We start from the raw sequence: 57,671 nt of genomic DNA, 5'->3' as shown, positions 1-57,671 counted from the left end.
ATACTCATTGCCACATACAGGGCATGTATAGAATCTCTAAATCTACTACTGCATACTTCATAAGAAATCTCCTCTCAATTCATAGGATTTCATTACTGACTTACTAACTTGTATATAGATTTCAGAATATGCTGTCCCATAACTATGCCTTATCTGTCGAACATCCAGATGCACAATAAAAAATACTGCAACACATTGTGTCACAGTATTTTCATCCAACTTTTTTTAATTACAACAACGGTAATTCACCCAAGCTAACACTCAAGCGTTCTTTAACAGGCCTTAAATTTGAGACAGGTACCTCATCAGTACAATAGCATCTATTATCCCTTTGTTTGGCTTTTTCCAACTCAAATTGAAGGTAATCATTTAAGCGACCATCCACAAAACTCTGTGATGAGAATTCTTCAATAAGCTCCGTATAACATTTGGCGCGTCTCATAATGTCTGCTTTTAACAGTCTTAAGCTATCCTTATTTGTAATCGATAACGTATCTGAATAATCATCATCGCCTTCAATCATTGCAGTTATCAGCGGTAAGGCAAGTTTCCTGCATCGTACAGAATTTCTTCTATCATTTTTGTCATCGCAAGCCCAGGCACAATGAAGAATAGCATAAAAGGCTTCTTCCCTATTGCCATCTTCCATAGCTATCAGGTAATGCCGATAGAACCTTTTAGCTAAAAAGGACTTGAAAAAAAGACCATCGCACCATCGATAACTCATTGATTTAAGGTATTCTCTTGAAATATCGTGTTTCTTTGAGATATCACTAGAGACATATTTACACCTTGGACACTCCTGAAGCCATAAATTCATAGTGCTTCTATACATTTCAGCTGGCCTAGTATCTAAATCTGGTCCCCATTCACTATTTGTACTTGTGAGTACCTCAAATTTACTTATTTTGCCACAAATAGCGCACTTACATTCTGTACTTCGAAATGTAGTCATAAAGAATTCCCCTTTTCTTTAAATGCCAAATGGCCAGATTCTCTTTGTCAATTCATCTCTTTTATCAGCATCTAAGCGATCTTCCATATATAAATCTTTTCCAAAAAACTTTATCTGTATGGTTTCAAGTTCAAGTGTCAATTCGGCACCATTTTGCTGACCATAATCAATTAGATACATGGTACCATCTTCAGTAAACTCAACATCTCTCACATAATATATACTACCTTCTCCAGATAATGTATCGTCAACCCCAGCTAAAATAGCATTATTATGCTCATCAACTGCCCATTGTGACTCCCATCCACTTCCAGTCCATGTATATAATTCGCAATTCCATGCAAGCGGACCACCTGTTGAATCTGTTATATGCGTTATAAGTATCTCATCAACATTATCATTATCAAAGTCATAAAATGAAATTAGTTCTCCTTCGTTAGGTAACATGGTATATGGAGAAGAAACAAAACTGATACCATTACCAAATTCGAAACTATATATGCAGCCGTCGCCAGTGTGACCGACAACTCTAGAGATAGAATCAGTAGTTCCATCTCCGTCAAGGTCGATATCCTTATATTTATCTGGGAAAGCCTCCCCGAGATCCACGTCACCTTCTTTCGCATATTCCGGGTTTTGTTTGATATTATGATGTGGGTGTTGATATACAAAGAAATATCACAACTATATTCCATGAGTAAACATTCTTTTAAATATGTTTCAAAAGTTACTCATCAGATGAAGCACAACCGCTGGGATGCAAGCTCTCCACCGTATACATCAAAAAACATCTATTTCATCGCCTCACTTTGTTGAAAAATTATTTTTTATATATTCCTCAGCCTTATCAGGATTATCCCTCAATGTTACAAGGAATTGATAGACACCAGATGCATCCAACCCTGGATTTAGCTCATGTATTTTCTGTGGAGTATACTCCCTAACAATAGGTGTATCAGTATAATCTCTTGTAACCAGCCAATCAAGAAAAGCATCTCTAATATCTTCATATTTAACAAGAGGCTTTTCGAGTATTCGAGCTACTACAGGTGTTTCCTTCTTTTCCTCTGTGAAATATTTTATGATCTCATCCATTTGCTCAAATCCTCCTTGAACCGATTTCTTCTAATCTACCCTTGAACTGAGCGGCAAAAGCTCTAGCCTCTGCTTCAATTAATTGACCTTCATATGCCTCATGACCCATTTCTGGTCGAATGTAATTTTCAAAATTATATTGGTACTGATAATCTCTTGCAGACGAAGGATGATCGGCGCATTCGTGTTGGTGTGCGTGCCAAAGTTCATGAGCTATGGTATCTGCAGCTTCGCTATTGTTATAAAGCATGTATTCGTTGATATTCAGCGTATTTGTTCGAGAATTATATCCGCCATAATCCCCTTCTCTTGGATTATTATAGTATTCAATTCTAGGCGGATTATCAAAACCTATAACTTCCTCAATATACTCAGCCAAACCATTCATTGATTGTTTTCGATCATCAATTGACAGATTCTCCCATGTATTTGCTGCAAAATTATCAAGCGATGCATCAAGACGCTCCGCATCCTCGTAAATATCTACATTTTCAAACCCCTGTTCTAATCTTTCCTGCGAGATTACATCATATATTTCATCGTAATTTACTTCTATTTCTTGGGGTTCATTAATATCTATAGACCTATTCTCTTCAACTAAAGGCGTCTCTTCAACAATGTCTGGAATTTCACCAACCCAGTCATTATTTTCAGTAATCTCATGTGGGTTTTCTTCTGTAGCAATCGATTCATCATGGCTATCGTTAATTACACCTGATTCATCAATTGAGATATCGCCTTCTTCAATTTCTTCTGAAATATTTGCTTCTATGTTCTCGCCCGTTCTTACCAAAGAATTATCTTCAATAATGGGTGAGGTCTCTTCTAACTCTGGTGAATCAATGTCCTCTGTAACAGTTTCAATTTCTTCTGCATTAATATCATCCATATCTGATAATGATGTAATATCAGATATTTCTAGCCCATTTCCATCAGAGCCACTACTTTCTGACAATTCATCAGTCAAAAACATTTCCGCTAAACTTTCTTGATTATCCTCCGATGAATCATTCTCATGGATTTCATCCCAACCAAGTCGCTCATTCTGCATTATCGACTCTAATTCCGGGCTATTCTCAGGAATCCCATATACCTCAGTAGGCTGTTGCCGTAGATCGCCAAGGTATTCTTTTTCACTCTCTTCGTGAGTTTCTGAAATAGTCTGATAAAAGTCTATGTTTTTATCGCCTTCAACATTGTCATTGTCCTCTGATGGCACATCCTCAGAATCTGTGGTTTCTTCATCATCTAACTGAAACGATTCATTTTCTTCTCTTACCTCAGTTGAACCACCATTTTCAGTGTTTTCCAAACTTTCTACCACTGCTTCCCAGTCTGTTGGCATATAATAAATATTCTCTGATGTTTTCCCGGCATCTAGGCTTTCATACTCTGCATTTATTCCTTCTCTCTCGTGCTCAACAAATTCCTCGATTCGATCTTCAGAAACTCCTCTTTCCCGAAGGTTCTCCCGATAATTATCCAATACCTCTTCTGTATCACGTTCACGACTCTCAAGTATTTCTGGAGTAATCTCTCTTATCAATACTTTCACGCCTTCTTCACCTGATTCATCAATGTCTTCCATTTCTGAAATTGCCACTCTGCCTGACGATATCAATTCTCCCGTTTTGTCTCCAAATTCAGGATTCTCGGCTTGCTCATCATATAATTCTTGAATTTTTTCCCGAGTGAACGTCATTTCAGGTTCCACAGCATCAATTCCCGTCAATGATGGATTACCATCAGTGTTGGTCATTTCCTCTTGATGATCTATATCTTCTAATTGATCACTAATATTTAATTCTTCAACTACTCCCGTCTGTTCATTTATATCATCATATTCCGATAAATTCGGATAGGATTCTATTTCCTCAAAATCACTACTTTCAAATGATTCTTCCATATCTTGAAAATAGTCTGCTACTCCCAAATCATCAGACACATCTTCAATATCTGACATATCCCCTATGTCAGATACCTCAACATCAAAACTATCAGCTGAACTATCTTCTATATCGGAATTTGTACTAAAATCAACATCAAATCCCCCATCAATATCACACATAATCAATCACCTTCTTTTCTTTCAGGGTAAGATGTCAGTACTTTTACTTTATCCTTCTCGGAAATTTTTACAGGCAACTCTAGCTGAATCTTACGTAACAGCTTAATACGCGAACATAGCTGAATTCTTAATCTGTCTTCGCCAAGATACTTTTCAAATTCCTTCTTCATTATTTCAGGAAGGTGATATACAACCTTTCTGAAGTCATCATCGCCTTTAATCTCGCCTCGGTATCTTTCAAAAGCACTGCTCGCAATATATTCAGCATCGGCTCTTATCTTAAACGTACACTTCGCTTCACATAACGCACAAACATTGCATTCTTTATAAGGTTTGAGCAGGTTTTGATGTTGTTTCCAGTATGATTCTCTTTCAGCAATCTCCTCATTAGATACACTCAATCGGATGCCTTCTTTTTCCCTGATGTCATCTGTGATTACAAGTTGCGGAGATACTAGTTGACTATAATATACATAGGCTTCACCAGGCGTAAGGCGTGAGAGATTATTCTGTGCATCCTCATCCATGTTTGTACTATCCGCTATTAGTTCCTTCTCCACTGATTGGGTTAGTCTGAACGAAATCTTTATGTCGGTGTTTGCAACAACCTCTCTGCTAACCTTCGTTGGTGACTGGTCAGCTATGATAATGCTTGTTCCATAAGATCTTATTTCTGCTATCATATCCTGCAGAGCTTTTATCGTTGTACCCTGCGAATCCGGTGATCCATCTTTGCTAACAGATGAACCTCCACCAAGGAGAACATGTGCTTCGTCTATTAAGATAACATTCTTTAACTCTCCGTCTCCAATATGGTTATGCTTTGTATATACGCAAATATTTATAAGCAACAAAGCCATCAAGAGTGATTTTTGTTCAGAATTATCTATAGCGTTAAGTTCTAATACTGATGGTGAGGTAAGTAAATCCTCTATAGGAACCGTATTAATTGAATCATAAATATTACTATTTTGCTCAATAAGATTTGTGAGTCTAAGTAAACCGGCGCTTTCTATGTTTCCACGCACATCTTTACTATAGTTTGTATTTTCCATTAGTTTTTTGAATACAACTATAAACTCATACAATCCAAATGGTGTAACATCCTGATCGCCAACCATGCTATAATCCTTCCACCCATATTGGGTGTAACATGATCGAATTGCCTTCAGAAAAATCATGTCAAGCGGTGATGGCATAGAGAATGCAGCCTTGAATGCACTTGCAAGGCTGGGAATATACTGTTCTATCCTTATTCCCTTTGGCGGAATAAAGGGATTAATAATAAATGGAGATACCGAATTATTTCCAGGTGTAAATACTCTTAATCCAGGAACGGCATCAATCATAGCTCTATATTCCGCTTTAGTAGGCTCAATCGCCAAGAACGGAATGCTTTTTCTTGCAAACTGAAGTAGTATGTTAACTGAAAACGTTGTTTTACCTGAGCCAGGAGTGCCAACAATAAGCGCGTGCTTAGTAAATGCCTTTTCAGGACATCCGATAACAATTTGCGAAACATCATTGGTTTTAAGTTTTCCGATATGAATATTGTTTTCACGAACAACACTACTTGAAAACTGTTCTTGAGCTTGAGATATCTGATTGCTTTTCAATGCAACCATAGATTTTTCGTATAAAGGTAATCTGAAAAAGCTCTCAGCTTCATCAGCAGTAACAATATATGGCAAACGGTTTAGATTTTTAGCTAAAGGCACTGTTTCTTGCAGTTTTTTGTTTCGATAGTAATGTAATAGCTTTGTATTAACATTCCAGACATAGTATGAAAACTGTTTTTGTAAGTTTATTCCCTCACCAGATAAGTCAAGGCATATCGGGTTAATAGTCGAAATCTTTTCTTCACCACTTTGTAATAAACTTATCACTTTGGATGTTATGTTCGCACAAGCTTCTCGTTTTCCAAAAATCAGTATGTTATATAAAAATAACGGCGAATTTCTTTTTTCGTTATAATACTTATATGTTTTCAGAGGCTCATTTGCCATATCGTCCTTATATAATTCATGGTTTATCATTATCCCTGAAGCTATCCGGCTCAGTTCACCGGATACTTCGTTAATCATGTATACCTCATGTTCCGATAAAGTTGTCGGAAAAAGTTGAAAAGATATACAGCAATCCTCTTGCTGACTTAAGGATGAAATCAATGAATTAAAGTTAGATGTATTATTGTTTGGTAAAACATCACAAAAATAATAAGGATATAAAGAAGTAGCATTTCCTATACACTTCTCACTTTTAACAGCGGAATAAACACATGAATCATCAACCTGATTCAACAAAGAGTAAAAAGAATCTTCTACATCATTTTCATCTCGAACTCCAAAGTTAAGTCCTGCCAAAGATATAATTATGTTCTTTTTTTGATTATCCAGTTTATAGGCAATCTCCTCTTTACGATTACCTATCATACGAATAACAAAAAAAATTCTTATCCTCGAGGTTATTGTCTGGTTCTGCACCTTTTCGGTAAGCCACAACAATTCAAGACATATATCCGAACTTGACAGTCTATATATCTCGCTTATCAGAGCAACAAATTCTTTCGCATTCTTTTCCGGACTTATTTCCTGTGCTTTACTACTAGTTGACAGTGCCGGAAATGATACAATTTCAATTAGATCTGTCGCTAAATATCTATCATCAGATAATTCATAGTATTGCATTTTTTTCACCGCCCTGTCATTATTTCGATAAGCTAAAGGGTTCGCCACATTTTATTAGCTTATCTGCAATCTTTCATCATAAGTAAAACAGAACTTTTATCATGTAACTTTAAGGAGCCACCACAAATTTACAATCCAGCACCTTGGAAAATCGCATCCTTTACTTTAATAATTTGCATTTCTTATTCCTTTCACTTAAAAGCACAGTAATATTCTTAACACTTCTTTTCACAACATCTATATCGGCTTTTTCTACACCTTCAGATAATTCAGGAATCAACAGAGTAATCTGACTTTCAATTGAAGATAACGCATCATCTGACATCGGATCAGAATAACGAACTGCATCGTACAAAGGCTTCAACTCATTTGCAACCTCTGGAATAGTCGCTTTTTCTTTTAGCATCTCGACATCAACAGTAAGAGATTTAATAAAGAATGTATCAGCTTTAACTTTTTTATCTATTTCTTCAACGGTAGATATAGCGGCATGTGTGCTAACTAAAGCAATCACATTAAAAATTAAAACCAGCAAGCAAATAATAATTCCTACCCAAACAGGCAAAATCGGAATCAACATACATATCATTCCGACTACACCCATTGTAATCATTCCCGCATAACTAATTCTTACAAGTGAGATGTTGTAGAACAGTTTAGAAAGGTTCTCTTCTTTAAATGTCAACCAGCCAATCGCCAACTGACTAATAAGCATAATCGTTACAAATGCATATCCAACCCAAAAAGACCCCGTAAACCTATCTATCCCTGCAATTGTTCTAGGAACAGCAAAAACGACCACATTAAATGTGATTACTATTAAGATCCAAATAATCATGAAATATTTAAACTTTGATCTCATAATAAGATCCCTCCAATCAAATCATGTCACGTAATTCTTTTTTCGCTTCCTCAAATTCTTCAGCGGACATAAAACCCGAATCTTTCAACATAGTAAGTTTTTCAAGTTTCTTCTTGAATATAGCCATGTCATCATCTTGATTATTTGACGGAGTATGATTAACGGTTTCATCTTTCAGTTTAATCATTCCTGGTATACCCTCGTCCGGTGTTTCCTGATTTTTAGGAGACCCTATCGGCTCCATCAGACCATTCATTGTTCCATTAGCAATTCCATTTATTGCATTACCAAACGCTCCTCCTGCTCCAAATCCAATACCTATACCCATTGCAGCATTACGGAGATCCGAACCGCTACCTTCATTACGTGCAACATCTCCCATCACATCGAATCCTCTCTCTTGCTGATAAGAGTATCCCTCTTGGGCTCGTTTTGTTGCCATCGCCTGCGACTGAATCACTGTTTCCTGTGCTTTCGTTTGAGCCTGTATAACTCTTACTCTTTGGTTTAATGTTGCTTCTGTAATATCGGCAAATTGTTTGAAATGCAGTTCCTTAAACTTCTCATAGTTAGCGTCACCGTCAGGCTTCAATACTGAAGTGACAAGGAAGTTTTCAAGAGCAACTCCGTAATCCTCGAAATCCGGTTTTAACAGTTTTTTTAAATCCTCCGAAAAGGACGTCAGATTCTCGTCAATTTCAAAAATACTGATAGCTTTCGCTTTCATAGTCTGAGCAATATATGACTTTACCTTCGTCATAAGAAAAGCTCTGAAATAATCGACCAGCCTTGATTGACTGAGATAATTCTCCGTTCCCACAAGCTTAAGGAGTAGTTTTCTGGAATCTTCTACACGAATACTCATCTCCCCGTGCGCCCCAATTGAAAGAGGAAACCCATATAATGGCTCAACATATTGCACCTTAGAATCTGTTCCCCATTTAATAGACATTTGTTCAGTTTTATTTATGAAATAAACCTCGCAATGAAAAGGGGTCTCATCACCTGTTGTTCTGTTTAGAAACTTTCCTATTTTGGGGATGTTTTGTGTTTCAAGCGTATATCGCCCCGGCCCAAACAAATCAAGTGCTTGACCATCCCTAAAAAATATAGCTTCCTGTGTCTCATGTACAATGAGTTGTGTGAGTGAATTAAAATCCTCTAAAGGGAATTTCCATATAAATGTGGTGTTATCACCCTCATATTTTATAATATCTGCTATTTGTGCCATTTACTTATCTCCTCATTTTAATACTTCTACTCAGACAATACAGGATTAGCTATACAAAAAACAGTATGGCTGTCACCTCCAACCATAACACCCAAATCAGTTATGCCTTCTACATTAATCTCCACCGGGAATGATTTAGTATCTGAACCTATCTTTTCTAGGGCATATAATTGTCTTCCATCCCCAAAGATACGAATTTCCCCATAGCTACCATTCGATACATAGTCTTTTTCTACTGCTACCACGAATCTAAAATATCGGTATTTTCCATCAATTGCATATTTCCAGCACCAGTCATAAGGATCGCCGTCGGAATAATGATTACTTTCTAGTACATAGTCATATATATTTCCTAAAATATCTTCTACTCCGCGTGCCTCGTATGTATGGACTTGGGGCTTATAATAAGGCTCTAACTTCTCTAGTGAAACAATTTCTACTCTACCTTCTTTGAGTAAAGAACTAATAGAGTCGTCAGAAATAAGAGCACATTTCTTACCATTTACAAATGATCGCATCTCTGTTTCGCCTTGTGATCGACATATATTTTTGGCCTCTTCAGCTATTTGGTTATAATATATTTCTTTAGCCTGATTAAAAAGATCCGCCGCCTCGCTGTATCTTCCCCATTCATCTGCTGTGTCTATCAACAGTAAATAATCTCCGCAAGATGAATAATCACCAGTATTAAACAAATCTGTTGCTGTTGCATAAAAAGAATCGCCGATTTTATTCAAATAATCCATAGAGTCCAAATAATCTCTTATTTCTATAAATAATCTCTGAGCCTTTTCATATTCACCACTCTCGTAAGCGTTAACAGCATTTTCATACTCCTGCATATTCTGAATCTCGACAAGTTTTTCGTCGACTTTCTTTAATAAAGCGACCGTCTTTGTGTAACTGCCACTAGTTTCAGGTATATTTCCTAAAATATCTCTAGCCTTTTCATATTCTTCCATACTAAAGAATTGTTCACCCTGCTCGTATAACTTTCCGCACGCATTCTCAATATACTCATTTGAATCAAGATATCCAGACATTCCTGCCAATACATCGATTGTCTCCAAGTACAATCCTTCATTGAAATAAGCAACGCCCTTGTTATATGCGTCTTCACGCGTTGTAATACTTTCGTGAGCTGAACTTAAATAGTCTACAGAATCCTTGTACCCACCCAATTTTTCAAATATTTCAATAGCATTCTCATACTCACCATTATTGAAATATGAAACCGCTTTTTGATAATTATCATTCTTTTTTGAATAGGTAACAGACACGGCCACTATAATAATCGCTACCACAGCCACTGCAACTGTACTTGTGATAGCAATAATCTTTTTCCTTTGCTTTTCTGCATATTCCCTTTTCTTGCGTGCTATTTCAGCAAGTTCGTTCTGTCTTTGTTCTTCAAGCTTTCGGTCAGCTTCGTCAGCTTTAGCTTTAGAAATCTTATTTTTACCTTCATATACTTTGTTTGAACTATCCTTATAGGATCCAAGAGCTTCGAAAATCTCCACGGCATTCAAAAGATTGTCTTCAGAGTCCCGATTAAACAACTCTAAAGCTTCTTTGTACAAACTTTCCATATTAACTTCAGAAAGATTGTCCCCATTTACCTGAAAAAGTCTTCCACAATACTCACATTTCGCAATACTACCATTAATAAAAATGATAGAGCCACCACATACATCACAGTTGCGCACACTTATTTCCTCCTATATTCTCGATAGGCGTACCTAACTAATTATATCATTTTTTATTTCATCCACTGCGTAATTCATCTATCTTTCTTTATTTTTTGTAATGTTTTTTTCATAGGTTTTTTACTAATACTCTCTTTTGCCCAGTCCTCCTATCCCAATGATTTGATATACGGTATACAGCTAAAACTCTATCCTTTATTAATATAACGATACAAATTGAATATTATCCATTTGTTTACCAAAAAGCTGAGCAGTTCTTTTGAACAACACAGTTTTTCCTGTGTGCTATTTATTGCCACTTCATCGGTCTATGATAAGTCTTCATTTTCTTCTAATTTCATAAATTCAAAACTAAAATCATCGTCTTTAATCATCCATAAGGGAGTAAGCTGTGGGGCATTGTAATCAACAACAATTCCTTTTAAGAAATCTGGGTCTTCCAACTCCATTTTTCTTCTGACATTGATTCTTGGAAATCTTTGTAATCCGATGCAATTAGATATACGCTGCACTCATCCTTTTCTCCGCTATCATAGTTAAGTGCAAATAACACATCTTTCTCAGCTTCAGACAAAGCTTTGATGTAGTCACTAATAATACCCACATCCTCCAATGATGCATTACCAGTAACCAAGAAAGTAAACTTAGTCGCACAATAATTGTCAGTTATTGTAGCCATTGAATTAAGTGCCATTTTTACAGCATTTAAAGCCTTGTCCTGTCCTTCGCCATATCCCTTGCCGATATGGATGAATCCCTTTTTGCATAACGTATCATAGATATCCTCAAATGTCAGATATATCGTATGTGGAACATTAAGCATTAACACAAGGCACTCTATCGCATCATAAAGCTTATCTTCAGCTAGGTAGCTGTCTGCCAAAGTTTTCATCTTTTTGTTATCATGCTTTGGATTTTCCACAAATACACTGAATATAGAGTCAAATCCACGATGAATAAGATCCGAAATTAAACGTTCTTCATCTGAATTAGCAAGATAAACCTTTGGTGTCAATCCAATAACAAGAATATTTCTATCCTGAGCAGCTCTCACTATTGAATATAGTACATCGTCTGGATTATGGGACTCAAAGACTATAATAAGCATTTCAATTCCATCCAACAGATCCACATACCATGAGTCACCTGGTTTAGGCGACGTTCCTTCACGGTCAATAAAGCAGGATTCAACTCCTTTTAGTTGTGCCGAATCTACTCTGCTTGTTATTACTTCTCCAATATCTCCGAATCCCAATACTTTTATTTCTGTTATCTTAAATTCTTTACTATCCATATATAAATCCCCCGTTCTATTCGATAGTCTTTTACTCATTATCAAGAATCATTTCCGTCATATTATCGTAGCCAATCTTAATTGGCTCCTTAGATTGCATGTACTCCTCTTCCCGATGTTCATATTCCTCTTCTGAAATAATAAACTTATCCTCGGGTCTTTTAACTGAATCTAGATGCGTATGATCTGGCGAAGTCTCTGTTTCCTCAGCATAATCAGCATAACATTTCATAACTTCTGAAGAACCATCACTCAGAAGCCTTCCCACCACTTGCACACTACTGTCAGCTATTTCATAAAAGTAGTTTTCAAAATATCCCTGGTTGCCATATTGAGCTTTGATTCTGTTTTTCTTTTCAGAATACCAGCAAAATCCATATTGTGAGAATTCTCCTAAATAAATTACTGAATCACTGTCTGAATTATATTTATAGATGTGAACTCCACAAACAGTATTGGTATTTAATGTTACACAAAGCTCTGGTACATCATCATCGTCAATCAAACCTAATGCTATATGAATTGAATCATATTCACTATCCGGCCAATTATTCTTATCATTCAAGAACTCTTCATAACAATTTACTGCCGGTGTTTCAATGAAAGATTCTTCATTTTCAAGGAACTCAGTATCTACATATTGTAAATACTCAGTAACGCTTGATACACTTCCGATTTTCGTTGCCTCTTCAGTAGATAAAGCATCGTTTTCTTCTGTTGTTTCAACTACTACATCTACTGGCTCGTTATCGTTTGTTTCTTTGCTTTTACCACAAGCACTAATCATGGCAATTGCGATAATTATTCCTAATGTGAATCTACACTTATCCATTAATCTCCCTCATACGCGCCCAAAAACACTTTAGCAAAATGGCAACTCATCACCTATGTTTTTCCCTATTTCAAATTCATTCTCATTTAAGATTTCATGTTCATCTAGCTCACTAAGGCCTGAAAACAACAGCGCTCTGTAATGATCTCGTTGCTCTTTAGTGAGATTACCAGTAATGACATTACACAGATCTTCATAGTATGAAAAAGTTCTATCAATTGAAATATGAATTTCACCACTTATAACCCTCTCATCTAAATCAACACAACCATAAGTGATAACAGAATTTTCCACATATATTATACCGGTTGAAATATCAAACTTAACAAAAGGCTTGTTTTTATTATTGTTAATCTCGGATATTAAGAGTGCCATGCATGCTCTATCAGAAGGTTGCACCAAAAATGGATATATGCACCTTATAGTTATATATCCAAGCCATACCCAAATCTCGATATCAATATGTTTATCATCTCTGTCACATGAATACTTAAAACACTTTTTAAGTTCATGGTCCTCAATAATATAATCTATTCCATCTTTGTCGAGGATTGTCTGCACAAACTCTGAAAGTACCTGCTTGCCCTCTTCTAGTTTTTCCCCATAATCAACATTTTCAATATCCATTATATTTTTCCTCACATAAGGTCCGCGGATCATTTATCCTTACCAAGGCCAAAGAACCGAACTGAATTTTCATAAGTAGTGTTCAGCATCTCTTCTATCTTAATTCCTTTTAAGGCTGCTATCTCGTTTGCTATTTGCACCAAAGAATGAGAAGTATTAAGTTTCTCACAGTAACCGAATGGCTTCTGGAAAGGTGAATCTGTTTCTAATAATATTGCTTCAAGAGGCATTCTCCTTACCGCCTCTCGAAGAGGAGTATTTTCAGGCCATGTTGACTGCCCCTCCAACTCCAAAATATCGAATCCCGGCTTGAATCATTTCATTCATCACAATCTCATCATACAAGAAGCAGTGAATCTCAATCTTACCCTTAAAGTTACATTTCCCCAAACTGATTGATTTATTCTCGCTCTAATCTTGCTACTATATAAGCATAGAGGAGGAACCAAAAAATGAATACTAAAGGAAACCTATAAGGTACCGTCACTGTGGCAGGATCCCGGTGGCGATGCTTTGGGGTTATAAGCTCTCTTCTATTTCTTTGATTTCTGGAATTATATCGTAATCATCCGTTACTGTAATTACTGCATATGTAGCTTTATCACCTGTGACCTGGGGATAACAGATGCTTCCTGGGTTTACAAAAACAATACCCGTTTCTTCGTCCTTTACTATTTCAGCATAATGGCTGTGCCCGAAGAGAACTATATCAGCACTGGCTCTGATGGCAGCATTCTTTAAAGTTCTAAGATCATCCTCATATTTAACATTATAATCATTTCCGTGTGTTACCCACACCTTGAAATAACCAGCCTTAAACTCTTCATCTTCAGGATAGGCATTACCAAAGTCACAGTTTCCACGTACTACCCGTACTTCATAAGCAAGATCATCATCTACGATGGGTTTAATTGATCCTTGTACATCACCGCAATGAACAAGAATATCAAAGGGATATTCCTTTTCAATAGCCTTTCTTGCAAAGCCTGAATAACCATGTGAATCTGAAATCACAAGCATTTTACACATGTTCATTGTTATTCCCTCTCTCTTCACTTTCCCATATCTCTATTATGAAATCCTTTGCATCGAGCTCCTCTTCTTCACCGAAGATATTGAGCTGTTTTGCCCCCTTTAACATCTGGTCATATGCTTTCTTTTCTTCATCAGTCAGTTCTCTTGCCAAAGCTTTCTCCTACCTATAAATTACTCTTTTCTAATTATATGGCACTCCTAATTAATTGGCGAGACCAGACAACACTACGGGGATTCCCATAGCACCGCCTGGCCTCTAATGATATTTGAAGTCTAAGTAATTCCTTTTCCTGTAGGCATATTCTATATTAGATAAACGATATATGCCTATGATCAAAAGTAACAAAAACAGTTGTTGTTGAAAGATAAGTTCATAATAAGTTTCAAAATTAGCGCTTTCTCTGACTAGCTGTGTTTAACTGTTAACCACCTTTTACTTCATTGATATAAGCCCCTTATCTGTAAAACTATCGTTTAGCAAGAGCCTTAACAAACTGTAATACCGGCTTTCCAAACTTTTTAATTCCTAATGCACAAATTCCAAGTACACCAAATGTTCCAACCGCTCCTCGCATATCGTTATCTGCACATTTAGGACATAATTCTAGTTTTGAATCACCGACTAGTATTTTGCCACATTGAATGCAACGTCTTTCAATTTTCTTTTCCATAATAATCATCTCCTGTTAAAATATAAACTTCTCCGGATTCTATTTTGTTGTATGCCTTATTTAGCATCGGCTTCATCTTTTCTTCCAGGTAATACCAGCAATCTCTATTATCATCTGTGTATTCGATGTTCTCGTGTATCCATAATGCTAGAGACAAATTAGGATCTATAACACCATTTTGAAAAAGTCTTTCGATATTTGCATGGTAACCCTCAAGAACAGCTCTCTTACCTTCGCTATCTTTAAGATGATGAAAAACCTGGATTTGTAATCCGACGTATCTTGTGACTACCATAGTGTCGCTTGCAAGTCTGGAAATATTACTATCAATGCTCTTCCTATTTATCCTTTGAAACCACTTTTTATGGGCTTCCTTCGCTAAATTATTTTCTATGGTATTCATATCTACATAGACAGAATTTATTGCTGTTCTTAAAAATCCAGATGCCTTAAGCAAATAGTTACGCCTAGCTACTGCAGATGTTTGATATTGAGCCATTAAAATATTATCTCTAGCATCAAGGAAGGGCCTCACAATAGCTTGATTCCTTGAAAAATCAATCAAATATTCCTGCTCTGATATCATGTGGTCGAGTTTATCGGAAATCTGTCTCAGCTGCATTTGTGTAAGCATATTTTGTGATATTTCAGCAGTAACATCCGTACGCTCAACCTTCTTTAATGTGACATCCTTTATTCTTGTTTTTGTTTTAGCATCCACAAGTACTGCTCTTATATTTCCCGAAACCTGCTTTGATTCACCAAGTACTAATTTGCCTGCTTTGTACTGTTCTCGAATGTCCTCTGGTAATGATGCGAAATCCGGGACCAAATCAAACTCCGGAGAACTAAATACTCCTACTGAGCGAATGGCATTATTGACTGTGCTTATGTCAGCAATAGGGAGCTCTCTAACAGTAATTATTCCATCGGTGTTTATCAGTTCCCTCGACATGTCCTCCATAGCGATTGAGTAAAAATCACTCATTCGCATAATATCGCTCCCAGTTCTATCTTCCTCCGTCACAAGTATGGCTAATTCGCTTAGCGTTTCTTCTGTTACGGTAGTTGATGCTGCTTCAACTTCATCATTCTGCTTCTTTTTTTTAAACATAAAGTCTACCTCTTAAAATATTTGAATCATTGAAGGCCTTCTTCAGTCCCTACTTGAAGAAGCAAGGACTGAAAAAGCCTTTCTCCTTTGAACAATTGTGTTTATCTGCTGAGTCACATCAGTCAATATACTGATGCAACCATTCTGGCATATCCGGATCATCAAGAGCCCACGAATCCACTATTTCTTCCTCTTCCTCCCAATTGTTTTCATGACCATCAAAAAACTTCTGCCTATGACACTTGTACTTAACCACCTCACTTCCTTCAAGCCTATACTCATTCCAATAGTAGTTCTGTTTGCCATAACCCGGCCATGAATTAGTAGTATAAATAGTCATATGATCCTCCTTTCAGAATCAAACTTCAATGATCTCAAAGTCCACATCATCTTCCTCATCCAATGGATAGTCACCAGGATTTGATAAATTCAAAGTCTCAGCGCCCAAATTATAGCAACTACACAAATATAATCCGTGCTCCTCCGCTTCCTGTTCGGTATCGAATAAGTTCATCATCAAGCTCGGTTGTTCCATCTGAATACTGCATTTCAACCTGATACTTTGCCATAAATTACACCTCCCTTATTCATCTCGCCCCTTAAGAGCCATAAACCCTAATGCCATTACAATAAGATCATCTATCGGTCCGGGATAACCATCCACCGGAGATAGTACATACAAGAGAATCAGTACGATTACAATTAAGCGTCCATTCATCAGTATTTCCCTCCTTTCAAAAATGAGCTAGCAGCCACTACCGTAAGTAATGTTGCTGCAGCAGTACCAAGAGCTGTTAATACATAGCCTTTCCACCTGATTTCAGTAGGCTCGATTGGTTCTTTAGTATCCTTCGCTGAATCAGATCCAATCTTCTCGTCTTCAATGAGGATATCCTCTTCGCTTGTTTCGCCCTCCAACCTGTCCATAAGTATTGCAAAGTCGACTTTAAACTGAGCAACATCAAAGTCAAACGGATATTTTTCCATACATCTTTCGCTCTCAACAGCATTTGCAATGTTGTTCATAGCATCTTCATCCAAGGAATCCTGACATGTACTGTCTGAAATCACATATGGTAGCTGGCTAAGAAAGCACGTTGTAAATTCCTTACACTTATTCCTGACTTCTATATGGTCGTTAGTAAAAACAACTATGCTCTTTATGCATGGAGGATTAATCCCAGCTTCAATCAGCAATTCTCGTAACATCCGTTCTCTGAGTGACATTTTTCCGCCAATGTTACTGTCCCACTTAAGAAACTCTCCAGTCCGGAAATAATTACCTCCTTCATCTATAAAGATATCCTTTGATGTATTCTTGACTTCAACTACATATAGCCCTTTGGTAGTTACAACAACTGCATCGAGTTCTGTCTTTTCTTCACCTCTTGTCAGTTCTACGTTTTTAAGAATTATGCAGTCTTCTTCTATCCCTTCTAGACACTTAAATGCTTTGAACTCACCTCGGTTACCTGAAATGATTGCTTTGATTTCACTGCAAATGACCTTGCATCCATTTTCAAATCTTTCGAGCTCCAAATCAGCTACATGGTCTAAATCACTATTCATTTGTTCAAGATGCCTTTCAACATCCCACAACTTAAGGTTGCCTAAGTCTGCGTGATCTTCATTAAATGTAAGTCCAACCACTTCCTGTTGAAGGTTAAATAATTCCTGGAGAAGTTCATTCCTGTAATAGCTATCCTTCTCGAAAGATTTCATGTTTGATACAATTGTTTCGACTCTATTTGTATTCATATCTGCTTACCTCCTTGCTTTTTTCGCGGTTTCCTGTTGTTAAGGTAATAATAAAACCGAGTTGCATTTATAGCAATACAAAACGCCATTTTCGCAACCTGTATATAATATGTTGCAACTAAAGCCTTATAACGTTATTTAAATGCAACTTTGCAACATGGTTTGCAACCTTTCTTACCAAAACGATACTTTTTGCAACTTTTTGGAACTATTTGCAACAAAAAAGGCTATCAAAACGAAAGAACATCGTTTTGGTAGCCTCTTTTAGCTATGTATTTTTTTATTACAGTTGATTAAATAGCCTCATAGTAGTATCCGGTCCCTTGTTTCCATTCTGAGTCTTTACATTGCTGCCTATAAAAGAATTTTTAGATACTCTAACTGTGTATAATTTTTGATCGAATATTGGTACTGCCATCTCATTTATAACGCAGCACGCCACATACATATCCGGTTCAAGTACATCAATAATCGTTTTTCCTGTATTGATCACAGAATCTACAATAATTACATTCTTGGTGTTCGGTCTCACAAATCTCTCATGTTTAGGATCATATGTCTGGAACTTACAGCCTAACTCAAAATAAATTCCTTCTGCAAAAAAAATCCCACCTCTAAGCATTGCAACAATTGTAGTATCGTCTGAGTTCATTCCTGTCATCTTTTGAGCTAGTAATGCACCCAACTCCATATGCGCTTTTGCCAATTCTGGTCCAGATATACCTGAATCTGACTTTGTTAAGGAAATCAATTCTTTTACTCTATCTGTTTTTTCAAGCTCTAACAATCTCCATTCCCTCCACATCTCTTCCTTTTAGGGAACGACTTAGTGTTCCATCAGATTTAGCCACTAAATATCCGTGATTAGCTTGCTTAAGCATATAATAATCGTTCATTCCATCACCTATAGCTATTACCATCTTTCCTGCCTCTTGAAGTTCCTTGGTAATAAAGTACTTCGATTCAGCTGCCATCTGGTTCCCATAGAATAGTGGAAGTTCCAGCTTTTTTGCAAGCCTTTCCCATATACCAATAAAGCCAGATGTCAAAATATATCCTTGTCCTTCAATCCTACAGATTACATTCTCGTTAAATCTCATTCCCAAGTCTTCTACGCAATCAATATGTATATCATTCAACTGAAGAAAATCGGAAAACTCTATATGATGTCTCCAAGACTGAAAGCCTGTATAAAAATTATTGTCGAATATATGCGTTCTGTATCCAAGCTTACCGCTACTATCATCAAGCGTCAGAGTCTTATCACCATCCAATAAGGTAATCGTATTCTCTTCTGCTGTTTTTTCCAGAATTGTCTCTGCACATTTATGTGCAAACTTTACGCAACTAAAACCACATGCAAGACTATTAATAAACTCAAGCACTAATGAAATATCTGCAAAATATCCTTTTTCAGGATTATCTATGATATAGAAATCTTTATTATTCTCATGGCAATATTTTCTTAAACCTTCAATTTCTTTATTTTGCCACGATGCTATATCATACTCTGCATATCTCTGATTTTTGACAGAATCCAACATCCTGTTCTTTAAAATTTCCGGATCTACATACAAATAGACAAAGGCATCATATAATTGTCCATCTTCCTCCGTAAAAACTATGCTTTCGCCAAAAGCATAATGACCATCTACAATAATACGATCTTTCTCTTTCAATTCCCGGGCAAGTTGTTGTCGTACTTCGGTTTGTTTATCTGCTGATAAAGAATGAAAATCAGGCGCTATTTCAAATAATTTCTTGCTGCCTGCAAATACCTCAAAGTTCTTTACCTCATCCAAAATGAATGATTTTCCAGCAGAAGGTAATCCATATAAACCAATTCTCATTTTTTTAGGCTCTCCTTATAGCATTTATCCCTGTCAAAAATCAATTTATACTTTTCCAATTCTTCAAACTCTATACTGCTCTCACCAATCGGAGGTAAATCAATACAATTACCACACAGATAAACTTTTCCGTTGGCAAAAAAATAATTATTTATTCCCGAGCCACATTTACCCCCATACATGGTACAATCTAGCCCTCCATGTCTGACATTCAAGCGTTTTTCAGCCAACTTCATAAATGACCTGTATTCATCGAGCGTTATTCCATATTTGCCAATCATTCTGGAAAATGTAATTCTAGTACCATAAGGAACGAAGAAGTCAATTACCCTATCAGCATTCGCTATGCTTTCTTTCCCAACTGTTGCATTAAATGTAGGATAATGGCCAGTGACATTCTTGTACTTTTCAATATTTGCGATTACTACATCATAAGAATTACAACGGTTCATATTATGCAATTCCCGGTATCCATCAAGTGAGAATCCAACATTTACATTATGTTTCTCAAGAAATTGCCAATCCTCATTGTTAAGATCTATCGTGCCATTTGTTATCGTATAAACATGAATAAATGGGTTGTTTTCTATATAAGACAAGTAATTCTTAAAATTCTCAATATCAAGTAGTGTCTCACCATTACCAACAAAGCCAATCTTAAAGTCACTACGAGCATATTTCATTACATTTTCAAGGATTTTATAAACATCCATCGGTGCATCTTCAATAATGCCTTTTTCATGAAAATGACAATATCTACAGTTAAGGTTGCACTTGTTGTTTATCGAAATGCATATTCTATCAATCATCTACGTCCTCTACTGTCTTTGTTACGTTTAAATCGATCTTTTAATGGTCCTAACTCAAGGAATTCCTCGTAATGTTTCTGATAATCCTTGCCATTTATGTCCACAATTCTCGTATCGGCACCAGCATCTATCAGTATATCTCTGCATTTTACATGCCCATTAGCACATGCTTTAATCAACGCGGTAAACCCATTTTCATCTTGTTGGTTTATGCTTATATCTTTATGCGCACAAAGCATTTTAACTATTTCAACTTTTCCCCACCATGCAGCTATCATCAGAGGCATATTTCCTTCATTTCTCTGCCTTACTTTGCCTGCTCCATGAGGATTTCTACTACCTGCATTTGGATTTGCTCCGCATTCATCCAATAAAAACTTGACCATTTCATCTTGATTTTTTAACTGTATTGCCCATGATAATGCTGGAAGATACTTATTCGCAGACTCCCTTTTATTCACATCAGCATGATTCTCAATTAGCCATTTTATTTTTTTCATACGTCGTTCAATTGGAATATCTGTTCTTTTTACGCACGAAATAATCAGAGTAGATCCATCCTGTAAATATGCATCTATCTCATCCTTTGATGGCGGTTGAATTTTACTATAATCATCTCCATAATATTCATTAACCTTAAGAAGACAATCCATATTCACAAGGTTTTGCTTTGTCGCCAAATATTCACGCAAGAATAATGCGGATATATGCACTATCTCGTCCTGCTTCAGATATACAGAATAATCTACATCTTCTGAGATAATATCTACATCAGCGCTATATTTTTCTACCACATCTTTAGCAATGGTAATTATTTTTTTGTCGTCATTTTCTTCGCTTCCATCACCTGTATATGAGAATACTTTCGCTTTTTCACTTTCCTTTATGCTTTTTTCTACTTCCCATGCACGTTTACTAATCCCAGTAGAATACTTATGATCATAGTTGTTTTTTATTCTTACTAATTCATCAACAACTATTTCAGGAATAATGACTCTGCCGTATTCTCGACTGAGAGTATCAACAAGATGAGTATTCTTTAGAAGCGCAGAGGTATCCGGTATAGCTATTTTTTCTCCCCTTAGGAATTGCTCAGTTTGTCTGTCTGACATTCCCAAAGCTTTACAGTATCTTCTGGCATATTCTTCAAGTTTCCCTTCTTTATACTTACCAGCCTCCGCTTTAGAAATATAGGTTTTATCTATTTTAACCCCTTCAGAGTTATGTATTTTAAGTGCCATCTCCTCAAGTGTAAGGCCATTCTTATTGCGTAATTCAGCCATTCTCTTACTAATAAAAGGAATACTATTGTCAGCCATATCAACCTCCTATTTCATGCAGAATATTTATATAATAATTTTATCACTGGTTGCATTTTTATCAATCACAAGACGCATTTTTGCAACTCATATATATTCTTTTCAACTTTCCGAACATAATAGTCGGTATATGCAACAAATAGCATCTACATGCAACAAACTTATACATTCAATATAAAGGCTTTCTTATCTCCATTGTGACATGTAATCCTCTCTGTTAAATCTTTATTATATAACTCAAACGCCCCTTTATATGGGTCATTATATTTTGTATAGTTTTTTAGAGATCTCTGGGGATGAAAAAGGTTATCAGGGTTTATGGATGTTTTCATCTGTTCTGATAATATCTAGGAAAGGAAGTTTTAAGTAAGTAATGGACAATCGAGAGATTTTGAGCCAAAAGGAGATCAGCTCAGAATTCAGTCAAATTGGAGAGCACATGTTTACAATCCACTGTATTAAGGACAATATCAGTCTTCTTGCTGATGGTCTTGCTCTTAAGGATGATAATGAGAGCAGCAATGCTCTTACGCTGTGTGCTGATACTCTGGCGGAGGCAGTTGGAAAGTTATCTGAATGTATAGACATTCTTGATATGAAGTTCAATAGAGAAAATAAAAGAACAGTATCTGATAAGGATGAATGATTTTTAATCTTTATATCAGGTAATTAAAGGCAGGAGATAGGTTTCTCTTGCCTTTTCTTATATATGGGGATGTTGAGATAAGTCCGCCACCCTTTACAGAACCAAAAAGAAGCGCTGTCTGGCCATGCCGACGGTGAGAAACTAAAGAACAATCTGCTCTTCTTATCACCGTCTTTTGCCTGATTGTGGCGCTTCTTTTAGAACCTATAAAGGGCATGCCCTTACGGGTGGCTGGTATATGCCTCGGGATCCAAATCTAAGAACAATCTGTTCTCTTTCCTATGCTCCGCATCAAAACACTTCAAATTCAGATGAATCTACACTTTCCAACTGACTTTCTTCCAAAGCACATTTCAAAATTGATGTAGTATCTTTTTCTACATAATCATTGATTAGCCTATATTTTTCAGCAACTGGTAATGAAGACTCATCGATAATGCTTTTAATGACGGTAATAAAACCTTGTGTCAATTTATCTTCGTCATACATTTCAGCACTAGCACTATCAATTATTTCTGTAAATACTCTTATGGCATATTCAATCTCATTCCTGTACTCCTTATATTCACTGCTGTCCTTAAAAAAGTAATGGATGACTTTCAATCTATGTTTATTTGTATACTCATCATTTAAAGACATCCCACTTAACTGAAGGAATGCAATAAATACACTCATAATTTCCATTACATTTAAATCATATCCGTTGGTCAACAGCAGAAGTGCCATAATATCAGCAATAATTTCATCTTTAGGAAGAGTAACCATCTCTGTATGTTCCTGACAAAGTTTACAATAGATACTTACTGCGCCGATAGAAAGTTTCTTAACCTCTAAATTGGTGCCCCTAATGGAAGTACCCATCACATAGTGCGCATATTCATGTAAAATCAAAACAGAATCCATTACTGTTGAACAACTACTGCCCTTTAACAAGATGGCATAAATATTATCATTTCTTAGTAATTCCATAGCTAAATCCACATATGTATTAGTGAAAATTTTTCCTCCATATTCATAGTGAATACGTCTTTCTATCTCAAAGAGCAAAAGATCCACATACATTAGTACAACATTCCTATCTAAACCCAGTGTTTCTCCCAGAAAAATAGCTACCAATGTCTGTGCAAAGAGATTCACATTTTCACTCATTCCTGTGGTATAGCATATTAGACTTCCGCTAATGTTTTCATTGTTAACCGTATAACAATTTGGCATAGGATTTTTAACTTTGCCGACATAAATAGAATCATCTATTTTGTAGACCGATTTTTCCTTCAAGCTTTCAATTAACATATTAAAAGAGTAATCATTACTGTACGGGAAATTAGTCTGCATTGCCTCCATCACATGAAGGTCATATGAAGACAGCTTCATAAGCTTTGCTAAGTATTCTTCTGGAATCTCCATGATTGCATTTTCAAAATTGTTTACAAAATATTCTTTTGGTGTCATGACTAATTACCCCCATTATTTAGTTAAGACGGAATTTATTCTCTGTATCAGGACTAATCGTTTTGGATAGAATAAGATCATTTAGACACAACTTGATTTTAGCTCTATCCAACTCGCAATTGCATTCCTCGACCCGGTGAGGACATCTCTTACACGAAACACTATTACATAAACCATCAAATTCGTTTTCTAACGTATCTATGGTTGCACCTTCAAAATACTTGTCATAATATAGTACCCTGCTGAAAACACAACAGTCCTCAGGCTTAATAAAGTGAATTGATTTTTCTATATTTCCGGTTATCGTTCCAATTCCAACGGCAACTCCCTTTGTGTAGAAAATATCACACAGGCATGCAATGAGAAATATTGTGGTTTTCTTTATGTTTATATATACATTAATATTGGGAACAAATAGATTATCACATTGCTCCAGAATAAGAACTGGCTCAACATCTGTTTTGATAAACTCGCCATCTGTTCCTTTGAATTCTGTAAGCAAATAACGAAGGACAACCTTCTTTTGATCTTCATCGGAAGTAATATTGTCATCAATAAAACTTAGAAATTGCTCGAGAGTAATAGTTTTCATGTCATTCCCCCACTAACAGACTCATCTTGAAAATCAAACACAAAATTCAATATGAATACTTGTTAAAACTTTTTTCACCCTTAGCTTAAAAATCAGATTTGCATATACTTCTAATATGACAATAAAAGTATAATACAAATCTGATTACAGATATACTCTCTATTCTGCGGGAAAAATACGTTTATTTCGAAAAAAATGCAAAATAATTAGCATCAGAATTTTATGTGGTATTGACCCCTGACCAATAGATAAATGATATACATTTTTATGGTTGGTTTTTCCATAAGCAATTTTTTCAGTTGTCTAGTTATCATTTCAGTACTTATGAGTTCATATCGATAACTTCAAAATTGCTCCTTTTAGGTATTTTATTATTTACCCAATGGTTTTCTTTTTCATGTAATCCGAGAATCTAAGCCACTCTATCTTGATCTGCCTTGAATCCCATTCTTCATTTAATTTGTTCCACTCTTCATCAGAGATCTGGCTCTCAGGAAGGCGTGCAGCTTCATCAATGTCAGTGTATGGCTCTTTTATATGCACAGGTCTTTCCCAATATCCAAGAAATTCATCGGAAATAAAGCCATAGTCTCCCCATCCATATTCTTCTAGTATCTCGATATTCGAAGGATCATAGTGTAGTCTTTCTGTTCCACTATAAGCAGCGCCACCACTTCCTGTTTCATAGATATATCCATCTGATCCAAGCCAATGGAGATCCCTGCTTCCGCCATCACAAATTTGTATAACCTTACCATCCATAAGAGCATATGCCCTTTCAAAGTAGTCTTCAGGAATCCAGTCTGCATCAGCATCACTTACTACTCCGAAGATGATTTCGAAATCACCGTCGCTGTTAAGGTCAGCGTAAGTATAGCCTACATTGTCGAGGTTGAAGTTATAGTCCATCTCATAATATGATCCGGTATTCATGACAGAGGTATCACTCTTATCTTTAAGGACTAGGCCGCTTACAGTATATTTCCCATTTGCATTAAAGCTCTGGTTCTGCCACTGCATCACTTCTTCATAGGATTCAACGATCTTGTCAAAAGCTCCTTCATAAAGTTCATCATACTTTTGGATAAATGCAGGGTCTGATAATCTGTAGACATAAACACCGTTTTCCTCATAAAGGTAAGTGCGGTCATACTTTCCTTCTTCCGGTCCTCCAATGCCTATGACCGTTTCAGAAGCGCTATTATCTTCTGTAGGTTCAGTATCTGCTTCCTCTGTTTCGGTTTCAGGACCAGACAGCGCATCTTCAGAAGGCTCCGGATCAGCTGTGTTTTCTTCTTTGCTTTCTTCTTGTGCAGGAATTTCCTCTTTCTCCGCTTCGCCGGAAGTGTTTTCTGCCGCGTCCTTGGTATTATCTTTATTTTCTTCTATGACTTCTTCTGTCTTGGTTTCAGTAGTATTTTCTGCAGGTGTATTAGAGCAGCCTGACAACAATATGGCAGCTCCCATGAGCATCAAAGGTAATCTTCTTTTTATCACTTCAGCTCTCCTTTATACTTCATTTTCTATTCTGCTATGACTCCCTCTTCAACATACTCAATAAAATCATTGATGTCCCAGTTGTTCCACCCCTTATTCTTAAGAGCAGTACGGACTTTTTCTTTCTGGCACTTACTTAAAGGAAGCGTCTCATTTATTTCCCATAGATACCAGGTCTTTGATATTATCTCTTCATAGACAGCCTTCCCGAGTGTCGGTATCTTCCTTATATATGCCTGTCCCCTGTCTCTGATATCTGAGAGAGAGTATAATCCGTTATCATTAAGGAGCTTTATAGCCCTCTTTGACATGAAAGTATCTTCCAGGCTGGTCTCAGCGATGAACTTTTCATATCCATATATAAGCCTGATACAATAAGATCCGCAAAGCCTTCTAATCGTTTCATTATTCATTGCCCTTACGCGGCTTGTATCAAAACCATATTTCTTTGCAATCTCTGGGTTAGTCTTTTTGAACTTGTAAGCTTCCAAAAATACTATTTTGTACTCATCATTCCTCATGGATTCTATGAGATATTTTAAGCCTTTTCTTTCATCTAGGTTCATTTCTTCCGGAAGACGTACATCATTATCAAGCTCAAAACACAGCGTCCTGTATAGGTTGAGGGGAAAATCATATCCTTCAGGCTTCTTGACATTCATTATCCATCCTTCCTAAATAACAAAACTCATCTCTTCAGTCAATCAATAGTGTCATCGAAAAGTTCAAGTTTCTCATCATTCTCCTGCTTTTTTGAAGCATGACTTCTGATGTTCTCCTTAATCTTATTCTTTACACGCTTTTTAGTCTTCTTTTTAATGATGTGGATAATTATACCTATGATAACAGGTGCCAAAACTATGGCACCAATTTCTATGCCATGCTTTATCTTAAGCCACATGAGTTCTTTCTTTTTCTTTTCGATAGCTTTGCTGATTCTTCCCATATTTACCCCTTCTATACCAAAGATTTTGATTCTTTATTCTTCAGGCCAGACAGAACCAACATCAAGCCCTTTTTCCGTAAGCCATTTATCTGTAGCTTGGACATATTTTTCTTTTCCATCATCTGATATAAGCGTTACAGAGAGCTTGGGATCTTCCCCTGGCTTTAATTCTTCACATCCGTAATCACCATCAAAAATCTGTTTTATCTTCCACATGATTTATATCCTCGGCTTTATCATATTTCCAAGCATCTCAAGTGCCTTTTTGTAGGACTCTGCCATGGCACCGGGGCTTTTTACTTCAAATCCAAGTCCTGTCAAAGTCTCAGTGTCGCTGATCTCTGCCATAATTAATGTCTCTCTTTCTGCAAAGTGATGCATTTTGCAGTAGTTTACGACATCGTCCAAAAAACTTACTCCGTCTGCTCTGTCCATGGTTTCTTCAAACATCTCACTGTGCTCATTCAGCCAGCTTATATCATTTTCAGACTCTATTATCATGACAACCTTCGAATGATATCTTTCCCTGTACATCTTTATCTGCTTTGTCAGGATATCCCTGTCAGCATCCCCATAGCATACAATTATGTTTGTGTACTTATTTCTGTTCATCATTGCCTCATTATCTTCTTACTAAATATTTCCAAAGTCAGATCATTCTGCTCTGAGGGCTTATCCTTCGGGTCTATGAAGATGGCTGTTTCATTAAGAGTATCTATGCCAAGAACACTTTTGAGTTTCTCAAATGCCTTCTCTGCTCCTGCTCCGCTCTGGCAGGCAAATGCAGATATCTTTTTGCCTTTGAGCTTTTCAAGGTTATCCGCAACAAATGTCCTTATTGGCGGTGTGATATTTCCAGCCCATACAGGAAAACCTATTATGATCTCATCATAATCAGAATCAAAATCATACTGTTCCAAATCTGGCTTTTCAGCCATAACTGCAGATTTCCCTCCCCAGAAAAACTTGCTAAATCCGCTTTTGGGAAATTCCTTCTTTGGAATAAGCCTCAGCTTATCTGCTCCTGTTACTTCAGCAAGTTTATTCGCAATGTATTCCGTGTTTCCCTCTAAGGAATAGTAAACAATTATGCATTTCATACTTTATTCTTCCCCCTTGTACCTTCCCATTACGTGATACTTCTCATCTTATTCTTATTTTTTCGTATCATCACTTTTGGGTTCATCATCTACAAGCTCAAAGCGGTCATCCGGCTGCTTACACCTTGGACAGACATCTATGTCCCTTATACTCTTTCCTTCCTTTTCCTCATCAAATATGTATCCACATACTCTGCATCTGTAAACTGCCATGACTACCCCTCCTTAAACATCAATGTTTAGATTTTAATGCCCCGGTCTTCTCATATACCTTCTTTTCCTGAAACATTCCTGACACATGTTGTACTTGTAAGACCAGTTAAGCTTCTTTCCGCAATATGCGCAGCTTCTAAGGTTAAGCTCCTGCTTATCAAGGATCCTGAATATTTTCTCTGAGATTTCTCTTTTTCCGTCAAGTATCTTATCAAGGTCATCCTCACTTCCAAAAATCCTGGTAAACGAATATAGAAAATCATACACGGCACTTGATGTCTCGAGCATAAGAAGTGCATTCTTATCTTCTTCACCGACATTTTTTTCTGAATACTCTGCCATAGTCCTGTCTAAATCAGGATATCCGCCATTAACAAGGATGCCATAGAAATCAAGATATACTCTGAAAGTATCTTTATTACCATCATCGATTGGAATTCTTATATATTTCCTTATAAGCTTCCTGTTATCCCTTATTTTTTCAAGTGCCCTTGCAACCGTTATCTTTTCTGAAATATCACCTTTATTGTAATACTTTTCAGCAGGTATCTTATTCCAGGTTTCAAGTATTTCTGATACTCTTCCATCCTTGTGAAGGAAATCCTCCGGGATATTTATCATGACCTGTCTTAAGGGAATAAGCCTGCTAAACAAAAGCCCCTCTATGGTTTCATAGTCATAGTAGGATGTCACATAACCTGTGTCGTATATTCCATATCTTCCGGCTCTTCCTGCTATCTGCTTAACTTCTGAGGAATTAAGCGGTCTTTCGTCGATTCCGTCAAATTTAATGGTCTGTAAGAATACAATCCTTCTTATAGGAAGGTTCATACCCATGCCTATGGCATCAGTAGCTACAACCACATCCGTGTCACCGTCTGCAAATTTCCTGGCTTCCCTGTGCCTCACATCGTAGGGGAGTGAACCATATATTATGCTGCACTTTATGTCATGCTGCTGCAGTTCTGCCGCAACGCTGTGTACATCTCTTCTTGAAAAAACAATAAGGGCATCTCCTTTTTTGACATCAGCTGGAAAATCAAAATCCCTGGCACTCTCATCCATCACAAGAGGTGTCTTTCTGTCATGATACTGTATTTCATAGGTATCCCCACACGATTTGATCATCCTGGTCAGAAGAGCCTCCGCATCCTGCGATGCACATACATGCACGGTCTTAGCTCTTACCCCAAGGATTGCAGAAGTCCAGTATCCGCCTCTTTGTCTGTCAGCAGCCATCTGTGCTTCATCTATGACCGCTATGTCCCATTCCTCTTCAAGATCAAGCATCTCTATTGTGGATGACTGATGAAATGATCCGGGCATCAGTATCCTCTCTTCCCCTGTAATCATTGAGCAGGGAACACCTTCTCTGTTCATCCTTTCATACTGCTCATAGGCAAGAAGCCTTAACGGTGCGAGATATATGCCATTATCAGCACTCTTTAAGTCCTCCATCGCCTGATAAGTTTTGCCTGAGTTTGTTGGCCCAAGATGCAGAATAAATCTTCTCTTTATCTCCCTTGCCAAAGGGAACAGTTCAGTGTAATCATTCGGTGTGGAGTTTTCAATATTTTCAAATAGGAGCTTCTTGGCCTCCATGTTCTTTTCATAGCGCTTTGCTGCACGCCTGTATCGGGGATTTTTCATCAGCTGTTCAAAGACAACATGTTCTGTAGCATTCTCCTTAATGAATGCCACTATATCCTTTATATGCCCAGATTCGCGAAGATACTTCACTATAACTTTTGAAACAGCCTTTTTTCTTCCGTCAGAGAGAAAGTTAAGAACATCAGCATCTTCTGATTCCCAAAGAACATCTATGATTACATCTCCAATATCCGGCATTAACTGTAAAAGCGATGTCTGGTTCATTTTCTTCTGAAAATCCCTGCAGAAAAATTCGATACGAGCTCCTGATAGCTCCTGTTTTTCTGTCTTGCCATACTCGTTTCGAAGGTCAACATAGATTTTTTTGGTCCTCAAAACCTCCAATAGTTCACTATAAACGGCAAACGAAACAGTAATATGGTCATTTTCAAAATAACTGTCAAAGACTTCTTTCGGAAAAACATCAGCCACCTTTCTTAGGTCCAGGTTATAATTTCTTTTTCTGCTTCTGTAAAAATAAGTTTTGCGTTTTTTCATTTCTGAATATATGTACTTTCCCTTTTATTTTTTTCCATAACTATATTTTACCATCGCTTCATTTGCACATATCTAAACTTTAAATTAAAAAGCCAGGTAGAAAACTTCTTCCACCTGGCCGGCATAATCACCAAGGATACGCGTAGAATTCTGCACTTTCAATCTCAGCATCAGAATAAGATGAGATTGAAAAAGGAGTATTCCCATTAGCTGCAACATCATCGACAAATGTAAACTCTATTGCTGCCACTTCATTATTGGAATCTCTGCAAATAGCAAGTACATATACTGAATCTATAGAATAATCATTTGAATTCTTGATTTCTCCGACAATCTTATCACCTCTTACGGCTGTATTTTCTACTGTAAGCTGTTTAAATTCATCTAATGAACCAGCATTTTTGAGATTATATTCTTCAACTTCCAGAGTCTCAAAGTCTACAGTACTTGGAGCTGCTTCCTCTACAGAAAAAGCCTGGCTTCCATATGTAAATTCCTCTCCGGGATAGATCATACTTAAAGTCTGATCTGTTGTATCAATAAGTGCATTATTCTCATCTCTTGCAGTTACTCTAAAGCTAGGAAATTCAACAGCAATATCTTCGTTGGGATTATAAAGAGTCACATAATAGTACAGATAGCCGTTTTTATTTACAAACCAGCCGGAGTCCTTGATTTCCAGCTCTTTAAAGTCAGAGGTTTCCATTTTCACAGAACCAAATGCGTTATCCGGTATTGCTGAAACATCCCAGTCACCCCTTACAAGGACTGCCTCTTTGCTTTCTCCCTGAATTGTAACTGTATAAGTAAGCCTGTCATTAGCATATGTGAATTTCTTTGAATCATCACTTGATGCTAAAATGCCGTTTCCACCATAAGTGCTCTGCGACGTCCACTCATACTTATCTGTTGCTTCTGTTGGGGCATCATATGTACCAACCCAATAAGTATATGGTGTCTCATCGCCTTCAAGTACCCAAAAAACACCAATGCGTCCATCCTCTTGTATTGTTGCTGCCATATAGGATTCCGCCTTATCCTCCTGGATCCATAGGCCGGTAAGATCAAGTGGTTCTTCTATAGCCTCTTCTTCCTTTGCAGGATCTGCAGCAGTCTCTTCTACAGAGGTCGTTTCTGAAGGTGCTTTTGTCTGTGCCTCCCCCGAGCCACATCCCAAAACTGATGTAGTGATCATTGTAATTACCAGCATTAAAAACATTTTTCTTCTCATTTTCTTTAAGCCTCCTTACATTCATCTGCTATATTATCTTTATATACACAAAAACTTACATTCTACTTTTGTTAAGCAATCGCTATCCCTGCAAACAGATCTCCCAATGAAAAGCTCAGGTGGTCGACTTCTTCTTTCCTTGCCGTTTCATAGAACTCATTGAGCCTGTAATCAGGATCTGTCTCAAGCTTTGTAAAAAGTACCGCAGTATTGGCAGCATCAACCAGACCATCATGAGCGCTTCCCTCGGGTGCAATATTTGATATGAAAAGTGCCTCTTCCAGGCTATATGCGCGTTTCTGATCCATTTTTCGCGAAAATGTCTTCTGACAGTCAATCCAATTAGCAAAAACAATCTCCAAACGGTCATCAGCTATACCTTTTTCTGACGCTTCATGGATAATCTGCATTGGATCTGAATCGCTCCACGATACACATCTGACATCATCTGCCGGCAACCAGTCTAAAAATGATTCCAGCGCTTCTTCAAAAGCAGGACCTTTTGCCACGTCTTTTTCTGTTATTCCAGTGAGATTCTCGATAAAGCTGTCTATGCAGCCATATTCCGGTTTAACATATGAGTTGAACTCGTCTACAACTTCATAGTTCTCATTAAGCAGGACAGCGCCAATCTGAATTGTTTCATTCCGATATTTAAATCTGTTTTTCCTATATCCCTTTGGAACAACACACATCTCTAAATCTACTACTGCATACTTCATAAGAAATCTCCTCTCAATTCACAGGATTTCATTACTGACTTACTACTTGTATATAGATTACAGAATATGCTGTCCCATAACTATGCCTTATCTGTCGAACGTCCATTCTGTGAGATATCCCCTTATTACAATTCAAGAATCTCCAGTAGTTCCTCTGTCAGATATTCCTTCAATATCTTTTCCGCATCCACGTTACCAAATCCATGATAGAACTCCTCCGCTACACCACCGGCAATTGCTCCGAATGTATCACTATCACAGGGCAGACTATAGATATTCCTGATAAAAGACTCATAATCTGTACTCTCGTAAAAACACCTCATGGCTGCAGGAACTGATCCCTGGCTGCTGACATCCCACTTGTAGCGCGGTCTCATTTCATCGAGGCTGTAGCCAATGCTGTACTTAAAATTCGGATACTGCTCAAGGACATATTCATAAATCTCCTGCCTGGATTTATCATGACGTGCCATCCAGATACATGTTGACGTCACAACTGCTCCTTTTATCCCTTCAGGATGATTGTGCGATACGGCTGCCACCTCCATAGCCTTCTTCTGCATCATTTCAAGATCATCAAAAGCCTCACCAATATAGGCTGTTCTCATAGCAGAGCCATTGCCCCAGCTGTTATAGGGACTATGATCTTTACCCATGATCCAGCCGTAGAATGTTTCACCGTAGCCACAATCAGGGTATTTTCTTCCCTCTTCAACCATCGTCTCCACAATATCTTTTCCCTCTGTCAGGGCTTTCTTTATTGCAAGAGTCATTACTGTGTCATCGGTAAATCCTATAGGAAGACCTGAAATCAAAGGACAATTCTTCCAATCCAGATTCTTTGGCCTGTGAAATTCATACTGCGAACCTAAGATATCTCCTAAAACTGCTCCTTTTACTGCCATATATTTGCCCCTTTCTTCCTTGTAACATATTGACATCATTTCTTATGGATCCAGGCAAGAATCATCTCCTCGCCTTTTTTCCTCTTCTCTTATAATCTTCATTTATTGCATCAGACCATCCGCTCTCCGACAGGCATCCATCTACTTCCATAGCACTTTCAGCCATCATAACTGAACATACAGCCTTTGAAACTCCTCCATAGACATTTGCCGTACCGATACCATCGCTTACATAATTAACGGTTCTGTCCCTGCGGATTCCATACTTCTGTGCCTCAGCATAGGCATCAATGTTAGCTCCGATAAAGATAAATTCCCACCCATATTTCTTTTGTTGCTTCTTTACCATTTTTTCAATCTTCTCACGAGAGTATCTGCAGCTGGCATTTTCCATGCCGTCCGTAGTAATGACAAAAATGGTCTTCTCTGGTCTGTCCTCTTCCCGGGCATATTTGTGGACATTTCCGATGTGATGTATAGCCCCGCCCACGGCATCAAGAAGAGCTGTGCATCCTCTTACGTAGTACTGCTTGTCTGTCATCTTCTCAATCTTTTCGATTGGCACTCTGTCATGGATCACTTCGCATTCATCATCGAAAAGAACTGTTGAAACAACTGCCTTTTCTCCGGTCTTCTTTTGTTTCTCCATCATTGCATTAAAGCCTCCGATAGTATCTGCCTCAAGGCCGCTCATGGAACCTGATCTGTCTAGTATATAAACAATTTCAGTATATCCCTTACTCATATCTGTTACCTTACCTTTCTTTAATTCCTTGAGTAAAAATACCCTGAATTAAGTATCAGCGGCCTGCGCGCGAGCCGTGTTTTACTCTTATTATGTGGTGCTGTTTAGCTTGTAAGGTAATGTTACTTTATTGGGGAAAAAAATAGGTCGCACGAGAGGCGACCTTGAAAAAAACTATTTTGTCTCTTTTGAAAGCGGATCAAGACCGTAATCAAAGAGCACCATATCTATCTTAATTACGTTGTAATTCTCATGTTCAATGAAGTACCTTACAACTGCGTCTGTCTGGGAAATAGGCGACAGAGCATATCCCGCAAGCCCCAGAAAATCTATAGTCTCATCCATATTAAGATGAAGCCCTACAGCCAGCGCCAGAACCTTTTCTTTTGATGGCTTGACCTTTCCATTTAACAGCTTGGAAAAATACTGCTTGTTGATATTTGCAGCAGCATAGACTTCTGAGTTCTTAAGTCCCTTCTTGTTTATCAGCTGTCTGAGATGTTTTTCAAAAGAGTCTGTATAGATATCTTTGAGCACATCATCCAGAGAATCTGTTTTCTGAGCCTTCTTTTTCTTCTTTGAAAGAGCTCCTTCATATAACATCCCATGATATAGAGGAGCATCACAGATTTCTCTATCCGGTACTTCTTCCGCTCTCCTTCTCGCTAAGTCAGAAGGACAGAGAGTATCTGGAAGAGATCCTACTGTATCGGCATCTGGCTCTTCTGAAAATGATTCCAAAGACTCAGAATCGTCATAAAGTCCTTCAGGTAAGCCTTTTTCTGCGTACTCATCATCAAACGCACAGGTGACATACTCGTCATCTATAAAGCTTCGTACCTCTTCGCCCAGTTCTCCTGAAACTTTGACTGCTCCCTTGTCGAACACCACCAGGAATATCTCCATATCATGCTCTTCAAGGAATCCGGTAAATGCATCAACAGCTATTTCCATGCCAACTTCAGGAGGAAAGCCGTAGCACCCGGTCGCCATGACAGGGAATGCAATGGATTTGCATTTTTTCTCTGCAGCCAGAGCCAGCGACTTATCATAGCACTTCCTAAGAAGTTCTGCTTCTCCCTGGTCTCCACCTTCCCACCAACATCCAACGGCATGGATTATATATTTTGCATTAAGATCAAATGCTGGAGTAATAGCAACATCTCCGCGCTCAATTATTCCGATCTTTTTGCGCTCTGCAAAAAGCCTTTCTCTTCCTGCAACATTATATATAGCAGTATCTACGCCACTTCCAATAGCAACCTTCGGGTTTGCTGTGTTCACTATGGCATCTGCTTTTACTTTTGTAATATCATTCCTGATTATCTGAAATGGCATTATCCATCACCTACGCTTTATCTGTTTGATTTTTTGAATCTGTGCAATTCATAAGCATCCTTTTCTTTTAGCCCTTTAATCAGCTTTCCTCACCATTTATGTCTGCTATACTGTCAGCTACATCAGTTATCATCCTTGCTATTGAATGTCCGATATCTGTATCATGCTTTTTAACAAATTCTTCTGTCTTTGTGGCAAACTCTGCCCACAGATCATCATAATTATCATGTCCGCAATCCTTGATCATCTTAAGCAGGGCATATGCCTCATTATACGGTTCATATATTTCTTTAATGAATGTCTCATTTTTCATAGTTATTTTTTATGTTGTGGGTAATGCTTTCCCAAACTCATCATTTAATGCCTTGGCAAGTTCCTGGCATACCGTTCCGCCAAGTCCTGCCTCTGCAAGCTTCATCCTCATGTTCATCTCAAATGTGATCTGGTTTGATGTCTTAATTACTTCCATTACTGTTTTTGCATATCCGCTGTTTGCCGCTCCGAGGATCTTCTTTACCTGAGCCTGGGTAGGGAGCTTTACTGCTGATTTCTTGGCAGAACTCTTTCCGGAAGATGTCTTTTTTACATCTTTGTTTTCACTTTTTTCCTTCGCCCCAGTATCTTTGGATTCTGCCTTTAGCGCATTACTTGAGATCATAGGTCTTTTTACAGATGATTTTTCAGATGTCTTCTCCGGATCACTTATTTTTGTGGGCGTGTCTTCGAGGCTCTTTTTCTTCCCTGCTTTTTTATCCGAAGCCTCTGCTTTAGACACTTTCTTTTCTGCCATTACAGGTGCTTTTTTCTTTGATGCTCTTGAAGATGCCTTTTTATCAGCCACTTTCTTCCCTGTAAAAGGTGCTAACGCTTTAAGGAGCATGTCATCATCGGAATATATTTCATATTCTTTCTCTTCAGCTGTAATCTGTCCTATGAGCATAGCCTGTGCCATACGCAGTACATTTTTTTCTTCTGCAGAGGAATGTTCCTTTATATCTGGAATGAGTTTTACTTCCATGTTTCTAAAAATATCATTCTGAAAAACGGATACCGGAATGGAATCTGTTTCAGAAGCAATAACAACAACCCTGTCTTTAGAAGGATCCTTACCATTTAGCTTATCTGGGAAAAAGCCTTTATTTAAAATAACTATATGCAGCATATTTGTTCTCCGTTTCCTAATCTATATCTACCTATGATTATTGCTGAAAATCTGCCGTAAATCAAATAAACTACTGCTTGCCTTGTCATTACAACAAAAAAGCAGTAGTAATTCTTTGTTAAAATCTTTGTACTTTTTTAAAAGAGACTCTGGTTATTATGCGGATCAAAGCTGCCGTACCCTGATGAATATGATTTTCCCTGCGGATTACGAGCCCCAAAATGCTTGCATCCGCCATTTTGCATATTATTTCTCTCATTTTGATCCATCTGGATTGAATTTATTAGACGCTGCTGATTGTAAAAATCATGCATCCTATCAAGTTCAGGCACATTTCCTCTTATCATTTCGTGCTGCCTGTCCAGATTTATATTCATCTGAAGAGCATCTTCAAAATGTGACATGTAAACCTCCCTTATTTACCAATGATTAATCTTTCGGTTCCACTTAAAACCTCACCATCAAGCTCCTTTAGACGAATAAGGCATTTAAGAATAGTTCCATTTTTTTAATGTTTCAAGCAGTGCTCCTTACTTATACTTACTTATAATACTGTACCACTAATATGTGTACGATAAAAATGCCTCTTCTATCGAACGCACATTCCCCAAAACCAAGCCCTACTTCGTATGCTTTAGGGAACAATCTGCCTCTTATAGGTATACATTTTGTAGTTTTAATATTTTGATATCCAATATTTTCTGTATTAATCTATAATACATACCCTTTTTCTACTAAAAAGACTCCCTAAAACGTCACATGTTAAAATGTCCATCAGATCATCATTTTCTATCACCTGTTTCTTAGGCATTTCCCTTAAGAATAGAAAAGAGCGGCATGCCTATGCACACCGCCCATGTAAAATACTTCTTAATTGAAAAGAGTGTATTCTCCAATATAAGGAAGAGGTTCCTCACTCATTCTTGCAGCCCTTACAATTCCCATGATGGAAAGTACAAGACATGCAATTCCAAGTATATTTCCTCCAAGTGCCATGATTCCGCCAAGTCTTGTAAGGAATGTTCCGACAGTTCCGATCAGGTTGATAATAAGTGCCTGGTTAAGATGCCTTCTGACCAGTGTATCTTCTTTATCTCTCATCAAAAAAGATACAACAAATCCTACCCATGTGATGTAGCTTAATACAGCGAACAATTTTGAATTCTTATTCATGTTTAATCTCCTCATCTATAACTTTCTTCAACTTACAGTTCCTGCCTCCCCGATTTCCAGGAAAGACATCCTCTTCATGCTTGTAGTATAAGGTTTACCAAGAACATAATACATATCTATTATTTCAAAAACCTGCCTTCTAATTTGCCTATATCGCAAGTATTGATTTAAAATCCCAAGCATTCTGTCTTATCGCTAAGCATTACTTCCTCTAAAATAGAAATACCACATAATTTATATTTTTGGTGAATCCGCTTAAAGATTAGAAGAAAAATGCCAACCTAAACATAGAAGACAATATCTGAAATATGATGAACCATCTAAGGATTGTTCCAAATATAGATGGTCTGAATGTATATACAGGCATCCTGTTCCAGGTATAGGTATAATTGTAACCTCGCTGTCTGTTTCTCCAGTTCTTGTACTCCTCGAAATCGACATATTCTGCCTGTTCTCCATACGGATTTTTCTCCTCGTATGTATAGCGCTGGCTATATCTTGACGAGGAATCAGTACTATGCGGCTTTGAGAGTATATCGTAAGCTGCATTTATCTCGTTCATCCTCTCTGAAGCATTGACATCATCCGGGTGTAAATCGGGATGGTATTTTTTAGCAAGACTCCTGTATGCCTTTTTTATTTCTTCCTCTGATGCTCCGGGTTGTACCCCCAGCGTCTTATAAGGGTCTGTCATCATAATCGTATCCTCTTTTGGTAGTGCAAAGTAAATAACAAAAACGGTGAATTATCCGGGGCGTCAAGTCCTTTTTATGAATCTGTTGGAGCACTTAGGGCATCTGATTTCAATCTTTCCCTTGCCCTTAGGAACTCTTATCTGCTGATGACACTTTGAACACATGTAATATTTGCTGGTGGAACGGTCTCTCCACTGCATCTTTACAAGATTCATGCGTTTTCTTGGAAGAACAGTCATTTCAAGGAACTTCTGATTTTCTGCATATCTCTTTGGTATGTTCTTAGAAAATATCCTGAAGATAGAATATCCAAAAAGACCTACCCATAGGAAATATATGATTGTGCTATTTAGAAATATGTTTATTGCCATCAGTATGATTGCTACTGTATTGCATGTTTTAGCGAGGGCATCAACCCCGTTTCTTCCATACAACATCTGCATGAGCTGCATCTGTAATCTATATTGAAACTGTCTGAATTTGTCCATGACTTATACCTCTTTTCATTTATAAAAAGTATATACCCAGCCTTAATTATGCTGCAGATACATTTTGGCTAATATGATCCTGTTATCTTTCTATTATGGCGATTATTGTAAGCAGTCTACCTAAAGCAGGCCTAAAAACGATCATATCAGAAAAAGAGCAGCGCGATATTTTGAAAATACCTCACTGCTCTATACATACTGATTATAACTACTTATCCTTTTACGCTTCCGGCTGTAAGCCCTTGTACAAAAAACCTCTGGCATGAAATAAATACTGCCAAGATCGGTAACAGGCTGAGCACAGATAATGCAAATACATATCCCCACTGAGTGAACTGATGCTGTCCAAAGAACCCGGAGATTGCTATTGGAAGGGTTCTCTTCATGTCATCGTTTATTACAGTGTTCGCCCAGGGGAACTCCTCCCAGGCTGTAAGGAAATTGAATATTGATACGGAAGCTATTCCGGGTTTTGCAAGAGGGATTGCGACATTCATGAAAACAACCAGAATACTTCCGCCATCCATGTATGTTGCTTCATCCAGCTCTTTTGGAATATTTTCCACAAATCCCTTTATCATAAACGTTGAATATGGGATTACCCATGCTACATAAAACGGTATCAATCCCCATATACTATTTATGGTCTTTAGTTTTACAGCCAGTTCATACTGGGGAACGATCATCGTTGTCCCTGGGATTATCATTGTAAGGATTATGAAACCAAAAAGGATACTCCTTCCGGGAAACTTAAACCTTGCAATACAAAATGCCAGTGCTGATGACACTATCGCTGATAACCCTACAGTGAGTGTTGATACCAGTATGCTGTTTCCAAAGTTATTTATGAATTTCTTCTGTCCAAGTATATATGCATAATTTTCAAATGTTATCTCTTTAAGCTTAGGAAAAAACCTAGGCGGATACTCATAAAGTGCTCCATTTGGCTTAATGGATGTACTCACCATATATATCATTGGCATTATTACAATCATAAGACCGGCGATAAGAAGAATATATATCACCAGCTGGGATATTTTCCTTTTTGACATCTTCTTTTCACCCCTCATCCTTATTCTGCATGAGCCTGAACTGCAAGACTGCAAGGATCGCAAGTACTATGGCAATAATGAACGACAAAGCTGCAGAATAACCAAATTTACCGTTACTGAATGCTTTGTAGTACATCCATGTAAGCACTACTTCAGTATCATGGCCGGGTTTTCCGCCTGTTATGAGCTTTGTGGATGTATAAACATTGAATCCTCCAATCGTAAGCATAACAAGGGCAAACAGTATAGTTCCTCTGATTCCGGGAAGTGTTATATGTATGAATCTCTGCCATGCACCTGCCCCGTCAAGAGAAGCACTCTCATATAATTCAAGCGGTACTGTCTGAAGTGCTGCAAGAAATACAACCATGTTCCAGCCGATACCCTTCCATATGCCAAGAAGCATTGCCACTGTCATACCGCCCCATCTTGAATCAAGCCACCTCACATTCTGTGAGGTGACATGGACCACATTTGTAAGAAAATAATTGAGCAGACCTTCTGTATTAAATACATACTTAAAAACCAGTGATGCAATGACCCATGATGTAATTACCGGGAGGTAATATGCCACACGGAAACCTATCTTTACATGGTTGACCGAATTGATAAGCATGGCTACAAACAAGCCTATCATCATCTGTGCCGGTACTGTGATCAGCGTATAAACGATAGTATTGGCAAATGCCGTTCTGAAATTTTCGTCAGCAAGCACTGTGACATAGTTCTCAATTCCAATAAACTCCTGATCAAGGAATGAGCCAAAATCCCATTTGAAGAAACTCATCCAGAACAGCCTTATGATGGGATAGACTGTAAATATCCCAAAGACCAGGAGCCCGGGTAACAGCAAAAACAGTATCTGCAGTCTGCTCTTTACATTAAATTTCATCATCTACTCCAGTAATAATTTTAAAATCTTTATTCAGCAAGAAGGCCGTCCACCTTTTCAGCCAGCTCATCCATAGCTTCCTGCGCAGTCTTATCGCCATTTACCACATCTGTTACAGCAGCTGCCAGCTCTGAATCAAACTCTGACCAGCATGCAACTGTGGGACGGGATTTAGCGGTCTTTAGCTGTTCGATATATGGTGCAAAATCAGCAGCTTTCACTGTCTCTGACTCAAGAGCTTCCTTGTTTACAGGAATCTGACCGCACTTTGCCATCTCTTCCTGTGCAAATTCACTTGTCATAAACTTCATGAATTTCCACGCTGCATCCTTATTTGCTGAATTAAACATAGAAATGTCTTCTCCGCCAAGAACAGATATCGATCCTCCATCACCTGCTGGAACCGGTGCCGTCTCATATTTGAAGTCAGGATAAGCACCTGCCAGCTCAGCGACTTTCCAGGGACCTTCAAGAAGCATTGCATATCTGCCGGTTCCAAAACCATCTGTCATAGGTATGTCACCACTATTCCATCCGGTTATGGCATTCTCTTTATAAAGATCTGCAAACATCTCTATAGCTGCTACTGTTTCCTTACTGTTAAGATATCCGGTTGCCTTGGTCTGGTCTTCATTTGTAAGGGATCCACCCATACTCCATATGAAAGGACACAGGTTCCACCCTGAAAGCCCCGGCTCATCATAGCCCCAGATCTGCTGACCATTTGCATTTGTTCCTGAAAGCTTCTTGCAGGCTTCCGCAAACTCGTCCATTGTCTTTGGAACGGATATACCGTTCTCTTCAAGAAGCTCTACATTGTAATACAGGATCTTAGTATTTGTGTTAAGAGCAAGTCCGTAATTATCACCGGCTATCTCAGCAGTAGACATGGCACTCTCAAGAAGACCTCCGGCGATGTCATTGTAATCACTCATTTCCTTGTTTAAAGGGACCAGGATTCCCATTTTCTGAAGTTCCGGAATCCATGCACTGTCAAGACGTGCCACATCCGGAAGTGTATCTGACTCTGCACTTATAAGGAGCTTGTCATGAAGATCTGCCCATTCATGTGATACTGCATTTACTTTTATTCCGGGGTTTTCTTCTTCAAACTTCGGTATAAGCACTGTTGTTAATGTTTCATTTTCAGGTGATTGTGCGCTATAATGATGCCAGAAGTTTAATGTAACTTCTTCACCTGAAGCATCTTCTTTTGCATCAGTATCTGATGATGCTTCATTTTGTTTAGCTGTTTCCTGACCATTTGTGTCAGATGCAGATGCTGCTGGTGATTGTCCGCATCCCGTCATAGCTGCCAGGCATGTAACAGATGCGAGTATGATTGCCAGCAATTTTTTTCTCTCTTTCATTTCCATTTCCTCCTTAATTGATTACTTTTATTGCCTTGATTTCACAAGGATTTATGGCTATCTTGCCATCAGGGTCACATTTAACTTTTCTTCCGGTGATAAGGTCTGTACCTTCTACAGGAAAGTCAATCCTTACTTCCTTATCCGAACTGCTTTTTCTGATAATCACCCGTATAGTCTCATCTTCGGATATCCTGTCAAAAGAAATGATATCCTCCTGATCATTAACACTTACTGTTCTAAATGAGCCATTTCTTATAGCTGTATGCTCTTTTCTTAACCTGATAAGCTTCTTGTACCATAGGAGAAGCTCCCTGTTCTGTTTTGACTCATCCCATTCCATGCACCTTCTGCAGTCCGGGTCATTGTCTCCGGTAAGCCCAACTTCATCTCCGTAGTAGATTGCAGGTGCTCCTATGAACAGCATCTGGAACGCCGAAGCTAGCTTTAATTTGCTTGTATCTTCCTTGCAATAGAACAGGAACCTTTCAGTATCATGGCTGTCTATGAGGTTGTAGAGTACATCGAGTGTATCTTTCTTATAAAGTCCAAGCATCCGGTTTATCCGGTTGTTGAATTCATTTGCACTTATAACTTCTAATCCGAAATAATCTCTTACCGCATCCCTGAACATGTAGTTCATTACTGAATCAAGTCTTTTTCCTGTGACAAGTGTTCCACCAAAGCCCCAGGTCTCTCCCATAAGAATGATTTCCGGATACCGCTCTTTGAGTACTGTTCTTGCTTCCTGCCATACATTTCCATCAACTTCATCAGCAACATCCAGTCTCCAGCCATCGATGCCATATTCACTGATCCAGAAATCCATGACATCTATTATGAACTTCCTTACCTTAGGATTTGATGAATTGAGCTTTGGCATGAACTTATATGCTCCTACGCACTCATAATCCTTATGTGTTACCGTAATGTCCCTAGATTTACAGGGGAGAAACCAGTCATAATACTCTGAATCAGTTCCTTTTTCCATTACATCTTCAAACTGCTTAAAATGTATCCCTGTATGATTAAACACCCCGTCAAGGATCACTCTTATTCCTGCTTTATGAAGTTCTTTCATAAGAATGCCGAACTCCTCATTTGTTCCGAACATCGGATCTATGCGGTAATAATCTGTTGTTGCATACTTGTGATTAAAATCCGCCATGAAGATTGGGTTAAAATAGATAACTTCTATTCCAAGCTCTTTGAGGTAGGGAATTTTGTCACGGACTCCTTTGATATCCCCTCCCATGTAGTTTTCTCTTGTAGGGAGTGTTCCCCATGCTTCTGTTCCCGGCGGATCGTTCCGGATATCTCCGTTAGCAAACCTCTCGGGAAAAATCTGATAATAAACCGCCCCCTTTGCCCAGTCTGGATATGAGATCACATCACCGGGGTTCGTATAAAGAAATTCAAAGAATCCATCCTCCGGTTCATGTCTGCTGAATCCGTTTACAAAATAAAACCAGTCTGTGCCATCATTATCCGTAAGTCTGAAATAATACTTGTGATATCTTGCAACCTTGGAAAACTCTATCTCACCTTCATAGTAGTCAAACAGTTCATCCGTATATTTCTTCTCCAGGCAAAGATGATTTCTTGATCCCGGATCAGTCCTGTAAAAATGTATGACCCTACACTCAGTTATGTCATCCTTTGCAGTCCTTATCTTTATTACTAATCTGTTCCTTGCTACAGGATAAATATAGTCCTCGGTATTAAGATGCAAAACCGCTTCCTTTTTCACCATTTCTCCTTTCCCTATTTAATTTTTACGCTTAGTCGAATCCCTTTCTATAATCCTGGTGCTAACAAGCATGCTCTTTATCTTCTTTTCCTTACCCCTGATGGACTTAAATAATAGCTCTGCTGCTGTCTCACCCATTTTGTATGTATCAACGTCTACGACTGAAAGCGCCGGTTCCATGTACTCAGCAAGAGGATAATTATCAAATGTGATAACTCCTATATCCATAGGCACGCTCATTTTTTGTGCCTTTATTGCCCTAAGTACCTTAAATGCAATGATATTGTTTGAACAGATGAAACTGTCTGTATCCCTTTCCCCTGAATTTATCTCCTCTATGATTTTTTCAATTTTGTTCTCACTAAATGTATGTGTACTGTATGTCTTTATCTTTTTTGACCTGCATGCATCCTCAAATCCCTTGATTCTATTAGCTTCAAAGATTGTCTGTCTGTTCTCGACAAGAAGCATCGGATTTTTATATGACGATCTTATCAGGCACTCTACTGCTTCTCGACTGCCTTCCTCGTTATTCACATCTACCCATGTGATCTTATCCTTATTTTCCTGTGGTTCGCCCATTACGACGAAGGGGAACTTGTTCCCAATCATCAGATCTACCAACTCATCTGTCATACACTGCACCGGAAGGATTATTCCATCAACTTTTCTCTCCTGCACAAGGTTTTTGATATTGTTGCTGTCGGAAAATGAATGATTAGTGATAAGTACACTGAAACCTCTTGCCTGGGCAGCTGTTTCAATCGCTATAACACTCTGTATAAAAAAAGCATTTGAAAATGCATCCTTATTGCCTGCATCTATAACGAGCCCTATCGTAAATGTACTTCCATTTACGAGACTTCTTGCCAGAGAGTTTGGATGATAATCCAGATCCTTCATTGCCTGGTTTATTTTTTCCTTGGTTTCCTCCGATATGCTGGCAGTGCCATTTATTACGCGTGATACTGTCGAAGGATTTACCCCTACCGCTTTTGCTATGTCCTTTATGGTGGCTGTCATTTTTATCTCCTATGCAAACGTTTGCGTAAATGTTTTAAAAATTTGCAATGCAAACGTTTGCATTGCCTATATTCAATGTACTCCCATTCTTTTATATTGTCAATGGATATGTATATGAATAGTATAAAAAGGCATTAAAGGCATTAAAAAAGCCGCCATTTGGCAGCTGTAATTTTAGGGAGGAGCTGCCTGGGTCTTCCAGACAGCTTTGTTATGAAAAAGAAAAGTATTTTTAGGTTTTTAGGAGTTTGCTCGCTCCTTATGTATGTATCTTAATGAATAAAACTTAACGCATCCTAAATGTGGTTTGAACAAAATGAAAACAATTTGTTACCTTTAACCTTTCCTTGTTCATAATCTCCCGGCTTTCAATAAGTGTTTTGTGTGATAAATTTCCTTAGAGACCCTTGTTATCTGCAAGGATCTTTATTGTTTGCTAGTCTCTTATTTTCCTTCAACAAACCATCTTCCTCCTCCACCCGAATCTTCGAAATAAAGAGTTACTTCTTTTCCCCCTATAAGGCACTGATATTGCAGACCTCCATACTTTCCAACAATCTTTCCACCTGCCGTGCATCTTAAGACCTTTTCTACCTTATAGGTCTTATCGTTATCCCAGCAGATGAGCATCGGAGATAGGTATCCGCCTTTATCGCATTTAATTATGGCATTTACATATGTCTTTTTAAAACTTCTCATACCGCTCCTAATCAAACAGTCTGTAATAATAGCTAAATTTATTTGTTGTATCACAGACAACTGTATTTCTTGGTTCTCCCGCGCAGTGTACCCACTTTGCTCTTCCTGTGCTTTCATCTATTCCCACAAATATTCCTACGTGGTTTGACTTAGCTCCAGGCTTTGAAATAAATCCTATATCCCCGGGCTTTATGTCAGAGTATGAAATCTGGGATAGGTGCAGACCGTTTACGAGACTTGATGTGCTCATACCTGATGGTTTTATTCCGGTTACGGACCAGTAACACCAGGATATAAAGCCGCTGCAGTCAAGTCCTTTCCTGTTCCTTCCTTTGTAATCCTCCGATACTATGGAGCCAAAGTTATTTCCTTCCCATCCGGGACAGTCGGGTTTTCCTCCCCAGTAATATGAGATCTGACCCACGTAGCTAAGAGCATAGTTTACGAAAGCCTGCCTAACTTCAGATACATCACCGATGTTTTCTATGATCTCTTTTATCTGCTGATCTGAGAGGGCACCTTTCCCTGAAGGGATTACTGTGCTGTCAGAATATACATCTGTTCCATATATATCTTCCCAGTCATTGTTGTAGAGTTCGTCGCACCATTCTTTGTTCTTTTTAGACTTCCAGCCATCATTTCTGTTAAACTCTGAAAGCATTTCTTCAAAAGAGCTGCTTACTTCAAAGGTTATCTCCCTGTCTTCAAATGCCGTGCATTCATAGTTACTAGGAACCTTGTATTTAATGATGCCGCCTCCGTCCTTGAAGGCTTTATATACATCATCCTTTGTAAGGATGGTGACATATATATTTATGTCCCTGTATCCGTAGGATACAGATATGGGATCCTCCTCGTTATTGTCTTTTCCTGGAACTGGATGCCCCGGGCAGTACTTGTAATCATCTGAATTTATGTCAGGCTTATTTCCCTGCCATGCTTCCTTTGCAGAGTCATAGTCTTCAAGCCCCTTGTCATAATCCTTATCATACTGATCTTCCGCTGCTTCATATGCTGCGTTATAGGAATCATAGTCTACGTTTCCTTCTGAATCTGTATAGTCATCGATATCAGGTGCATAATCGGACCAGCTTGGAAGGAAGTCTGATATACTTGGCATTTCATCAAGCCAGTTGTCAAAGTCTTCATCGTACTTTTCCTCATCTACGCTGCAGCCCTTTGAGGTCTTGGGTGATAGATCCTTATAGAACATGACTCCCTGCTGCTTTGCCAGATCAGCCGATGTATAGACATCTGCATCGTTGCAGTAATATGTCTTTTGCTCATAGGTGTAAGTGTCATATGGGAACTTATCGCTACCTTCTTTGTTGTAGAGTTCAGATACTGTATAGATTGGCTCAGGGTTTAGGATATTGAAGATCTCATCCTGAAGTGAATCTATCTTATCCGTATGTTTGTCATCGTAGTAGTTATCAGACATTACTGCAGATAGGCAGAGCACATCTTTTATGTTGGTTGTGCTGTTACCTATGGTGTTTCCGTTTGAATCAAGGAAATATATGTGATATCCGTTTTTGGTTTCGCTCCCTTCTATATAGTTGTGGTATATATTGGCATCGACTGAGTCCTTCGTTTCAGGTGAACCGTAGTGATACAGCTTTACTCCAAAATATGCTTCATCCGGATATAGCCCCTTAGAATCAATATGCTCTGCATCATGCTCTGGAGGACTTGTCGCTATATCTATTACTTTCTGATATTTTGCGGTATCCTTTTCTTTTAGCCTTGCTATCCTCTGAGGGATCTTTTCATCAAGTATGGTGCTCTGAAATAATGTCCCCTGTCCTGCAACTACTGACTGGATAGCTGCCGCTGCAAACAAAAGAAGAATTAAGGATGCTATCAAACAGAAAATAACAACAAAAGCTGCTATTGCCGCCTTATAAAAAAGCTTATATACCTTTCCTACTGTTTTCTTTACTGCCCTTACCGGCATGAAGGGGATTCCTGCTATGTGCGCTGCTCCCCGTCCTATCCTCTTTACTTTCCTTACAGCTTTGGATGTCCTGGTTACAGCTCTCGAATACTTTATCTTATTGACCGTCATTCCGGCCCGAAGGGCTACGCCTTTACCTGCGGATACGGCTTTGTAGGAATAAGTCTTTTTAAGGACCTGTTTTCCTCGTTTTTTGATAAGCCCTGCCTTTTTCTTTACATCAACTGCCGCTTTACCGACACCTGTATTTAAGGCTGCCTTCTTGGTTTTATTTAAAACCGTTTTTCCTACAGGCTTAACTACTTTTCCATAAGCTGCTCTTACCGCAATGAACGCAGGGTTTATTTTTTTATTCAGCTTATAGAACTTTCCTGCTGCGTAAAAAGAGAGCTTTGTAAAGGATATAGCCCCTATTACGTTGTTTATTCCCATGGAATAATTTCTTACGCCCTCAAGAACAAGATCATCGCTGTACTTAAAGTAATCGATTCCGCGCTCTATCCCTCTTTTTGAGAGGGTTCTAAAGAAACCTTTATTACCAAGTCTCTTTGTTTCCCTCATGCGCTTTGCCTTATCATAGGATCTAAGAAGAGGCAAAACCTTTTCCTTATATTCCTCCTTAACCTTTATCTTTCCTGTTTCAATCTTCTTTATGAATTTCCTAAGATCCTTTTTGCTCATCCTTTCAGGATTCATCTTTTTAAAGAGGTCATCCTCATGATAAGAAAAGTAGGTCTTTATCATGTTCTTGTTTAAGGATCCCTTTTTATATGGATCAAAAAAGCCGGTGTTTTCTTCCTTTAATAGGGCTTTTTGCCTGTCATTTTCCTTTTTGGAAAGAAGGATGACATTTTTACCCATGACCTTTGTCTTTGCAAAAACATTTGGGGTATCCTCCATCTTCCCACTAAACTCACTTAGAATAAGCTTTGCTTCTATGGCATCCTTTATATCCTTCCTGTGGGAAGAAATATATCTGGCATCCTTTTTCGAAATACCTCTTTGTTCAAGCTCCTTGCGAAAAACCTTGTTCTTAGAAGTTGATCCGAGCTCATCTTTTGAGATAACACCTTCTGCAATAAGCCTGTTTGCCTTTGCCGTTCCTCTTTCAAGTTTGTAGGAGTAATCCTTTGCCATCTCTGCGCTGGCTTTTAATCCCATATTTCCGAGGCTGTCAAAAACATCTTTTGCTACTGATGAAATATAGTAGGCATTTTCTCTTTGCTCATAATCTATGCTTTCAGGATCATCAGATGATAATAAAAGTGCTGCAGTAAAGCTCCTTCCTGCATCAGAAAGGTGAGAGGTAAACTGTGAACCTTCCCCCTTTATCTTGAATTTCCTAGAAAAGGATTCCTCTTTTTCTTCTTTGTCATTCCGTTCTTTGACCTTTTCTCTAGATTCAGAAACTTTTTCATGTTCGATTGGCTTTTTCTGGTCGTGGGTGTAACCGTAATCCTGGTCCTTTTTCCCTTGATTCTTAAATAGCTCCATGGCAAAGGATCCAGGCATTTGAATGCTGCATTTATTACCATCTGCTAGATCTGATTTCTTCTCATTAAACGCATCTTTCTCTGAATAAGTATTTAGGCCTTTTACTTTTTGCAGCGGGACTTCCTTAATATGCTTTGCAAGTTCAGTTACGCTGTTTATTTCATAAGGCTCACTGTCAGTACTGCTTCTTTCCTCATCCTTATTGCTTACAGCAGATGACTTAATACCCGGCGAATTACCATTAACAGAAAGGACATTTTCCCTAGAATTTGGCAAAACCTCCTGCTTTATGTCCTCCCTTATAGGAGCTTCTGTAGTATCTGTATCTGCTTCAGGCTTTTTCTCCTTAGTCTGATGCTGCACTTTATACTCGGTTTTTTTTTCATATTGATCCAGAAAAGCTTCATTATATTTCTGAAGAATGATATCTTTCTTTGAAGGCTGTTTTTCTCTGCCTGCGTAAATCGCAGGTTCTTCCTCCAAGGAACTCTTTGCATGAGTTAAATCCTTGTCTTCAAAATCTTCTTCCTCTGAAGGATCAGTAGTTAAGGCTTCATTACCACCACTCTTCTTTTTTTTCTTCTTCTTTTGCTTTTTTCTGGTCTTCTTATAGATCTTTTCCCGGATTTCTTCTTCGATATCCGGGATGATAGATTCCCCATCTAATATAGGAGCTTCTTCACCAATAATCTCTTTATATTCAAGATCAGATATCTCTTCTGTATCTAAGACAATGTCGCTATCTTCTGTAATATCTTCTATGCTGTTTAAGTCATTAAAAATCTCGTCCAAAACTTCTACTCCCCTATCTTCTCAATAAGGAAATACCACCAATATGCGGATTTTCTAAGATGAAGGGAAAAATTAAATATAAATATCTATATTTTATATATATCTATTTAAAATATACTTTATTCCTGCCGGTACGTTTGGGGGCCTACAGCCCCCAAGCCCCCTGTGCAATCGGGCTCGTGATGACCCTGGGAAAGAAGTGTCATCACGAGCCCGATTTTTGAGTAGAGCACTTAGTGAGGTTTCTCACGTACTTAGTGCGAACCATGCAAGCTGGCTTGGCGAAGTTTTTTCGAGCCTAGTTGAGCTTGTAAAAAAGGATTAGTCCCGTATTCTCTGTTTTATTGGAATGTAAAAGATGTCTTTAAATCCGCCCTCCGGATATACTTCTGTGAAATTGTCATTAAAAGCAATGTTACTCTGCGGTGTTATGATTAGTCCTTTTCCTGGAGAAACACTACTTATATACGGAATAAGGGCTTCGGGGATATTAAGGATATCCTCGTATTTTTTCCTCTCAACAGGGCCCTGATTAAGAAGCTTTATATAACCACAGGCATTTACAACATTTTCAAGGTAAGTCGTTCTGGAAGGATGGTTAAATAAGAGATTACTGTCCTTAATGGTAAATGTTGTTATTGTCTGAAGGTCTGATGAATCAGAAAGGAACTTTGTAAAGTATTCTGCACCCTGAACTGTTTTTAAGATTTCATCTGCCTGATCTATGAAAATCCAGTTGCTTATTCCCTTCTTCTTATCCTTAATGTTCTCGTTCCAGAGATAATCAAGAAGCATCAGTATTTCATAACCCTTAGAGACCTTGTACAGAGTTATCTTCTTTCTATCTTCTGTAATTTCCTTATCATAATCTTTGGCAAGCGTCTCAATAGCCATGTTCATAAGAGGGTAAGACATCTTATTTTCCATGAAGAAGTCAGAAATAGTTCCAGCTGTTTCTTTCTTGTAACTATCAAAAAAGCGACCAAGCTCAGCTTCAATGGATGCTCCAAGTTCGTCTATTTCTTCATCAGATGTAGATTCCCCTGTGTTTATGGTTGTTATAAGAGCATCCATGTAATATTCCTTGCACTTAAGGTCATCCTCTAAAAGTCCGTATCCCTTTTCTATTTCAAATATATCGGGAAAGGCAAATCCGCAAATTTTTCCACCAAGCCGCTTTACGAGGCTGTCATATTCATCCGTAAAGGAGATGATGCTTATATTGTCATCATTTCCCATGACGGAATTAACAAGCTCCCTTTTCATCTGATAGGTTTTACCTGAGTGCTCTGTTCCTGTGATCATCCCGGAAAGGTTAACATTGTTCTTCCTGTTAAGAAGGATGAGGGTATCGTTTATGGCATTAAGTCCGCAAAAAAGACCGTCCTTTTTTACAGCCTCCGCTATACCTATGGGAAGCATCTTTGATAGTCTTTTCGAATCAAATACCCTTAGAGCATCAACAAAGCTCTTTCCCAGAGGAAGGCAACTCATAAGTCCCTTGTCCTGCATAAAATCAAGTGTCCTTACTGAGGCATCAAACTTTGCACAGGATATGTTTAAAAGCTCTGTATCAACATCAAGAAGTTCTAAGTCATCAGCATAAAGAGTTATAACGAAGCTGCAGCCATAAGCTTTTGAAGAAGATGAGATTACATTCTTAAAGTTCTCAGCAGCCTGCCTTGTAAAATATGCATCCTCTGTCCTTCTCTTTAGCTGCTCATCAGTTGTTATGGTATGATTTTTCCTGTCTCCTACCGTATCTCTTTTTACCTTCTTTGTTATAACGGTATCTTCCTTAACTGTATCAGCGGCAACTTTAAACCCAAGTACTTCATCTATCGGTTCATAGATTGCTGAGAATATCATGTTTGAAGATATGTTGGTAATCTCGGAAACAAATGATGCACTTATATTCGCAGGGATAAGGCTAAGGAAAAAAGATCTGAAATAGTGAGGAGAACTTGTCTTTTCATTAAGGATTCCGTGATCTACAAAGGAAGCAGCCGTATTCATGGATTTAGGTGCAACAAGATCCTTAGTTGTAAGCTTCATGTATTTAAGGTTTTCAAGATCTATGTCTGTCTCTTTTTCAGAGAGTTTTATGATATCCCCAAAATTCTCCCCTGATGGGTTATACATAAGGTACATGACCTTTAGTCTCTCTATAAGTGAAAGCCTCTTTATTCCAATACCATACATATGTAAAAAGGCTTCCTTTAAGTCATTTTCCAGCTCATCAAACTCTTTTCCGGCATCATCTGCACAGTCGGCAGAAATGGACGCAACAAAATAAAGAACCTTTTTTACATTGTTATGACCTATACCAAAGTTTTCCATTACTGCATTGTCATAGCTTTCGATAATATCAGATATTTCCTCTTTATCCTTTGGATCGTAAAGGAGCTTTGATAAAAACTTATCCCTGTCTACAAGCCTGTTATGAACAATGAACTGGAACGAAATCTGCTTTGGCATGCTCTTTAGAAGTTCTTCCATCTTCATGGCTGCAACCAGAGCATCATAATCTTTTACATTTAAGGGATCTATGTCATCCACAAGGTACATCCTTGTATATTTCCCTGCCACAGAGATGATATCCAGCTCTTCGTAGCATCTGTCATATGGTATCTTCTTTTCAAGGTAGGAAGGAATCCTTACCTTTGGTTTTTTCTTAAACAATCTCCGTCTCCCCTTCTTCCTTTTCTATCAGATCTTCATCTACCTCAAAGGCTCCGATAAAGTTGTTGTCAAATATAAACCTCACTGTATCTTCCTTCCCCAAAGGCTTTGATGCTACAAGGCTCCATGCCGGGTCCATTCCGCAGACAAAGTATTCGCCCATACACTCTTTTGGCATAAGTGTAAGTAGGAGAAAAGGGATCTCCCCGCTTTCAGGATCCAAAGAATTTGCTGCTTCAGAAAAGTCATAGAGCATGGCTCTCATGCCTATAAAATCAACGTCGTATTCATCATCAAATTCAATATCCACGGTGGTAAATCTGTTTCCTATATAGACATTTACCACCTTATCCTCCAGAAAAATATCACGGTCAGTCTCCGAATCCTTGTATTTAACTGCCCTTTTTGCTTCAAGTCTTAAAAGGCTCTTTCCACTTCCAAGCTCATCTCTTCCTGAAGCAGCCATTATCACATCTTTTTCATTCATCTTTTCACACTTCCATGTTTTTATAAGGATATGTATATATCCCGTTATTAAGAATCTTCTCTTTGTACATTAAAGAGAAAAAATCATTGCTCTTTTCTTCCAGTATTCTTATAAGACCTTCTATCTCGTATATGAGGGATTCATCCTCTGTCTTCTCTCTTGCTTTTTGTAGTAGCAGAAGGCTCTCTTCCTTGTCCGGCATAAGAAGTCCATTTACCAAAAATGTCTGTTCAAAAGAAAGCCGCCTAAAGGATAACCGCTCTATCAAAGTCCTTACATCCATCAGGATCACCCTGCATACACTGTATAGTTCCTCTGCAGAATTTCTTCCTAGCTTCGCCGCAAGGATATCTTCGCTTACGCAGCTGTTCTTTAAAAAATGCATCTGCAGGGCATACTGTAAAAATGGGATAAGGCTTTCATCCATATCAGAATTTCCAGATAAATACTGCTTTGCATAAAGAGCTAAAAGCTCCATATATAGGATTTCCTTTTTATCCAGTAGGTCTTTGTTAATATAAAAAATGGTTCCCAGATCTTCTTTTTCAAAGTAGCTCTCCGCCGTAAAAGACGGCATGATAACTATCTGTTCTCTTTCTGAGAGTGCCTTTTCAATATCAAGATATATTTCAGGGATCACTCCGTATGTTTGGCTGATATCGTAAAGCGGAATATTTTTAGATACGATCTCTAAATCCCCTTCTGGTCCTGCCATAAATATGGATGCTCTTACAAGAATAGGACTTTCACCTTCTTTGATATCTATCCCCATTCTCTTATATGCGTTTTTTCCGCAGATAAAAGTGGCTTTTGCTTCTTCCTCCCATATGGATAGAAGGCTTTCAAGGCTAAAGAATGGGAGCCTTGATATTAACATCAAAAGCTCCAATTCTTTTCCTTTTTCCTTTATAAGATTAAGTATCCTTAATGCATCCGTGTTCATTGTTACTTGAGATCTTCAGTATCAGGTTAAGGAGGATTATCCCTATAGTGATGGAAAGTATAGCCGCAAAAACAAATCTTATAACCATCCTTATCATCCGGCATTCTCCTTTAAAGATGCCATCTTCTCTTCTTTTCTAAGGCGTCTTTCCTCAAGTCTCTTCTTTCTTAGGAATTCTTTCTCCTTAAGCTTTAGAGCAGTTTCCTTGGCATCGTAAATCTTCCTATCATCACTAAAAACCGCTTTTTTTACCTCTTCATCAGCTTCTGTTTTGACAAGTGATTTTTCAAGTGAGAGTCTCTTTTTCTTCTCATCAGCTATGCTGAGTCTCTCCTTGTTTCTTATACGCATCTTTTCATTCTGCTTAAGCTTTATGGAATTAAGGATCCTCTCGAAGTCATCAAGTCCGTCCTCTGAAAGAACCTGCGCTTCCTCTTTATCCTTTATTCCTATGATATCTTCAAGGGATGTCTCTTTATCCTTTTCTTCCCCTATACTTTTTTCAACATCTATTACCATTTTTGCAATTTCCTCTTTGCTCTTTTCCTGCTTTTTAACTGCTTTGAGCGGATTTTTGCTAAGAAGATTTTTAATCCCCGAAAACTTAGAAATCCCCATACCAGAGAACAATCTGCCCTTATTTTCTTCCGGCGTTTCTACAACAGGATCACTAATAACTCCATCTCCATACTTAACTTCTTTCCATTCCTCAAAGCTTATATCGATATCCTTGTCTATACAGTGGGCTACCAAAAGAAACTTAAGATACTGGTCAATCAACTCCATCTCATCTGATTTTTTGCCAGCTCTATCACTATCTGCTGCAATCTTCGCATACTCAATGTTCTTTTTCTTAAGCTTCCACTTGGCAGCCTTCATCTCCAGTGCATAGTAAAGCTCCGGTATAACCACAAGTACCGCAAAAACAATGATACAAAATACATCGAAAGAAGCATCATTTAAAGGCTCCGGCCAGTAGCTTACATATTTATTGAAAAAATCTGTATGTTCAAGCATTCTTGTCAGCTCTTCGAACACCTTCATATGTCTTCCTCCTTGTTTTTTTAGATTTCAAATTTAAGCGTGGTATCAAACATTGCCATGTTGTTGAATATCCTTACACTTACTTCTCCCACTCCCTCAGGAAGTTTTCCTAATAGATCAAAAAGGTTTTCCTCATCAGCTCTTACTGTTATTTCCTCAAGACCGCACTTAATAGTCATCTTTGTATTATCAGGAAGAAGCGTATATACCTTGCTTTTCAGGATCTCTTCGTGTATAAGGTCAATATTTTTAAATTCGTTTATGTAGCCCTGATATGTTTTTCTGTCTGCAGCTTCATTTCTTACTTCAACAAAACGGTTTTTACCTGAAAGGACTATTCCATGCCACTTAAGTCTTTTTTTCTTTGTAAACAGCATGAATATAAGCATCCAGAGATATTTAAAGGCACCTGTAGCAACAAGTCCCACAGCAATGATTGATGATACTATCCCTGTTGTCATTCTTCTGATTATCCTGTCTGGATCACTGGCAGCTCCGCCCCCATAGGAGGTCTCAAAACCAGAAGCCCTCTCCGGTCTCTTCTTATATGAAACTTCCTCTGCAGCTTCATCAGCATGAGCCTCTTGTGAATACTTTTTATATGTCAGTTCATCCCCTGCGTCTACATTATCGGAAGATTCTGCATTCTTACCAAAATCTCTTACAGCCTTTTTTGAATCCTTCTTCTTGCCTGGATTCTTATTATCTTTCCCGGCATCAGAGCCACCTAAATCACCTGAATTTCCTTTGTCATCATCTGTATTTCCACCGTTATCTCCATTTCCGCCATCATCCTGATTTCCGGAATCTTCTGTTTTCTTACCATCATCACCATTATCTTTTTTCTTATCATCGTCCTTTTTAGGCTTATCATTTGGATCCGCATCTTCAGAAAGCTGATAATAGAACGTAATGTCTGTATCTTCGGTAATAGTAACAAGGTACTTTATGTCGGAAACATTGTAGTAGTTTTCCAATTCGTAAGCTTCTCTCTCAACCTTTGTGCCTTCTTCTGCTTCAAAGCTCTCTCGAAGCCTTCTTTCCATCAGATCACCCTGAGCATCAAGAAAAACATCAATAACATTTACCTTGAAAGAATGATTCCTTGTGGATACATATACCGGCATTGAACAGGTTCCTTCTTCGGTATCACTTACTTCTTCTGACTCGCCGCCTTTTTCATCATCGTTTTTTTTTTCGCTAGATGCATCAGAATTTCCTCCCTTTGCATCCAGCGTAACCTTTGTAGTCATTGTCTTTACGGCTTTGCCGTCCTCTTCCTGCGTATACTCGATTGTGATCTCATTTTTACCTGCTTTTTCTATGATCTTGGGTGAGTATGAATAGTCGTAGCAAGAAACTGTGTAATCATTTTCATATGCGATCTCCCCATTGTCGTAGGTAACCTTGTACTCCGGAATAAGATCAATATCATAGATCGGAACTTTATCTCCGACCTTCACGCCTTCCCCAAGGTATGTTACAGAAAGTTTGTTGAGCTCCTTCTTTTGAACATAAGCTGCTGTTATCACAAATGAGTCTTTAAAGCCTGTAGATAACTGCTTTGCGTTAAATGTCTTATCACCTTTGTCGAAGAAGATATATTCATCAATATCAAGATCAGATGCATCAATCCTCTCATTCTTATCGACCTTATCCTTTTCTGTTGTTCCATCCTCATACTCGATGGTGTAGATTGGATAAGCCATTACAAGCTTTTCATCTATATGTGAATATCTCTCAGCAGTTGAATTTCTGTAGGAAACATCAATGCCGGTCTGGGTCTTTTTCTTTATCTTCTTTACAGTAGATGTAGTACCCGTATTAACTGCGCTGCCCCCGTTTGCATCAAGATGCTGCGCCTGAACATTCACCTGAGTTTTCTGAACTCCCATATCCGAAGGGTTTATACAGAATACAAGAGTCCCCGAAAGCGCTCCTGCGCATATCCTTGCAAATATCTTCTTAAAAAACATCTTTTACAATCTCCTTTTGAATCTCTGATTATCTTCTCAAATATGAAATACCAACATTTTTTGGTTTTTTAAAAAATAAAGTGATTTTTTTATTCTGAAGATAAATTGAAAAGGAATTCCGATTGTGTTATATATGTTTTCTGTTAAGGAGCAGTATCACAATGAAAAGAAATTTAAAAGGAATAATATATACGCTACTTGGAGCATCTTGCTGGGGATTGTCCGGATCAATGGGCCAGTACCTTTTTACCGTACAGCAGATGGATAGCAGGTGGCTCGTGCCTATAAGACTTGGTCTTTCAGGAATACTTATCCTTTTGTATTGCCTGATAAGACATAAAGATACCGTGTTCAAGCCATGGAAATCTGTAGAAATGGCAAAATGGATGATTATATATGGAGTTGCGGGTGTAAGTATCTGTCAGTTCCTATATTTTCTAACTATTGAACTTTCAAATGCAGCCATGGGAACAATACTTCAGGATCTATCACCAATATTTATACTTATCTTTACATGCATGACCTCAAAGAGATTGCCCAGATC

Annotated in this window: 58 protein-coding genes; 2 read left to right on the top strand and 56 right to left on the bottom strand. The window is 38.1% G+C overall.

What is annotated here, in order from left to right; all coding sequences use genetic code 11:
• Positions 1–229: 229 nt before the first annotated feature.
• The 23 genes from BMW61_RS17070 to BMW61_RS16970 form a co-directional block, all read right to left on the bottom strand.
• Positions 230–955: a hypothetical protein gene (locus tag BMW61_RS17070; RefSeq protein WP_091824392.1), complete on the bottom strand. Its 726-nt coding sequence runs from the start codon at positions 953–955 to the stop codon at positions 230–232.
• A gap of 18 nt (positions 956–973) precedes the next feature.
• The gene (locus BMW61_RS17065) at positions 974–1,564 is read right to left on the bottom strand and encodes a hypothetical protein (protein ID WP_091824389.1); all 591 of its coding nucleotides are present in this window, start codon (positions 1,562–1,564) and stop codon (positions 974–976) included.
• Between the two features lie 195 nt (positions 1,565–1,759).
• Positions 1,760–2,050: a hypothetical protein gene (locus tag BMW61_RS17060; protein WP_091824386.1), complete on the bottom strand. Its 291-nt coding sequence runs from the start codon at positions 2,048–2,050 to the stop codon at positions 1,760–1,762.
• A 4-nt stretch (positions 2,051–2,054) separates the two neighbouring features.
• Positions 2,055–4,118, bottom strand: coding sequence for a hypothetical protein (locus tag BMW61_RS17055; RefSeq protein WP_091824383.1), 2,064 nt, complete (start codon positions 4,116–4,118; stop codon positions 2,055–2,057).
• A 2-nt stretch (positions 4,119–4,120) separates the two neighbouring features.
• Complete coding sequence (locus BMW61_RS17050; RefSeq protein WP_091824380.1) at positions 4,121–6,805, bottom strand: ATP-binding protein; 2,685 nt, start codon at positions 6,803–6,805, stop codon at positions 4,121–4,123.
• A 160-nt stretch (positions 6,806–6,965) separates the two neighbouring features.
• Entirely contained in the window at positions 6,966–7,667 is a 702-nt protein-coding gene (locus BMW61_RS17045; RefSeq protein ID WP_091824378.1) for a hypothetical protein, read from the bottom strand.
• A 16-nt stretch (positions 7,668–7,683) separates the two neighbouring features.
• Positions 7,684–8,898: an SPFH domain-containing protein gene (locus tag BMW61_RS17040; protein WP_091824375.1), complete on the bottom strand. Its 1,215-nt coding sequence runs from the start codon at positions 8,896–8,898 to the stop codon at positions 7,684–7,686.
• Positions 8,899–8,924: 26 nt separating this feature from the next.
• Positions 8,925–10,604 carry an NPCBM/NEW2 domain-containing protein gene (locus tag BMW61_RS17035; protein ID WP_091824372.1) on the bottom strand — a complete coding sequence of 560 codons (1,680 nt, stop codon included), beginning with the start codon at positions 10,602–10,604 and terminating at the stop codon, positions 8,925–8,927.
• A 421-nt stretch (positions 10,605–11,025) separates the two neighbouring features.
• Positions 11,026–11,898, bottom strand: a complete 873-nt coding sequence (locus tag BMW61_RS17030; RefSeq protein ID WP_091824369.1) for an FtsZ/tubulin family protein — start codon at positions 11,896–11,898, stop codon at positions 11,026–11,028.
• Between the two features lie 31 nt (positions 11,899–11,929).
• Positions 11,930–12,730 carry a hypothetical protein gene (locus BMW61_RS17025; protein WP_091824366.1) on the bottom strand — a complete coding sequence of 267 codons (801 nt, stop codon included), beginning with the start codon at positions 12,728–12,730 and terminating at the stop codon, positions 11,930–11,932.
• A 30-nt stretch (positions 12,731–12,760) separates the two neighbouring features.
• Positions 12,761–13,357: a hypothetical protein gene (locus BMW61_RS17020; RefSeq protein WP_091824364.1), complete on the bottom strand. Its 597-nt coding sequence runs from the start codon at positions 13,355–13,357 to the stop codon at positions 12,761–12,763.
• A 29-nt stretch (positions 13,358–13,386) separates the two neighbouring features.
• On the bottom strand, positions 13,387–13,644 hold the full coding sequence (locus BMW61_RS17015; RefSeq protein ID WP_278296656.1) for a TatD family hydrolase: 258 nt from the start codon (positions 13,642–13,644) through the stop codon (positions 13,387–13,389).
• Between the two features lie 232 nt (positions 13,645–13,876).
• On the bottom strand, positions 13,877–14,392 hold the full coding sequence (locus BMW61_RS17010) for a YfcE family phosphodiesterase (RefSeq protein ID WP_091824358.1): 516 nt from the start codon (positions 14,390–14,392) through the stop codon (positions 13,877–13,879).
• The gene (locus BMW61_RS22120) at positions 14,379–14,543 is read right to left on the bottom strand and encodes a hypothetical protein (RefSeq protein ID WP_175475276.1); all 165 of its coding nucleotides are present in this window, start codon (positions 14,541–14,543) and stop codon (positions 14,379–14,381) included. Before BMW61_RS22120 ends, BMW61_RS17010 begins: the two co-directional genes overlap by 14 nt.
• Positions 14,544–14,859: 316 nt before the next feature.
• Positions 14,860–15,063: a hypothetical protein gene (locus BMW61_RS17005; protein ID WP_091824355.1), complete on the bottom strand. Its 204-nt coding sequence runs from the start codon at positions 15,061–15,063 to the stop codon at positions 14,860–14,862.
• Positions 15,047–16,177: a hypothetical protein gene (locus BMW61_RS17000; RefSeq protein ID WP_091824351.1), complete on the bottom strand. Its 1,131-nt coding sequence runs from the start codon at positions 16,175–16,177 to the stop codon at positions 15,047–15,049. Before BMW61_RS17000 ends, BMW61_RS17005 begins: the two co-directional genes overlap by 17 nt.
• 118 nt (positions 16,178–16,295) lie before the next feature.
• Positions 16,296–16,517 carry a hypothetical protein gene (locus BMW61_RS16995; RefSeq protein ID WP_091824348.1) on the bottom strand — a complete coding sequence of 74 codons (222 nt, stop codon included), beginning with the start codon at positions 16,515–16,517 and terminating at the stop codon, positions 16,296–16,298.
• A gap of 243 nt (positions 16,518–16,760) precedes the next feature.
• Positions 16,761–16,895 (bottom strand): YkvA family protein, encoded by a 135-nt coding sequence (locus BMW61_RS22750; RefSeq protein ID WP_278296644.1) that lies wholly within the window; start codon positions 16,893–16,895, stop codon positions 16,761–16,763.
• Complete coding sequence (locus BMW61_RS16990; protein WP_091824345.1) at positions 16,895–17,935, bottom strand: nuclease-related domain-containing protein; 1,041 nt, start codon at positions 17,933–17,935, stop codon at positions 16,895–16,897. The genes BMW61_RS22750 and BMW61_RS16990 overlap by 1 nt, the downstream gene beginning before the upstream one ends.
• Positions 17,936–18,218: 283 nt before the next feature.
• Complete coding sequence (locus tag BMW61_RS16985) at positions 18,219–18,722, bottom strand: phosphoribosyltransferase (protein WP_091824342.1); 504 nt, start codon at positions 18,720–18,722, stop codon at positions 18,219–18,221.
• Positions 18,709–19,785, bottom strand: coding sequence for an ATP-binding protein (locus BMW61_RS16980; protein ID WP_091824339.1), 1,077 nt, complete (start codon positions 19,783–19,785; stop codon positions 18,709–18,711). Before BMW61_RS16980 ends, BMW61_RS16985 begins: the two co-directional genes overlap by 14 nt.
• Entirely contained in the window at positions 19,782–20,594 is an 813-nt protein-coding gene (locus BMW61_RS16975; protein WP_091824336.1) for a radical SAM protein, read from the bottom strand. Before BMW61_RS16975 ends, BMW61_RS16980 begins: the two co-directional genes overlap by 4 nt.
• Complete coding sequence (locus tag BMW61_RS16970) at positions 20,591–21,913, bottom strand: ankyrin repeat domain-containing protein (protein WP_091824333.1); 1,323 nt, start codon at positions 21,911–21,913, stop codon at positions 20,591–20,593. The genes BMW61_RS16975 and BMW61_RS16970 overlap by 4 nt, the downstream gene beginning before the upstream one ends.
• A 439-nt stretch (positions 21,914–22,352) precedes the next feature.
• Between BMW61_RS16970 and BMW61_RS16965 the strand changes: the two genes are divergently transcribed.
• Positions 22,353–22,559: a hypothetical protein gene (locus BMW61_RS16965; RefSeq protein WP_139176408.1), complete on the top strand. Its 207-nt coding sequence runs from the start codon at positions 22,353–22,355 to the stop codon at positions 22,557–22,559.
• A 291-nt stretch (positions 22,560–22,850) separates the two neighbouring features.
• Here BMW61_RS16965 and BMW61_RS16960 read toward each other — a convergent pair whose 3' ends face one another.
• From BMW61_RS16960 to BMW61_RS16805, 33 genes are all read right to left on the bottom strand, one after another.
• A complete protein-coding gene (locus tag BMW61_RS16960) occupies positions 22,851–24,011 on the bottom strand; it encodes a hypothetical protein (RefSeq protein ID WP_091824327.1) in 1,161 nt (386 codons plus the stop codon).
• A gap of 19 nt (positions 24,012–24,030) precedes the next feature.
• Positions 24,031–24,603, bottom strand: a complete 573-nt coding sequence (locus BMW61_RS16955; protein ID WP_091824324.1) for a hypothetical protein — start codon at positions 24,601–24,603, stop codon at positions 24,031–24,033.
• Positions 24,604–24,978: 375 nt separating this feature from the next.
• The gene (locus BMW61_RS16950; protein ID WP_139176405.1) at positions 24,979–26,100 is read right to left on the bottom strand and encodes a hypothetical protein; all 1,122 of its coding nucleotides are present in this window, start codon (positions 26,098–26,100) and stop codon (positions 24,979–24,981) included.
• A gap of 26 nt (positions 26,101–26,126) precedes the next feature.
• On the bottom strand, positions 26,127–26,762 hold the full coding sequence (locus BMW61_RS16945) for a hypothetical protein (RefSeq protein WP_091824319.1): 636 nt from the start codon (positions 26,760–26,762) through the stop codon (positions 26,127–26,129).
• Positions 26,763–26,800: 38 nt separating this feature from the next.
• Entirely contained in the window at positions 26,801–27,046 is a 246-nt protein-coding gene (locus tag BMW61_RS16940) for a hypothetical protein (RefSeq protein WP_091824316.1), read from the bottom strand.
• Positions 27,047–27,079: 33 nt separating this feature from the next.
• Entirely contained in the window at positions 27,080–27,262 is a 183-nt protein-coding gene (locus tag BMW61_RS16935) for a hypothetical protein (RefSeq protein ID WP_091824313.1), read from the bottom strand.
• Between the two features lie 3 nt (positions 27,263–27,265).
• Entirely contained in the window at positions 27,266–27,661 is a 396-nt protein-coding gene (locus BMW61_RS16930; protein WP_139176402.1) for a hypothetical protein, read from the bottom strand.
• Positions 27,658–28,146 (bottom strand): flavodoxin family protein, encoded by a 489-nt coding sequence (locus BMW61_RS16925; RefSeq protein WP_091824307.1) that lies wholly within the window; start codon positions 28,144–28,146, stop codon positions 27,658–27,660. The genes BMW61_RS16930 and BMW61_RS16925 overlap by 4 nt, the downstream gene beginning before the upstream one ends.
• A gap of 54 nt (positions 28,147–28,200) precedes the next feature.
• Positions 28,201–28,359 carry a rubredoxin-like domain-containing protein gene (locus BMW61_RS22115; RefSeq protein WP_175475275.1) on the bottom strand — a complete coding sequence of 53 codons (159 nt, stop codon included), beginning with the start codon at positions 28,357–28,359 and terminating at the stop codon, positions 28,201–28,203.
• A gap of 33 nt (positions 28,360–28,392) precedes the next feature.
• Positions 28,393–30,345: a helicase-related protein gene (locus BMW61_RS16920; protein WP_242876786.1), complete on the bottom strand. Its 1,953-nt coding sequence runs from the start codon at positions 30,343–30,345 to the stop codon at positions 28,393–28,395.
• Between the two features lie 289 nt (positions 30,346–30,634).
• Positions 30,635–31,738 carry a hypothetical protein gene (locus BMW61_RS16915; protein ID WP_091824303.1) on the bottom strand — a complete coding sequence of 368 codons (1,104 nt, stop codon included), beginning with the start codon at positions 31,736–31,738 and terminating at the stop codon, positions 30,635–30,637.
• A 71-nt stretch (positions 31,739–31,809) separates the two neighbouring features.
• Positions 31,810–32,460: a 3'-5' exonuclease gene (locus BMW61_RS16910; RefSeq protein ID WP_091824300.1), complete on the bottom strand. Its 651-nt coding sequence runs from the start codon at positions 32,458–32,460 to the stop codon at positions 31,810–31,812.
• A 125-nt stretch (positions 32,461–32,585) separates the two neighbouring features.
• Positions 32,586–33,365, bottom strand: coding sequence for an ADP-ribosylglycohydrolase family protein (locus BMW61_RS16905; protein WP_175475274.1), 780 nt, complete (start codon positions 33,363–33,365; stop codon positions 32,586–32,588).
• Positions 33,366–33,426: 61 nt separating this feature from the next.
• The gene (locus BMW61_RS16900) at positions 33,427–34,110 is read right to left on the bottom strand and encodes a vWA domain-containing protein (RefSeq protein ID WP_091824294.1); all 684 of its coding nucleotides are present in this window, start codon (positions 34,108–34,110) and stop codon (positions 33,427–33,429) included.
• Positions 34,111–34,284: 174 nt separating this feature from the next.
• The gene (locus BMW61_RS16895) at positions 34,285–35,448 is read right to left on the bottom strand and encodes a macro domain-containing protein (protein WP_091824291.1); all 1,164 of its coding nucleotides are present in this window, start codon (positions 35,446–35,448) and stop codon (positions 34,285–34,287) included.
• A gap of 79 nt (positions 35,449–35,527) precedes the next feature.
• Complete coding sequence (locus BMW61_RS16890; protein WP_091824288.1) at positions 35,528–35,761, bottom strand: hypothetical protein; 234 nt, start codon at positions 35,759–35,761, stop codon at positions 35,528–35,530.
• A 9-nt stretch (positions 35,762–35,770) separates the two neighbouring features.
• A complete protein-coding gene (locus tag BMW61_RS16885) occupies positions 35,771–36,610 on the bottom strand; it encodes a hypothetical protein (protein ID WP_091824285.1) in 840 nt (279 codons plus the stop codon).
• A 137-nt stretch (positions 36,611–36,747) separates the two neighbouring features.
• Entirely contained in the window at positions 36,748–37,014 is a 267-nt protein-coding gene (locus BMW61_RS16880; protein ID WP_091824282.1) for a hypothetical protein, read from the bottom strand.
• Between the two features lie 466 nt (positions 37,015–37,480).
• Positions 37,481–37,783, bottom strand: a complete 303-nt coding sequence (locus tag BMW61_RS16875; RefSeq protein ID WP_091824279.1) for a DUF4870 domain-containing protein — start codon at positions 37,781–37,783, stop codon at positions 37,481–37,483.
• 262 nt (positions 37,784–38,045) lie between these two features.
• Positions 38,046–38,480 carry a J domain-containing protein gene (locus BMW61_RS16870; RefSeq protein WP_175475273.1) on the bottom strand — a complete coding sequence of 145 codons (435 nt, stop codon included), beginning with the start codon at positions 38,478–38,480 and terminating at the stop codon, positions 38,046–38,048.
• Positions 38,481–38,540: 60 nt separating this feature from the next.
• Positions 38,541–38,966 (bottom strand): hypothetical protein, encoded by a 426-nt coding sequence (locus tag BMW61_RS16865; protein WP_242876785.1) that lies wholly within the window; start codon positions 38,964–38,966, stop codon positions 38,541–38,543.
• 212 nt (positions 38,967–39,178) lie between these two features.
• Positions 39,179–40,018 (bottom strand): carbohydrate ABC transporter permease, encoded by an 840-nt coding sequence (locus BMW61_RS16860; protein ID WP_242876784.1) that lies wholly within the window; start codon positions 40,016–40,018, stop codon positions 39,179–39,181.
• Between the two features lie 7 nt (positions 40,019–40,025).
• Positions 40,026–40,910 (bottom strand): carbohydrate ABC transporter permease, encoded by an 885-nt coding sequence (locus BMW61_RS16855; protein WP_091824271.1) that lies wholly within the window; start codon positions 40,908–40,910, stop codon positions 40,026–40,028.
• Between the two features lie 29 nt (positions 40,911–40,939).
• Positions 40,940–42,280 (bottom strand): extracellular solute-binding protein, encoded by a 1,341-nt coding sequence (locus tag BMW61_RS16850; RefSeq protein ID WP_091824268.1) that lies wholly within the window; start codon positions 42,278–42,280, stop codon positions 40,940–40,942.
• Between the two features lie 13 nt (positions 42,281–42,293).
• Positions 42,294–44,033 (bottom strand): glycoside hydrolase family 13 protein, encoded by a 1,740-nt coding sequence (locus BMW61_RS16845; protein WP_091824266.1) that lies wholly within the window; start codon positions 44,031–44,033, stop codon positions 42,294–42,296.
• Positions 44,034–44,048: 15 nt separating this feature from the next.
• A complete protein-coding gene (locus tag BMW61_RS16840) occupies positions 44,049–45,053 on the bottom strand; it encodes a LacI family DNA-binding transcriptional regulator (protein WP_091824263.1) in 1,005 nt (334 codons plus the stop codon).
• A gap of 444 nt (positions 45,054–45,497) precedes the next feature.
• The gene (locus tag BMW61_RS16835) at positions 45,498–45,752 is read right to left on the bottom strand and encodes a hypothetical protein (protein ID WP_091824261.1); all 255 of its coding nucleotides are present in this window, start codon (positions 45,750–45,752) and stop codon (positions 45,498–45,500) included.
• Positions 45,753–45,759: 7 nt separating this feature from the next.
• The gene (locus BMW61_RS16830) at positions 45,760–49,995 is read right to left on the bottom strand and encodes an NlpC/P60 family protein (RefSeq protein ID WP_091824258.1); all 4,236 of its coding nucleotides are present in this window, start codon (positions 49,993–49,995) and stop codon (positions 45,760–45,762) included.
• Between the two features lie 321 nt (positions 49,996–50,316).
• The gene (locus BMW61_RS16825) at positions 50,317–52,677 is read right to left on the bottom strand and encodes a hypothetical protein (RefSeq protein WP_091824255.1); all 2,361 of its coding nucleotides are present in this window, start codon (positions 52,675–52,677) and stop codon (positions 50,317–50,319) included.
• Entirely contained in the window at positions 52,670–53,164 is a 495-nt protein-coding gene (locus BMW61_RS16820) for a hypothetical protein (protein ID WP_091824252.1), read from the bottom strand. Before BMW61_RS16820 ends, BMW61_RS16825 begins: the two co-directional genes overlap by 8 nt.
• A 4-nt stretch (positions 53,165–53,168) precedes the next feature.
• Positions 53,169–54,107, bottom strand: a complete 939-nt coding sequence (locus BMW61_RS16815) for a hypothetical protein (RefSeq protein WP_091824249.1) — start codon at positions 54,105–54,107, stop codon at positions 53,169–53,171.
• 93 nt (positions 54,108–54,200) lie between these two features.
• Positions 54,201–55,151: a hypothetical protein gene (locus BMW61_RS16810; protein WP_091824246.1), complete on the bottom strand. Its 951-nt coding sequence runs from the start codon at positions 55,149–55,151 to the stop codon at positions 54,201–54,203.
• A 20-nt stretch (positions 55,152–55,171) separates the two neighbouring features.
• Positions 55,172–57,127, bottom strand: coding sequence for a hypothetical protein (locus BMW61_RS16805; RefSeq protein ID WP_091824243.1), 1,956 nt, complete (start codon positions 57,125–57,127; stop codon positions 55,172–55,174).
• Between the two features lie 161 nt (positions 57,128–57,288).
• Between BMW61_RS16805 and BMW61_RS16800 the strand changes: the two genes are divergently transcribed.
• Positions 57,289–57,671: DMT family transporter (locus BMW61_RS16800; protein WP_139176399.1), on the top strand; the 383-nt coding region annotated here is incomplete at its 3' end.

This window comes from Butyrivibrio sp. ob235 (assembly GCF_900109475.1).
In the GTDB taxonomy this organism is placed as follows: Bacteria; Bacillota; Clostridia; order Lachnospirales; family Lachnospiraceae; genus Butyrivibrio.
The sequence above is the reverse complement of the archived record's forward strand: the minus strand, read 5'-3'. Positions and strand labels throughout refer to the sequence as shown.

What these genes read in the sequence shown, in the direction of transcription:
- BMW61_RS17070 (WP_091824392.1), bottom strand. Translation starts at nt 955, where the DNA reads ATGACTACATTTCGAAGTACAGAATGTAAGTGCGCTATTTGTGGCAAA.
- BMW61_RS17060 (WP_091824386.1), bottom strand. Translation starts at nt 2,050, where the DNA reads ATGGATGAGATCATAAAATATTTCACAGAGGAAAAGAAGGAAACACCT.
- BMW61_RS17055 (WP_091824383.1), bottom strand. Translation starts at nt 4,118, where the DNA reads ATGTGTGATATTGATGGGGGATTTGATGTTGATTTTAGTACAAATTCC.
- BMW61_RS17050 (WP_091824380.1), bottom strand. Translation starts at nt 6,805, where the DNA reads ATGCAATACTATGAATTATCTGATGATAGATATTTAGCGACAGATCTA.
- BMW61_RS17045 (WP_091824378.1), bottom strand. Translation starts at nt 7,667, where the DNA reads ATGAGATCAAAGTTTAAATATTTCATGATTATTTGGATCTTAATAGTA.
- BMW61_RS17040 (WP_091824375.1), bottom strand. Translation starts at nt 8,898, where the DNA reads ATGGCACAAATAGCAGATATTATAAAATATGAGGGTGATAACACCACA.
- BMW61_RS17030 (WP_091824369.1), bottom strand. Translation starts at nt 11,898, where the DNA reads ATGGATAGTAAAGAATTTAAGATAACAGAAATAAAAGTATTGGGATTC.
- BMW61_RS17025 (WP_091824366.1), bottom strand. Translation starts at nt 12,730, where the DNA reads ATGGATAAGTGTAGATTCACATTAGGAATAATTATCGCAATTGCCATG.
- BMW61_RS17020 (WP_091824364.1), bottom strand. Translation starts at nt 13,357, where the DNA reads ATGGATATTGAAAATGTTGATTATGGGGAAAAACTAGAAGAGGGCAAG.
- BMW61_RS17010 (WP_091824358.1), bottom strand. Translation starts at nt 14,392, where the DNA reads ATGAACATGTGTAAAATGCTTGTGATTTCAGATTCACATGGTTATTCA.
- BMW61_RS17005 (WP_091824355.1), bottom strand. Translation starts at nt 15,063, where the DNA reads ATGGAAAAGAAAATTGAAAGACGTTGCATTCAATGTGGCAAAATACTA.
- BMW61_RS17000 (WP_091824351.1), bottom strand. Translation starts at nt 16,177, where the DNA reads ATGTTTAAAAAAAAGAAGCAGAATGATGAAGTTGAAGCAGCATCAACT.
- BMW61_RS16995 (WP_091824348.1), bottom strand. Translation starts at nt 16,517, where the DNA reads ATGACTATTTATACTACTAATTCATGGCCGGGTTATGGCAAACAGAAC.
- BMW61_RS22750 (WP_278296644.1), bottom strand. Translation starts at nt 16,895, where the DNA reads ATGAATGGACGCTTAATTGTAATCGTACTGATTCTCTTGTATGTACTA.
- BMW61_RS16990 (WP_091824345.1), bottom strand. Translation starts at nt 17,935, where the DNA reads ATGAATACAAATAGAGTCGAAACAATTGTATCAAACATGAAATCTTTC.
- BMW61_RS16980 (WP_091824339.1), bottom strand. Translation starts at nt 19,785, where the DNA reads ATGAGAATTGGTTTATATGGATTACCTTCTGCTGGAAAATCATTCATT.
- BMW61_RS16975 (WP_091824336.1), bottom strand. Translation starts at nt 20,594, where the DNA reads ATGATTGATAGAATATGCATTTCGATAAACAACAAGTGCAACCTTAAC.
- BMW61_RS16970 (WP_091824333.1), bottom strand. Translation starts at nt 21,913, where the DNA reads ATGGCTGACAATAGTATTCCTTTTATTAGTAAGAGAATGGCTGAATTA.
- BMW61_RS16965 (WP_139176408.1), top strand. Translation starts at nt 22,353, where the DNA reads ATGTTTACAATCCACTGTATTAAGGACAATATCAGTCTTCTTGCTGAT.
- BMW61_RS16960 (WP_091824327.1), bottom strand. Translation starts at nt 24,011, where the DNA reads ATGACACCAAAAGAATATTTTGTAAACAATTTTGAAAATGCAATCATG.
- BMW61_RS16955 (WP_091824324.1), bottom strand. Translation starts at nt 24,603, where the DNA reads ATGAAAACTATTACTCTCGAGCAATTTCTAAGTTTTATTGATGACAAT.
- BMW61_RS16945 (WP_091824319.1), bottom strand. Translation starts at nt 26,762, where the DNA reads ATGAATGTCAAGAAGCCTGAAGGATATGATTTTCCCCTCAACCTATAC.
- BMW61_RS16940 (WP_091824316.1), bottom strand. Translation starts at nt 27,046, where the DNA reads ATGGGAAGAATCAGCAAAGCTATCGAAAAGAAAAAGAAAGAACTCATG.
- BMW61_RS16935 (WP_091824313.1), bottom strand. Translation starts at nt 27,262, where the DNA reads ATGTGGAAGATAAAACAGATTTTTGATGGTGATTACGGATGTGAAGAA.
- BMW61_RS16930 (WP_139176402.1), bottom strand. Translation starts at nt 27,661, where the DNA reads ATGATGAACAGAAATAAGTACACAAACATAATTGTATGCTATGGGGAT.
- BMW61_RS16925 (WP_091824307.1), bottom strand. Translation starts at nt 28,146, where the DNA reads ATGAAATGCATAATTGTTTACTATTCCTTAGAGGGAAACACGGAATAC.
- BMW61_RS22115 (WP_175475275.1), bottom strand. Translation starts at nt 28,359, where the DNA reads ATGGCAGTTTACAGATGCAGAGTATGTGGATACATATTTGATGAGGAA.
- BMW61_RS16915 (WP_091824303.1), bottom strand. Translation starts at nt 31,738, where the DNA reads ATGAGAAGAAAAATGTTTTTAATGCTGGTAATTACAATGATCACTACA.
- BMW61_RS16910 (WP_091824300.1), bottom strand. Translation starts at nt 32,460, where the DNA reads ATGAAGTATGCAGTAGTAGATTTAGAGATGTGTGTTGTTCCAAAGGGA.
- BMW61_RS16905 (WP_175475274.1), bottom strand. Translation starts at nt 33,365, where the DNA reads ATGGCAGTAAAAGGAGCAGTTTTAGGAGATATCTTAGGTTCGCAGTAT.
- BMW61_RS16900 (WP_091824294.1), bottom strand. Translation starts at nt 34,110, where the DNA reads ATGAGTAAGGGATATACTGAAATTGTTTATATACTAGACAGATCAGGT.
- BMW61_RS16895 (WP_091824291.1), bottom strand. Translation starts at nt 35,448, where the DNA reads ATGCCATTTCAGATAATCAGGAATGATATTACAAAAGTAAAAGCAGAT.
- BMW61_RS16890 (WP_091824288.1), bottom strand. Translation starts at nt 35,761, where the DNA reads ATGAAAAATGAGACATTCATTAAAGAAATATATGAACCGTATAATGAG.
- BMW61_RS16885 (WP_091824285.1), bottom strand. Translation starts at nt 36,610, where the DNA reads ATGCTGCATATAGTTATTTTAAATAAAGGCTTTTTCCCAGATAAGCTA.
- BMW61_RS16880 (WP_091824282.1), bottom strand. Translation starts at nt 37,014, where the DNA reads ATGTCACATTTTGAAGATGCTCTTCAGATGAATATAAATCTGGACAGG.
- BMW61_RS16875 (WP_091824279.1), bottom strand. Translation starts at nt 37,783, where the DNA reads ATGAATAAGAATTCAAAATTGTTCGCTGTATTAAGCTACATCACATGG.
- BMW61_RS16870 (WP_175475273.1), bottom strand. Translation starts at nt 38,480, where the DNA reads ATGATGACAGACCCTTATAAGACGCTGGGGGTACAACCCGGAGCATCA.
- BMW61_RS16865 (WP_242876785.1), bottom strand. Translation starts at nt 38,966, where the DNA reads ATGGACAAATTCAGACAGTTTCAATATAGATTACAGATGCAGCTCATG.
- BMW61_RS16860 (WP_242876784.1), bottom strand. Translation starts at nt 40,018, where the DNA reads ATGTCAAAAAGGAAAATATCCCAGCTGGTGATATATATTCTTCTTATC.
- BMW61_RS16855 (WP_091824271.1), bottom strand. Translation starts at nt 40,910, where the DNA reads ATGAAATTTAATGTAAAGAGCAGACTGCAGATACTGTTTTTGCTGTTA.
- BMW61_RS16850 (WP_091824268.1), bottom strand. Translation starts at nt 42,280, where the DNA reads ATGAAAGAGAGAAAAAAATTGCTGGCAATCATACTCGCATCTGTTACA.
- BMW61_RS16845 (WP_091824266.1), bottom strand. Translation starts at nt 44,033, where the DNA reads ATGGTGAAAAAGGAAGCGGTTTTGCATCTTAATACCGAGGACTATATT.
- BMW61_RS16840 (WP_091824263.1), bottom strand. Translation starts at nt 45,053, where the DNA reads ATGACAGCCACCATAAAGGACATAGCAAAAGCGGTAGGGGTAAATCCT.
- BMW61_RS16835 (WP_091824261.1), bottom strand. Translation starts at nt 45,752, where the DNA reads ATGAGAAGTTTTAAAAAGACATATGTAAATGCCATAATTAAATGCGAT.
- BMW61_RS16820 (WP_091824252.1), bottom strand. Translation starts at nt 53,164, where the DNA reads ATGAATGAAAAAGATGTGATAATGGCTGCTTCAGGAAGAGATGAGCTT.
- BMW61_RS16815 (WP_091824249.1), bottom strand. Translation starts at nt 54,107, where the DNA reads ATGAACACGGATGCATTAAGGATACTTAATCTTATAAAGGAAAAAGGA.
- BMW61_RS16810 (WP_091824246.1), bottom strand. Translation starts at nt 55,151, where the DNA reads ATGAAGGTGTTCGAAGAGCTGACAAGAATGCTTGAACATACAGATTTT.
- BMW61_RS16805 (WP_091824243.1), bottom strand. Translation starts at nt 57,127, where the DNA reads ATGTTTTTTAAGAAGATATTTGCAAGGATATGCGCAGGAGCGCTTTCG.